General features: G+C 56.6%; 39 protein-coding genes and 1 pseudogene (1 of these 40 running past the window's edge). 23 read left to right on the top strand and 17 right to left on the bottom strand.

Translation table 11 applies throughout. The features are described 5' to 3' along the window. Positions 1 to 128: 128 nt before the first annotated feature. Both HJB84_RS27460 and HJB84_RS27455 read right to left on the bottom strand, forming a co-directional pair. A pseudogene (locus tag HJB84_RS27460) lies at positions 129 to 848 on the bottom strand (IS3 family transposase); the annotation flags it as partial. Between the two features lie 211 nt (positions 849 to 1,059). Next, positions 1,060 to 1,518: a DUF2721 domain-containing protein gene (locus HJB84_RS27455; protein WP_207586095.1), complete on the bottom strand. Its 459-nt coding sequence runs from the start codon at positions 1,516 to 1,518 to the stop codon at positions 1,060 to 1,062. A 475-nt stretch (positions 1,519 to 1,993) separates the two neighbouring features. Between HJB84_RS27455 and HJB84_RS27450 the strand changes: the two genes are divergently transcribed. Further along, the gene (locus tag HJB84_RS27450) at positions 1,994 to 3,223 is read left to right on the top strand and encodes an alpha/beta hydrolase (protein ID WP_207586094.1); all 1,230 of its coding nucleotides are present in this window, start codon (positions 1,994 to 1,996) and stop codon (positions 3,221 to 3,223) included. Between the two features lie 138 nt (positions 3,224 to 3,361). On the opposite strand, the gene HJB84_RS27445 is transcribed toward HJB84_RS27450, so the two are convergent. From HJB84_RS27445 to HJB84_RS27430, 4 genes are all read right to left on the bottom strand, one after another. After that, entirely contained in the window at positions 3,362 to 4,588 is a 1,227-nt protein-coding gene (locus HJB84_RS27445) for an HlyD family secretion protein (RefSeq protein ID WP_207586093.1), read from the bottom strand. 2 nt (positions 4,589 to 4,590) lie between these two features. Beyond that, positions 4,591 to 5,031: a hypothetical protein gene (locus HJB84_RS27440; RefSeq protein ID WP_207586092.1), complete on the bottom strand. Its 441-nt coding sequence runs from the start codon at positions 5,029 to 5,031 to the stop codon at positions 4,591 to 4,593. Positions 5,032 to 5,381: 350 nt separating this feature from the next. Further along, positions 5,382 to 5,621 carry a hypothetical protein gene (locus tag HJB84_RS27435; RefSeq protein ID WP_221117475.1) on the bottom strand — a complete coding sequence of 80 codons (240 nt, stop codon included), beginning with the start codon at positions 5,619 to 5,621 and terminating at the stop codon, positions 5,382 to 5,384. A 60-nt stretch (positions 5,622 to 5,681) separates the two neighbouring features. Further along, positions 5,682 to 5,867, bottom strand: coding sequence for a hypothetical protein (locus HJB84_RS27430; protein ID WP_221117474.1), 186 nt, complete (start codon positions 5,865 to 5,867; stop codon positions 5,682 to 5,684). Between the two features lie 329 nt (positions 5,868 to 6,196). On the opposite strand from HJB84_RS27430, the gene HJB84_RS27425 reads away from it, so the two are divergent. After that, positions 6,197 to 6,865, top strand: coding sequence for a hypothetical protein (locus HJB84_RS27425; protein ID WP_221117473.1), 669 nt, complete (start codon positions 6,197 to 6,199; stop codon positions 6,863 to 6,865). After that, a complete protein-coding gene (locus tag HJB84_RS33760) occupies positions 6,846 to 7,358 on the top strand; it encodes a hypothetical protein (protein ID WP_259671191.1) in 513 nt (170 codons plus the stop codon). Before HJB84_RS27425 ends, HJB84_RS33760 begins: the two co-directional genes overlap by 20 nt. A 124-nt stretch (positions 7,359 to 7,482) precedes the next feature. On the opposite strand, the gene HJB84_RS27415 is transcribed toward HJB84_RS33760, so the two are convergent. From HJB84_RS27415 to HJB84_RS27400, 4 genes are all read right to left on the bottom strand, one after another. Further along, positions 7,483 to 9,507 carry a hypothetical protein gene (locus tag HJB84_RS27415; protein WP_221117472.1) on the bottom strand — a complete coding sequence of 675 codons (2,025 nt, stop codon included), beginning with the start codon at positions 9,505 to 9,507 and terminating at the stop codon, positions 7,483 to 7,485. After that, a complete protein-coding gene (locus HJB84_RS27410; protein ID WP_259671190.1) occupies positions 9,504 to 9,902 on the bottom strand; it encodes a hypothetical protein in 399 nt (132 codons plus the stop codon). Before HJB84_RS27410 ends, HJB84_RS27415 begins: the two co-directional genes overlap by 4 nt. Positions 9,903 to 9,984: 82 nt before the next feature. Beyond that, complete coding sequence (locus HJB84_RS27405; RefSeq protein WP_221117482.1) at positions 9,985 to 10,896, bottom strand: hypothetical protein; 912 nt, start codon at positions 10,894 to 10,896, stop codon at positions 9,985 to 9,987. 113 nt (positions 10,897 to 11,009) lie between these two features. Next, complete coding sequence (locus HJB84_RS27400; RefSeq protein ID WP_221117471.1) at positions 11,010 to 12,149, bottom strand: RHE_PE00001 family protein; 1,140 nt, start codon at positions 12,147 to 12,149, stop codon at positions 11,010 to 11,012. 188 nt (positions 12,150 to 12,337) lie between these two features. On the opposite strand from HJB84_RS27400, the gene HJB84_RS27395 reads away from it, so the two are divergent. Then, the gene (locus tag HJB84_RS27395; protein ID WP_221117470.1) at positions 12,338 to 13,486 is read left to right on the top strand and encodes a site-specific integrase; all 1,149 of its coding nucleotides are present in this window, start codon (positions 12,338 to 12,340) and stop codon (positions 13,484 to 13,486) included. Positions 13,487 to 13,623: 137 nt separating this feature from the next. Here the strand turns inward: HJB84_RS27395 and HJB84_RS27390 are convergent, their stop codons facing one another. The 5 genes from HJB84_RS27390 to repA all read right to left on the bottom strand — a co-directional run bounded on the left by HJB84_RS27390 (position 13,624) and on the right by repA (position 21,475). After that, on the bottom strand, positions 13,624 to 16,752 hold the full coding sequence (locus tag HJB84_RS27390; protein WP_221117469.1) for a DEAD/DEAH box helicase: 3,129 nt from the start codon (positions 16,750 to 16,752) through the stop codon (positions 13,624 to 13,626). Beyond that, on the bottom strand, positions 16,742 to 17,611 hold the full coding sequence (locus HJB84_RS27385) for a virulence associated protein (RefSeq protein ID WP_259671189.1): 870 nt from the start codon (positions 17,609 to 17,611) through the stop codon (positions 16,742 to 16,744). The genes HJB84_RS27390 and HJB84_RS27385 overlap by 11 nt, the downstream gene beginning before the upstream one ends. A gap of 192 nt (positions 17,612 to 17,803) precedes the next feature. Then, positions 17,804 to 19,048 (bottom strand): plasmid replication protein RepC, encoded by a 1,245-nt coding sequence (gene repC / locus HJB84_RS27380; protein WP_221117468.1) that lies wholly within the window; start codon positions 19,046 to 19,048, stop codon positions 17,804 to 17,806. Positions 19,049 to 19,204: 156 nt separating this feature from the next. Continuing rightward, entirely contained in the window at positions 19,205 to 20,200 is a 996-nt protein-coding gene (gene repB / locus HJB84_RS27375; RefSeq protein WP_221117467.1) for a plasmid partitioning protein RepB, read from the bottom strand. Positions 20,201 to 20,284: 84 nt separating this feature from the next. After that, a complete protein-coding gene (repA, locus tag HJB84_RS27370) occupies positions 20,285 to 21,475 on the bottom strand; it encodes a plasmid partitioning protein RepA (protein WP_221117466.1) in 1,191 nt (396 codons plus the stop codon). A 380-nt stretch (positions 21,476 to 21,855) separates the two neighbouring features. On the opposite strand from repA, the gene HJB84_RS27365 reads away from it, so the two are divergent. The 14 genes from HJB84_RS27365 (at position 21,856) to HJB84_RS27300 (ending at position 33,793) form a co-directional block, all read left to right on the top strand. Continuing rightward, the gene (locus HJB84_RS27365) at positions 21,856 to 22,479 is read left to right on the top strand and encodes an acyl-homoserine-lactone synthase (protein ID WP_221117465.1); all 624 of its coding nucleotides are present in this window, start codon (positions 21,856 to 21,858) and stop codon (positions 22,477 to 22,479) included. Positions 22,480 to 22,489: 10 nt separating this feature from the next. Continuing rightward, a complete protein-coding gene (trbB, locus tag HJB84_RS27360; protein WP_221117464.1) occupies positions 22,490 to 23,467 on the top strand; it encodes a P-type conjugative transfer ATPase TrbB in 978 nt (325 codons plus the stop codon). Continuing rightward, positions 23,457 to 23,840 carry a TrbC/VirB2 family protein gene (locus HJB84_RS27355; RefSeq protein WP_221117463.1) on the top strand — a complete coding sequence of 128 codons (384 nt, stop codon included), beginning with the start codon at positions 23,457 to 23,459 and terminating at the stop codon, positions 23,838 to 23,840. The genes trbB and HJB84_RS27355 overlap by 11 nt, the downstream gene beginning before the upstream one ends. After that, a complete protein-coding gene (locus HJB84_RS27350) occupies positions 23,833 to 24,132 on the top strand; it encodes a conjugal transfer protein TrbD (RefSeq protein WP_221117462.1) in 300 nt (99 codons plus the stop codon). The genes HJB84_RS27355 and HJB84_RS27350 overlap by 8 nt, the downstream gene beginning before the upstream one ends. Before the next feature lie 10 nt (positions 24,133 to 24,142). Continuing rightward, positions 24,143 to 26,599 carry a conjugal transfer protein TrbE gene (locus tag HJB84_RS27345; RefSeq protein ID WP_221117461.1) on the top strand — a complete coding sequence of 819 codons (2,457 nt, stop codon included), beginning with the start codon at positions 24,143 to 24,145 and terminating at the stop codon, positions 26,597 to 26,599. Next, on the top strand, positions 26,571 to 27,374 hold the full coding sequence (gene trbJ / locus HJB84_RS27340) for a P-type conjugative transfer protein TrbJ (protein WP_221117460.1): 804 nt from the start codon (positions 26,571 to 26,573) through the stop codon (positions 27,372 to 27,374). Before HJB84_RS27345 ends, trbJ begins: the two co-directional genes overlap by 29 nt. Before the next feature lie 59 nt (positions 27,375 to 27,433). Continuing rightward, positions 27,434 to 27,571 (top strand): entry exclusion protein TrbK, encoded by a 138-nt coding sequence (trbK, locus tag HJB84_RS27335; protein WP_405049118.1) that lies wholly within the window; start codon positions 27,434 to 27,436, stop codon positions 27,569 to 27,571. Beyond that, complete coding sequence (gene trbL, locus HJB84_RS27330) at positions 27,565 to 28,746, top strand: P-type conjugative transfer protein TrbL (RefSeq protein ID WP_221117458.1); 1,182 nt, start codon at positions 27,565 to 27,567, stop codon at positions 28,744 to 28,746. Before trbK ends, trbL begins: the two co-directional genes overlap by 7 nt. A 20-nt stretch (positions 28,747 to 28,766) precedes the next feature. Continuing rightward, positions 28,767 to 29,429, top strand: coding sequence for a conjugal transfer protein TrbF (locus HJB84_RS27325; RefSeq protein ID WP_221117457.1), 663 nt, complete (start codon positions 28,767 to 28,769; stop codon positions 29,427 to 29,429). 17 nt (positions 29,430 to 29,446) lie between these two features. Continuing rightward, complete coding sequence (trbG, locus tag HJB84_RS27320; protein ID WP_221117456.1) at positions 29,447 to 30,259, top strand: P-type conjugative transfer protein TrbG; 813 nt, start codon at positions 29,447 to 29,449, stop codon at positions 30,257 to 30,259. Between the two features lie 3 nt (positions 30,260 to 30,262). Continuing rightward, complete coding sequence (gene trbH, locus HJB84_RS27315; RefSeq protein ID WP_221117455.1) at positions 30,263 to 30,703, top strand: conjugal transfer protein TrbH; 441 nt, start codon at positions 30,263 to 30,265, stop codon at positions 30,701 to 30,703. 11 nt (positions 30,704 to 30,714) lie between these two features. After that, positions 30,715 to 32,010 (top strand): IncP-type conjugal transfer protein TrbI, encoded by a 1,296-nt coding sequence (trbI, locus tag HJB84_RS27310; protein ID WP_221117454.1) that lies wholly within the window; start codon positions 30,715 to 30,717, stop codon positions 32,008 to 32,010. 186 nt (positions 32,011 to 32,196) lie between these two features. Further along, entirely contained in the window at positions 32,197 to 32,937 is a 741-nt protein-coding gene (locus tag HJB84_RS27305; protein ID WP_221117453.1) for a LuxR family transcriptional regulator, read from the top strand. A 145-nt stretch (positions 32,938 to 33,082) separates the two neighbouring features. Beyond that, positions 33,083 to 33,793 carry an autoinducer binding domain-containing protein gene (locus HJB84_RS27300; RefSeq protein WP_311044133.1) on the top strand — a complete coding sequence of 237 codons (711 nt, stop codon included), beginning with the start codon at positions 33,083 to 33,085 and terminating at the stop codon, positions 33,791 to 33,793. Positions 33,794 to 34,407: 614 nt separating this feature from the next. Here the strand turns inward: HJB84_RS27300 and HJB84_RS27295 are convergent. Then, positions 34,408 to 34,608: a hypothetical protein gene (locus tag HJB84_RS27295; RefSeq protein ID WP_221117451.1), complete on the bottom strand. Its 201-nt coding sequence runs from the start codon at positions 34,606 to 34,608 to the stop codon at positions 34,408 to 34,410. Between the two features lie 326 nt (positions 34,609 to 34,934). Here HJB84_RS27295 and HJB84_RS27290 point away from each other — a divergent pair, with 326 nt between their 5' ends. Genes HJB84_RS27290 through HJB84_RS27280 form a run of 3 tightly spaced genes read left to right on the top strand, consistent with a single transcriptional unit; the run spans position 34,935 to position 41,234 of the window. After that, on the top strand, positions 34,935 to 38,156 hold the full coding sequence (locus HJB84_RS27290) for a calcium-binding protein (RefSeq protein WP_221117450.1): 3,222 nt from the start codon (positions 34,935 to 34,937) through the stop codon (positions 38,154 to 38,156). 16 nt (positions 38,157 to 38,172) lie between these two features. After that, positions 38,173 to 39,927 (top strand): type I secretion system permease/ATPase, encoded by a 1,755-nt coding sequence (locus tag HJB84_RS27285; protein WP_221117449.1) that lies wholly within the window; start codon positions 38,173 to 38,175, stop codon positions 39,925 to 39,927. Next, the gene (locus tag HJB84_RS27280) at positions 39,924 to 41,234 is read left to right on the top strand and encodes an HlyD family type I secretion periplasmic adaptor subunit (protein ID WP_221117448.1); all 1,311 of its coding nucleotides are present in this window, start codon (positions 39,924 to 39,926) and stop codon (positions 41,232 to 41,234) included. Before HJB84_RS27285 ends, HJB84_RS27280 begins: the two co-directional genes overlap by 4 nt. Positions 41,235 to 41,274: 40 nt before the next feature. On the opposite strand, the gene HJB84_RS27275 is transcribed toward HJB84_RS27280, so the two are convergent. Beyond that, the gene (locus HJB84_RS27275; RefSeq protein WP_221117447.1) at positions 41,275 to 41,595 is read right to left on the bottom strand and encodes a transcriptional repressor TraM; all 321 of its coding nucleotides are present in this window, start codon (positions 41,593 to 41,595) and stop codon (positions 41,275 to 41,277) included. A 235-nt stretch (positions 41,596 to 41,830) separates the two neighbouring features. On the opposite strand from HJB84_RS27275, the gene HJB84_RS27270 reads away from it, so the two are divergent. Both HJB84_RS27270 and HJB84_RS27265 read left to right on the top strand, forming a co-directional pair. Next, positions 41,831 to 42,052: a helix-turn-helix domain-containing protein gene (locus HJB84_RS27270; protein WP_221117446.1), complete on the top strand. Its 222-nt coding sequence runs from the start codon at positions 41,831 to 41,833 to the stop codon at positions 42,050 to 42,052. 96 nt (positions 42,053 to 42,148) lie between these two features. Continuing rightward, positions 42,149 to 42,632: the 5' portion of a DUF433 domain-containing protein gene (locus HJB84_RS27265; protein ID WP_221117445.1), read on the top strand. 146 nt of this gene lie beyond the right edge of the window; the window shows 484 of its 630 coding nt (coding positions 1-484); it begins with the start codon at positions 42,149 to 42,151; its stop codon lies off the right edge, out of view.

Below are 42,632 nucleotides of genomic sequence, written 5' to 3'. Positions count from 1 at the left end.
CATGATCCGCAAGGGCCAATTTTCACCCAGTGGCCAATCGCCATTTCAGCAATTCGCTTCACTCGCTGCGTAGGTGTGTCCAGCGTCAGCTGGTTCTGCGACCTTGCTAAAAATTTGCGACAGAACCCAAAACCGCGAGCCATCGGAACGTAGGTTATGTCCATTGCCCAGACTTGGTTGGGCCGGGTGACCGTCAGCTTTCGCAGGAGGTAGGGATGGATTTTGTGACCTGGCGCTGGTTTGGATGTGTTAGGGCGACGATAGATCGCCTCGATGCCCATCTTTTTCATCAGCGTGGCGACGTGCAGCCGCCCAGCTTCCAGCCCTTCTCCTCTCAAGAGCCCTTGCAACATCCGACTTCCGGCAAAAGGGTAGTCGAGATGCAGTTCGTCGATACGGCGCATCAGGGCAAGATCGCCGTCTGGCACTGGACGAGGCAGATAATAGACACTGCCACGGCTGAAGCCGAGTAGCTTCGCCTGGCGCACGACGGATAGCTTATGCCGTGCGGTCGATCATTTCTTTCCGCCCAGCAATCCCGCCTTGCCGAGCGCACCGGATAAAAAATCGTTCTCCAGTGTCGGTTCGCCGATCTTGGCGTGCAATGTTTTGACATCGACGGTTGGACCCGCCGGTTCCGCCTTCGCTTCATCACCGAAAACGCCTGTCGCCCCCTCAAGGAGCTGGTCTTTCCACTGCTTGATCTGGTTGGCGTGCACGTCAAACTGCTGGGACAATTCCACCAGCGTCTGCTCACCTCGGATGGCGGCGAGCGCCACCTTTGCCTTGAAAGCCGGGCTGTGGTTCCGGCGCGGTCGTCTCGTGATGGTCTCTCCTGTTCCCGGCATCTAAGCCGAAGTCAGGCAGAAATTCCACTTATCCTAGCTGTGCAGATTTCCCGAGCCAGCTCTTAAGGAACTCGCCTCGGAGGACTAGGGCACAAGCAGCATCAGCATTTGCATAACACGAAGCGGGCCCTTCACTCGATCGACGTCAGCAATTCCGGTGATGATCAGGGCGCGGCGCCGACCGCAGGGATGCCGCGCCTCGAGCCTACCTTCATGCCTGCGTTCTGTTTTGCCCGTTACGGTCTCTACGGATTTGCAGAATCATGCTCCGACCAGCGGCCAAGAGTTCAAATAGGAACGAGACTAGCGAAAGCATCAGCGAGACGATGGCACCACCAAAGAACCACGACAAGTTTTCAGGCCGAAGACGGATCGCGAGTGCGCCAGAAAGCAGGTTCAAAATTGCCGCGCAGGTGCAGATTCCCGCTACAACGCCAAGGATAACCGCCAGTTCAAGAGCCAGTGTTCGTGTCTGCAGGTAGATAAGCTGTTGTCGTGACTTCTCACCTGATGATTGTTTGTCCGCGATCTCGTTAACTCGGTCGGAGACCCGCCCGAGGCGGATACAGTAGATACTCACAAACGCGGCGGTACCAGCAAGCAGAAATACCGGGGCCAAGGAGGTTTGGATCGCATCAGCATAGTCGCTGATGATTGGTGGGGTGTCCATGATTCCTCCGGCCGGTCGGCGATCAAAAGTATCGGTTAGTTTGACCGCGCAACGCTTCGCGTTGCGCCCCATTCTACCATTCGTCGAAGCGGGGCTGTCAACGTAGTCTTGAACCGCCCGATCAGTTTTAAGAGCGGCCATTTTCGCAACAGCAGCTTCGCGCAGTCCCGAACGACACTTCCCAGAACGAAAACGTGACGGATATTTCCATCCGCCCATGCTTACTGATAGTATAGGATCCAGACATCGCCGTGTGTGGAGCCGCCGGTTTGGTGCTCTTGATCAACTAGCCCGCGATCGTAAGGGAAATGCCACAAGGCAACCAAAACCGAGGCTTGTACCTATAACACCTATGCAAGAAGCGTTTCGGATCGGTAATGACACCAAAGCGATAAGCATGTCTCTGCATTATTATCAAACTCTTGCGTTGATTAACTTCTCATTTAACAGTTTCACTCGGCTGTGAGTATCGATAATGCAGATTAGGTTTGGTCAAGTGCTTTTATCTTGCTCTTTGCTTGCCATAATGGCGGCATGTGCAGGACGACCCGAACATGTTTTGCTTCCGATATCAGAAAAAATTCCCAGCACCTCCAAAGTCGACCTGTTGGTGGCCACGACCCGTAAGACAGATGCCTCAGGTGAAATGTTCTCGGGTGAGCGCGGCAGGGCATTGAGCTTTGCTAATGTTGTGGTCTCCATCCCACCGGGCGAAGCCCACAAAAGCGGCGATGTCGAATGGCCCCAAAAGACGCCCGGCAACCCCGCCACTGATTTCGTAACAGTAAAGGCAGAGAGACTGGATCTCGAGGGCGCTCGGCAATGGGTTCGGTCCGATACCGCTCTAACGCCGAAACGACGCGTTCTGGTGTTCGTGCACGGGTTCAATAACCGCTTCGACGATGCCGTATTTCGCTCAGCGCAGTTTGTCCACGACGCTGGCACACCGCTCGTGCCGGTGTTGTTCACATGGCCCTCCCGCGGCAGCATTTTCGCCTATGGCTACGATCGTGAAAGCACCAATTTTTCGCGTGACGGTTTGGAGCAGGTACTCAATCTACTGGCAAAGGATGAAAACGTCGCTGAGATAACGATCCTTGCCCATTCAATGGGCAACTGGTTGACGTTAGAAACCCTCCGTCAAATGGCGATTCGCGATCACCAGCTACCGCTGAAGATTAAGGACGTCATGCTGGCCGCGCCGGATGTTGACGTGGACGTATTCGCGAATGAAATCGATGACATGGGCAGCCCAAGACCAAAATTCACTTTGCTAGTTTCGCGGGACGATCGCGCGCTTGCGCTTTCGCGAAGACTCTGGGGCAGCACGGCGAGACTGGGCGCGATCGATCCAACAGCGGAACCTTACAAGACGCAGCTTGCAGCACACGACATCACCGTTATCGATTTAACCAAACATGGGAGCAATGATAGCCTCAATCACGGGAAGTTCGCAACCAGCCCCGAACTGGTTAGGCTAATTGGCGGACGACTGGAAGAAGGCCAGACTATTGATGACTGGAATGAAGGCGTTGGCGACAGGATCTTCAGAAAATCGACAGATATCGGGATGTCCGTTGGCGGGATTATTGGACTTGGAATCGCCCTACCGGAATCGGTTGTTGATCAGACGACCAGGCAACACCTGCCGAGCGAAGCCGACGAACTGAGCGGCATTCTTAAGGACACTGTCACCAATCGATGAAAAATCCAGACACGAACCTGAGATTCTTTTCAACGTCACTCGTCAGGGAACTATTAGCGTGGAGCATCTCGGAGCCGATTTAAAACACTTCGGTGAAAGCTCCCCGCCAAGCAAAGGTCAGCAGGGAGCAATCTGAACTCAGTGGCCCGCAAAGACCAAAGTTTGAACCGGGAGCAGCAGCGCCTGCATGCGTAGGATCATAGCGTGCACAAGTCCCACGGCATCCACTACATGCAGGAACAGCCATTTCGAACTGCTGATATTCTTGTCGGCCAGCGCTTCGTGATTGTTGGTATATGCATTGGCGATACAGCTGCTGCCCGGCGGGATATCGTCCAGCCCTCCTTCAAATAGAGGTTGAAGAAAGACCGTCAGAGTTCCTGGTTGGTCCAATTGTTGAATGTCGACCAGTTGATCGGTCGGACGAAGCTGGCCAGCCGCGATAACGTCCTGCACGTCAGTCACGACAAGCGGGATAATAGTGAAGGGCTTCCCGATGCAAGTGGCTTCCGCGATCATACCACGTTTCATCACCTGCGCTTCGATCTGTCCAAAGCCAGCAACCAACGTCCCACGGCCCGCTTCTGTCGGCACGAGGATCCCAGCCGGCCGGATCATGGTATTGACGACATCCCCCTTCCGGAGCGTGAACTGTTGTACAGTACCCGCGATGCCGGCGCGCACCAATGTCTTATCCAACTCTACTTGTGCCTGCGCGAGTGCTGCTTCGGCACTTGCCTTTTGTGATGGCAACAAGACCTCGATCTTCACCCTTAATGTCTCTTTTTTGGCGACGGCGGCACTCAACGAACCCTTGCGGCTCTCGACCGTATTGGCAAGACGATCGACTTCGCGCTTAGCAACGGCATCCCGTGTTAGAAGTTGGGCCTTCAGCTCATACTCATCGACCGCCACTTGGAGCGCACCCTGCGCCTCTTGGATTTGTCCGTCTGCTGTCGCCAGCTCCGTCGCGGTCACTTTGGCTTCAGCCTCAAGTTCTGCAATCTTTCGGCGTGCCGTTTCAACAGCTGCTTTCTGCTCCGCGTCGTCCAGCCGGAAGAGAGGTGCACCGGCGTCAACCTTTTCGTTGACACCAACAAAGACTTCGTCAACCCGCCCTACCGTTTGAGGCAAGATAGTCACTGTACGGAACACAGCTGTGACACTTTTGGTCGAGGGATGAAAATAAAAGATCATCGTGATGAGAGAAATGGTGAGCATCAGACATGCCGATATGCCCCACCGCAATTCATACCACATAGTGTAAAGATTGATTTCATGGCCGATACGTTTTCCCTGAACATAACGTCGATAGAGGTAGTCAGGGAAGACGGTCAGAAGGGAGCAAAGTATTAGTTCGAACATAGTCAGTTGTCCCCGCCATGATTTCCGCTAACTGGGTTTTCCACTTCCAGCTTCTGGGCTTCATTGAGAAGCAGCGCCGGGTCGTCGCTTGTTGCAGCGTCGCGGCCGGAGAGTTTGCCCAATGATTGCGCAATGGAATACAGCGGAGTGGAAAAGTCCGGGATGTGCACGAAGGCCAGCAGTAGGCCCGCGATCCAGAAAAGATGATTATGCGTAAAGAGCGAAATAAGTGCCAATACAGCCACAATCTCCATCTGCACCTTGCTTGTTCGATGTGCCATCCGCTCCGGAACCGCGTGGAGCTGGAAATAAAGATTGCCTATGATCAAGACTAAGAGGACCAGGAAGATGACAACTCCCACGAACAGATAGTCGGTCTGTCCAGGCTCCGTGATGAACCCCGGCAAATGGTCGACAGTTGCGGGGTGAAGAGCTTGAGCCATCTGAATTCCTTTCTGCGAGCTTGATCAACTGGAGAAGAGACGTTATGACCGGTTTCTCTTCGCGAACTGCGATACTGGCACGTGTGGGCATAGGCTCGCAACCGTGCCTCTTGGCGGCCGCAGATCATTTGATAGCTGTGCACGACCATTAGCAACAAGTGAGTGCGATCGGGAACTTCATTTTAGCCCGTGTGAAATTTAATCCCTCACTAGCCGGCTTGTCGATCCGAGTATGACGTTGCTCGTGGCGGTAAGAAAGTACGACAAACATTACACGACGGAGGCACGCGTCCGGAAGGACTACCGTCATTCTCTGCCCCACATCATCGCGAACGCCAGTTGCACCAATGCTATTTTGCGATACGCCACGAACCGTCCCAGTCCACAGAAAGGTGTGCCGTTTCCATTCCCTCAACGCGGGTTAGTAGAGTGAGCGATGGTCCGTCGTCCGGGATCAACGCCAGCGATGATTTGAAAGCAGATTCCGCGTCCTCCCAGCGACGTTCGCGGTAAGCCGCCAAACCCATCTCATAGAAATCACGCGATGCCAGTACGCGAACGCCATCCTGATGCGGCTCCTTGAACGCCATGGTCAACTGGCTGCGTAGGCGCGCCGGTCCACCTCGTCCTGATCCTCCAGCAGCGGATGGTTAGCCGCCGCTCTTTATCTTCTTGATGTGGCGCGAGATCTGGGCTCGATCGATGCCTTCGATCTCCGTTGTCGTCAGCAGCGTGCCGTTCGGACCGCCGCCTTCCTCACCTGGAAAGATGCCTTTGCTCCGATACCAAGCAAGGTTCGCGGTCCACTTCTGATCGTATTTGGCGTCGCCGAGCATTCCCAGATGTTCCCAGAACCACGTATCGCCGGTGTAAGCATCTTCGATGGTGAAGTCGGGATAGCGACGGCTCCGTCGCCGCCGAGCAAGGGCAGTTCATAGGCGTACTCGATCCCGGCTCCCGCGAGCGCGTCGGCGACGATCACCTCGGACTTGGAGATCATCGACGTCTTTTATTGCGCGCATCGGGATGCTCTGACCATGAGCTACCTCAAAAAACCGCTGCGAACTATGCACTGAGTAGGGCCAACCCCTATCACTGCTTAGGTTTTGATGGCACGCAGCGAGAGCGAAAAGCGGCACCAAACAAAACTCACAAAGGCGTATGAATGTCGGACTTGTTCGATCCCCTATTCCCGGAAGCGAAACTCCACGATCACTTTCGTCTCATTCGCGCTGACCCAGTATACGCTGAGGTTATCCCGGTCATCCAAAGCTGGGCAACTGGCTTGTTGGAACGAAAGGGCGAACGTCATAAGTTTATCAAGGAGTTTCAATCAACCTTCAATTCCTCGATCTGGGAGATATACTTAAATAGGGCTTTGATTGATTTGGGCTGTAGTGTCGATTTTTCGAAGTCAGCGCCAGATTTTTTCGTCAAAGGACCCGGGAACTACCAATTCAACGTCGAGGCAGTCGTTTCAGATCAACCGCCGACCACCAAGCAGCAGAACACCTTCAGCGCGCAGGAATTTAAAACGCGTGGCGCGCTAAAACTCATTGGAAAGATCAGGGATAAGTTGGGCCTTTATCGTGGCACCAATGGCAAGAAGCACTCCTACTCGTCGCTGAGCCATGTGCGTGGTCGCCCCTTTGTCATTGCAATCGCGCCCTTCGACAGCAAAATGTCGCTCTTCCAAAACAACGAACTCATAAACATGGTCCCTTGGCATGGCACCGCTGGTGCTGGAAGGCCCCGATCAGGGAAAGCAGGGAAGCATAGCGTCTCTCCTCAAGGCTTCGGGCGCGCCGGTCGAAATGGGAGTTTTCACAAATGACTCGTTCAAGGAAATCAGCGCCGTTTTTTTCTCGACGGTTGGGACTTTTGGAAAGGCCGTCGTCGAAAGTCAGATCGAAAGGCTCGTGAAGTCAACCCGCTATAGGGTGACCAACAAGGATCAGATAGATCCGAGTTCGAGGCTTTGGCAACTCGGGACACATCGTTTCCAGCTTGGCACCCTGAACTACCTCATGACGATGCGGCGTGACGGTGGTGGTCAGATAGGCGGCGCCGATACGCGGATACAGCATTCACTATTTCATCATGAGACCCATCTGGACGGGTTACAGGTGTATTTCAATCCATATGCGGAGATCCCCTTTGACCCGAATTTTTCTTGGCCCGCGGAAGTCGCCCTGAATTATTACGACGTTGAAACCGGTGAACACATCCAAGCACATCCTGACGGGGCTCTGGTTTCAAGGCAGGTTTTTGATTTAACCCCTTCCGCTCTGCGCTTCTTGCTCGAAACAAACAAATTCATTCAGTGATCACGTGGACGCAGGAACAGCGGGAAGTGCGCCCACCTGGTGTCGGAGCGAATGCGACGATTGAAGCTGCCCAGTCAGCCGGCAGAATTCCGTTCCCTCGCATACTCCCAAGCGACGAGGGTGCCTATCCGACCTTCTGAAGAATGTAGCCGGGGAATATTTCATGATGGCATTCCATCGAGGTGGTGATTTGGCGAAGGCTTTCCAAATCTTCGCTGGTCGAGAATATCACCTGCTGCCCTCGATCACGCGCCTTCGATGCTCGTCTGAGCAAGCTTTCAAAGCTAACCTTCGACGAAGATTGCTGACGGGGCTCATCGAAAATCAGCAACTCCGGATGATTGGTGCGGAAGCCCGACGCGAGTTCAAGCAGACTTAATTGATACGCCCACTTCAAACGGATCGCGTCGCTTGCCGACGTCTCAAATCCGATCTCGAAGCCTTCTTTCTCGGGTCGGTAAGTGTCGTCGGAAATCTCCAGTTCGCTCGCCGAAAAGGTGCTGAATCCAAATTCGCCGGCTTGCGACTGGAGCAACGCTGTCAGGCGGGTGAGCTTGGATCGGTCAGTTGCGGAAAGCTTGTCCTTCGGGAGCTTTGCTTGCTCGAGCAGTATCGATGCATAATCCTTTTGAATCGACGTCAATCTATCGATAGCGTCTTCGAAAACCCCTTCAAGTGCCTCCAGGTCGCGGACCTTCGCTTCAGCGCGGATACGATCTTCGATAGCCGCAGCGGATGGATTTGAACCCGGAGCAACAAGCTCCGAACGAAGTGATCTAATTTGCGCATAGAGATCGGCAAGTTCGCGATTGATCGCATTAAGCTGATCGGCTCTGCTCTCGTCGTCGGCAGCCTCGCGCGCCAGGATATCCTCGAACATTTTCTTTTGCGAACGAATGTACTCGATATTATCGGCAATCGGCATGACAGCAGAAAGCGCGTCTTGGGAAAGCAGAGTATCGATCAGCGCCTGCTCACAGGTTGGGCAACGATCCGGTGTAAGGATTGCCGAAACACCGGCGTATCGTTGTAACCTCTGCACATCCAGGTTTTTCGCAAGATCGTCCGCGAGCGTATCGATCCGCCTTTGTAACGAGAGCATGTCCGCCGACTTCAACTGTCTGATTCCGTGAAGGCGAATCCTATCGGCGTTTAGGCGATCAACCTCTTCGATCCGCTGGTGCAAACGACGGGAAACCTCTGCCGACTGTTCGCTAACCTCTGGAACGGATACGGCACCTAACTCCGCTGCTATCGCACGATAGCGTGCCACTATTGTCGATATTGGGATCCAGTTGCCGCCTTCAGCAATTTCCAAGTGAGCGCGATCCAAAATCCCATCATCCGCTACAGGTTTTTCCATAAGCGCAACAACCCGTCCCCCGCTGCGGGACACGAACCTATTTATTTCCTCATGTACCGCAGACCATTCTTTAGCGTTCGCCGTAATCCGCTCCGATAGTCGCTCGCGCTGCATCTCCAGTTTATGGACATCCAGATCGAGAAGGAACTCAACCGCCCGCTTGTGAACTTCGCGGATGCGCATATAGGTCGGAATTGCAGCCGGGATCGCTGACCATCCATATTTCTGTTCCACCCAGAAAAGTGGGAAGACGGTCTCAAGGTACAGCTTTGTCTCCGGTGAGTCGTAGCGACGTACTTGCGGCAGCTCCCACCCCAGAAACTGCTCGAGAAAAAAATGGAAACCGTCTTCGCGTTGGGCTGCGCCGCCATCAAGAACAAAGAAGTTTTGGGTTCGAAGGGGTTTGGACCCATCCGTAAGAGCAGCCCCAAAATCGACTGTTATCAGTCTGCTGTCGGTAGGTGCTTTAACAGCCCTATGCACTGTTATGACTTGCCCTTGGCCATTTGCAATTTCGAGCGACACCCGGGATTCCACAACGTCGACACGCTGACCGTCGTCGCGGTTCAAGTAAGACGTCATTGCGTGCGGCAAAGGAACCTCTCTGCGTGGACTCAACATCTTTTCTAAGCCAAGCGCGTACAGCATCCCCTGCATGCAGGTCGATTTTCCCTTGGTATTATCAGCCCATAATACGGTCAGACCATCGCCAAATTTGACGTCGGCTCCATACGTTCCATCAGACGTCACGGCTCGCAGGCGGAGGTGCCTAAACCTCATCGTCATATCAGGTCCTCCAACCGCCATACGCGCTTCATGAGAATATCGGTCATTCGCGGTGCCACTTCACGTAAAAACTTGAGTTCTTCTTCAAGCAGATCGCCGGCCTTTGCGATTGCCTCCGCTGTGGTCTTCCCGCTATCTGTCAACGTCACGGAAACTCCACGTTCAATCTTCACCAGCTTGAGCCCATAGGCCAAGGACACGGCTCGATTGAGAGACGGTTCGACTCGAACCGATACCTCAGAGGGTCGATATTGCCCTGCAAGCAAACCTCTAACCTCTTCTCTTCCTTCCGGAAGACGCACCGAGTGGGCGAGGAACTGAAGCTTTTGAAAGTTCGATTTCTTGCCCTTGCTGTAGAGGAGCGCAAGCAAGAGGACCGCAAGTCCCCACGACATTCTCAAATCAGCGGGCACGGGGTCTGGTCTCGGCGTGTACGTAAATGTGCCGCTAAGAACTGCATTTCGGAAGGCGGATCCGTTAGACATCCGGGAAATCCAATGGGCAACGCATGATCCACTCGGAGATTGCACCGTAAGCGATCTGCTCGGCGTTTTCATTTGAAAGGTTCGGCGCCGCCGATTGGACGGCGGAGATCAACGAGTCCAGTTCTGCGTGCAAAATGCCGTTCGCACTTTGTCCGCCTTGCGGACCAGCGAACTGAATTCGTCGAGCTCGGCTTTTGATGGCAATGGTGACTTTCTCATGAAGGTCTGGTGACCCGCTGCGCAGTGCGTCAAGCAAAGCATTTCCCTGCAGGAATGCCGACGTTGCATCTGCAACGGCGTCGCCGATATTCTCGGGGGACGTGCGCTTTAGAAGTTTATGATGAGCGTTAGCCAGCAAATTGGACGAACCTGCGGTCCAAGCCTCCACCTCCTCCGTTGATGGGGCAGGAACGGAAAGCTTCACACTCGATATCGAGGTGAGGCCGTTGGCTATGACCGCAGCTGGAAAGAGCGTCAAATCATGTATAGCAACTTCGAACGCGTCATCTAACACGCCACATTGCTTATCGCGCATATCCTTGGTCTTTTTTGAGCAATGCAGGTTGACTTCTTTGCTGTCATGCAGGGGCGAAAGAAGAATCCAGTGTTTGATCCTAACGTCGTTAAATAGCTTTTTTATCTCTATCTCGTTGGCAACGATCTTTGCCAGATCGCGTGTGATTTTGGTCTTTTGCCTATCAGCTCGGGTTGAGATATCTATTGGCTCTTCCACCGCGTAGCACTGATATGCAACGGCCTCTTTTGTGCAGTAGAAATCAATCCCAAAGTCGCCCTGATGTGCGGCAGGAATCTTGTGCACATTCAAAGCGCCATGCCGATGCTGAAGGAGATTAAGAGAGAATAATTCCCAGTCGTCAGGGTTCCAGACCTGAACTGCGCTCATTGCCAATTATGAAATCCCCCACGATTTAATGTAGCCATCCTTACATTCGAGGGCGGCACAATCAATTGGTTATTACAGCATCAGGAAGTACAACCTTGTTCGGAGACGTTAATCTACAATATCCCCCATGCCCGGAACCTCCTCCTTCCCGTCATCTCCCTGAGGCCGAGCTCTAAAACAATCCGCCGCGCAGCCTGCGGCGTCACATCGAGCGCCATCGCCACCATCCCGGCCGACACCAATGGTTTCGCCATCACCAGCTCGACCAGCTCCGGCAGCTTTGAAGACGTCCGGCGTCCGCCCAGCTTTCGCTCAAACATGGTGCGCACCAACGCCATCCGGTCATGCTCTTTCAGACCGAGCTCGGCCGCCGCGATCAGGCCGTGAGCAGTGGCGAGCAACCGGGTCTCCCGATCACGATGCCGGCGCCGATCGACGGGAATGGTCTTCAGGCCGAAATTAATGGCGGCGAGATGGGCACCGGTGGTGACGCCGGCCTGGCGCAGGATGGAGGCGCAAAACAGCCGGCCGAGCCAGGGCGCATGCTGAAGGACGGAGAGCTCGTTCCAGGCATCGAGGGCAACGATCGCCTGCAGCACCGCCGGCAGATTTTCTGCCTGCCGCAGCACGCCGCGCCATTCGTCGAGTCTTGAATCCTCGTCCCAATCGAGATCATAGATCATCGGATCTTTTTCGGCCCCGCCGCCGCGGCCGGGACTTGTCGCGTTTGCGATCGCCGCTTCCGATCGGGCGAGCACGGCATCGATGGCGGCGTAGTCGATGCCGGGAAGATTTTCGATGTCATCGACATATTCCCTCTCCCCTTCCGCGTCGATCGCCACCGCCGGCCGAACAACTCCCGCCGTCGTCGCCGCGTCCCCGCCGCCCGACCCGATTTCCGAGGTTTTCCGCAGCGAGCGGATGCCGTCTGCAGAGAGGGCCCAATCCGGGAATTGGCCGGCGATCCGCCGACGGGTTCGCAGCACGTCGCGGGCGATTGTCAGTTCATGGGTGGGTGTGCGAACATCTTTTGTGGCGTCGTGGAGGACGAGGTCTTCGAGATGGACGAGTTCGCCGTCGATCCACAGCGAGGCGCAGGCGTCAGTGAACTGGCTGCGCTCGATAAAACCCTGCCCGACCGGCGAGCGGGCGATGCGCTCGTCCAAACGCGTCAGAGCAATACCGGCGTCGAAGGCCGGCCGCATAAAGGTCGTCATGCTGATTTTCGTGAGATCGTAAGTCATTGAAATCATGGTAAATGATTTGCTAAAGGAACTCTATACAAAAATTGCGGTTCCTCACATGGTATGCTTGGGGGTTGAGGTTATAACCATCGATAAGTATAGGTTATCGATGATAGATTGATTTCGACCCGCAAATCTGCAAGAATCGATGCGAAGCACGGCCTCAGCGCCGTTGAAACCGTCCTTTTGGAGCGCCTGTGGCCAAAGCCAAAAAATCACTGACCGCCGTCGAGCGACGTGCCGAAGAACTCGACACCATCGCCGCCGTGTTGCCGATCGAGCGCCGCGACGAGCTCGCCGAGCTGCTCACCGATCACGACGTCGAAACGCTGCGTCATCTCGTCAACCAGGGCATGGGCGACAACACACTGCGCGCCCTGACTTCGGATCTGACCTATCTCGAAGCCTGGGGTCTTGCGGCCACGGGCCGATCACTGCCCTGGCCGGCGCCCGAAGCGTTGCTGCTGAAATTCGTCGCGCATCATCTGTGGGACCCGCAGCGCCGCGAGACCGATCCCGATCACGGCATGCCTGTCAATGTCGACGAAAGCCTCCGGAGCCAGGGTTTTCTCAAATCCCTTGGCCCGCACGCGCCATCAACGGTGCGCCGGAGGCTGGCGAACTGGTCGACGCTGACGAAATGGCGTGGTTTTGACGGCGCTTTCACCTCCCCTGCACTGAAGTCCGCCATTCGGCTTGCCGTGCGCGCCGTCCCACGAACGCGGCGCCGCAAGAGCGCCAAGGCGGTCACCGGTGACGTGCTGGCGAAACTGCTGGCAAGCTGCGGCGACGATAGCCTGCGCGACATTCGCGACCGGGCGATCCTGATGGTCGCCTTTGCCTCGGGCGGCCGAAGGCGTAGTGAGATCGCCGGCTTGCGGCGCGAGCATCTGACTGTCGAGGCACCGGTCGAGGTGCCGGGCGGGCCTCCCCTCCCCTCGCTGTCCATCCATCTCGGCCGCACCAAGACCACGAGTGGCGAGGGGGACGACGTCGTCTATCTGACCGGCCGACCGGTCGAGGCACTGAACGCCTGGATGACGGCCGCCAGGATCGACAGCGGCAGCGTGTTTCGGGCGATCGGGCGATGGGGGACTGTTTCGAAGCGGGCGATTGATCCGCAGTCGGTCAATGCCATTATCAAACAGCGGGTGGCAATGGCCGGGCTCGAGGTCGGAGAGTTTTCGGCGCACGGGCTGCGATCAGGATATCTGACGGAAGCTGCCAATCGTGGCATTCCGCTCCCCGAAGCGATGGAGCAGTCACGCCATCGCTCGGTTCAACAGGCATCGAGCTATTACAACACTGCGACGCGGCGAAGCGGGCGCGCGGCGCGCTTGCTTTAAGGCAAGCAATCCCAGCACTATCAACGGCGGCGAGATCGTTCCTGCGTCAACCTACTGAAGCATCTGGCCTTTAATAGGCCGCCCTCCTCGCCCATGGCGAAAGAGCAGGACTCAAACTTCATCGCCTCGCCAGCGGATTATAGATTTGCCAGCTCTTGCGCTACCTCGCGAAAATACTCCGGATAGGCATCAAGAAACGCGGCAACTTCACCGATGTTGTCTCGGCAGGCAGCCTTTGCACCATAGCGATCACTAACATGCGGAAACGCCTCGGCCAGCAATTGCGAGATCACGCGGTCCGCAAATCCCGCCTCATAGAACGCAAGAGCAGCTTCTGTCTGCAGGCCGTTTTTAACTTGCCTCTGAAGCAGGGTGACAGCATCGACGAGGCTCGGCTCAATCGTTTCGAGCAAGTCCACGATTGACGCCAAAATCATTGCCAGATGATAGCCAAAGCCATCTTCGCATATCGTGACAACATGGTCGGCCGTCGCATGGTCACCGCTCACGCGGATATCGTCCTTCACAAGAATCTGCCGGATTTCACCGAAGGATTTTCCTTCCGTCCATGCTGCCAGGATGGTGGGAATAATCGCCCCGTCACTTAAGGACGCGAGAGACTTTGCTGAAGCGAGCGGGATCGCCTGCTCGATCACCAGCGAAAGAAGGTTCCCGTCTTTGACTGCTTCCGCTAGCTGGTCAGTGCTTTCTGCGATCCAGGCGCTGAGCTTGCGAAGCGCAGCGGGCGGCAGAGGCGATTTCTTAATAAGTAAGCGATATGCCGCGTCGGTGTTGTCTTGAATCGATTTCAAGGTTGCTTGAAACAGCGCAACGACCCGAGGGCGGATAGAATCGTCAGCGAGATGGTAACCGAGAGTGTTCGCGGCCAACCGCTCGGCGGCAGCGACAGCATCCTCCGCTTCGAAATCGATGTGCTGCGCAAGGTACATTGCGATACTCTGAATCGCCCGCGCCCTCCCCTGCAGATAGTCTCCGAATTCGGACGCGCTCACGTTCGGGAACTGCTTTAGGGCTCCCTGAACGATCGTGTCGATCGCCACGTCGTCGGCAAACGCCAGGTTGTCATCGACAAGATCGACGGCAAGCACGATTGGCGTGCCGACCGTTTGCTTATAGTCCTCGAAGATTTGCAGAATGCTGCTTTGGCTTGGTTCTGCACCATCCAGGTCAAGCAGCTTTTTGGCTGCGTCCCAACGCCAGTTTTTGTACCTGTCCTTCCTCTCATCATAGATTGGGGGAGCAGAAAATATCACGCTGCTCTCGGTGTGCATTCCGGCGCGCCCGGCGCGGCCCATCAGGTTATGAAAATCCCGGACTTTGATTTTTTCCTTGCCCTGCTGCGTGGCGGTTACGACCAGATACTTGATCGGAAAATTGACGCCCTGAGCCAACGTCGACGTGCAAGCCACGATCCGAGCGTGGCCCGCCTTCATCGCATGTTCGACGCACAGGCGGACCCCATGCGGCGTGCTTGCATGATGGGAAAGAATACCCAGACGACTAGCGCCGACCGCATCGACCTCATCCCCAAGGTTCATCGCGATGAGGTCTGCGAGGCGATTCAGTTCCGTTTCGTCAGACCAGCTGCTTGGTTTCTCCAGCTCGACCTTTCGGCTGAATAGGTCCACCACTCGGTGGGAGATTTTCGATACGCTCGACTTCTGGCCGCAAAACAACGCGACACTACCGTTTATGCCGAGATGAAGTGCGAGGTAGAGACCGATGTCAACGCTCTCCGAGATCTCTGATGGGTGATCACGGTCAGGAAACACCCGATCACGCTCTCGTTTGCTCTTCTTTTCGAGCGGAAGTTCTTGGATGATCCGGGGAACGAAATACTCGTCCTCATCAGGATCCAACGGATTGACATACTGAAGCCAGCCTCGCTCCTTCTGCCAGCTTGCGAAAGCGATACTTTTCGCCGTAGGCAGGAGGCCCTTCCCTCCTACGATCGCCGAAGCATCGCCGATCAGCCAAGCCGCGATCTGGTCGGCATTTCCGATGACTGCAGAAATCAGAACTGTTTGCGCTTCCGGTTTCAACATCATTCGTAGAGACGACAGAAGGAGCTCATAAGTCGGCCCGCGTGTGAAGCCCTCGAACTGATGTCCCTCGTCATAGATAATCAGACCAATCCGCTCGGCCAACTCCGGGGCGCGTCGCAGCATGTAGAGGAGTTTCTCTGGCGTGATAACCAGCACGCTGTTTTGGGCCAACAGCTGCTCGATTCCGAAGTCCATGAGATAGGAGTCGGAAACTTCGTCCATGAGAATGGGGTCACCATGGAAGGCTCGGACGAGATCTGAGCGAATATCGTGGCAAAGAGACTTAAAGGGCGCAACTATGATCGCGAGTGAAGTCCTTTCGGACAGGAACCCCGCTCTGATAATAAGTTCCGTCGCTCGCGTCTTCCCGGCACTTGTCGGCATCTGGATGACGGCGGACCGCCCGTTCAACAAATCGGCGTCACAGATCCGTCGTTGCGCCGGCCATAGTTCCATCGGAAAACCCGGTTTCAGGAGAGCCGATGACCACGCCTCTAAAGACAATCCTGAGGCAGGCGGAAGCGTATTGCGAGACGAGTTTCGGATCTTGCCGGCGCAGATTGCGGTTACGATATCGGCGTAGAGCAGCTCACGGTCGGTCCCGATCTCGTAAACGGTATCGCGTAGCATCTGGCAGAGATGTGCAATCGCACTCTCATCCTCCTCTTGAAGAGCGTAATGTGCACGGATCAATTCAAGAAGGCGGTTTGCAAATGCGGCATGAAACATCGCAGTGTCGATTGGCTCAAGACGGTTCTGCAATATCCGACTTGCGAGAAGTGCCAGCCCGCCTCCGATGTCGGCAGGAGGCTCGTCAGAACGCTTCACCACTACGACGGCATTTCCAATAGCGTCAGACAGATAATAAGCCGCAGCACACAGAAGCGAAAATTCTATCGAGATGCTGCCATCCAACTGGGCTTCGAGATAGGAATCAAAAAACGTTGCGGCAAAACGAACGTTTTCGTTGCTCGATGTATCCTCCGCCCAGGTAGGCGGATGTGGGCTGATACTTGAATCGACAAAATGGTCTGCGATGGCACCGGCAGCATCTCCGAGAATTCCCACTGCCAGAGAATAGAGTGAAGCTGGATCACGGCGTAATTCGATAAAGTCCTCCGCCGCGACCCGGAATTCGTGCATCTTTGCCGTTGCCCGAACGGTCGAGAGAACTTGTCGTGCGGTTGCCTCAGGCTTCATTTGCTGCCCTCTCGTAAAGTGCGTGTACGAGGTCCATCATGGAAATGCCTTTGATCACAACCAGTTTCAGGTTTTCCTTGTTCGGGTGGTCTGAGACATCGGTCTTATCCAGTTCCATGGTCGCTGCCGTTTCCACGTCTAGGACAGCAACCGCTCCGCTCCATCGTGTAAAAGGCCGATCGGCCTCATTTTGAAACCTCTCCACTCTTAGAGCGGATTCTCTGTTTTTCCGGAGCAGCCGCTTCTTGAGCGCGCTGAGCGTCATTGCCTCGCGTAAGCGATCCTTTGCAGAGTCGTTGACAGCTCTCTGAAGCCGGTTTTCCTTGGTGGGCCGCAAGCCGGACTTGGACTCGACGACGAAAAGCTCGTCCTTCGGATTGGGTTTTTCAGCAACGAAGCGGAAGCCCACCACATCCGTGCCATTATCAGAAACGTTTGCGTTGATGCGGTTTTCGTAACGATGCTCACGAGGGCACCAGTAGCCGAGAATGAACTCGATATAGTCGGCAACGAGAATCTCGCCGAAATCGCCGGACCGCGTAGCGGGTCCCGACCCGACCTTGGCGCTTGGAAATTTGATCTCGGTCAGGAATTCGGCATTCGACTTTCCTGTTCCAGAAACAAGATCTGCAAGCTCTTCGTCAAGGCAATAGTGCTGTCGGAAGTGCTTTGCCCACGCGGATAGAACGTCGACGTCCTCCTCGTGGTTAAGCTCCCAGATCTCAACTACTGCGTCGTCAGCGGTTTTGATGACTTCGTCAGTTTTGTGCAGCCATTTAATATGTGTGGGGGTCATGTCGGACAACTTATTTGCGAAATAGCGAATGGTGAACCCGATTCGCTCGCCATTCGCAAACATATGCACATGCTTCAACATCGGCTGGATGCAGGTCGATCTCTTCCTGATCTGGCACCGCAAGGGCCCACTCAGCCAGTAAAGACTTTGGCAAAGCACGTCCAATTATCCGCATATCAACTCCGATAACAGCTTGTTTTGCATGAGGAAACAATAGAAAAAAACGGCTGACAAGTTGGTTCGAGCCCCCGGCTATTACCCTACCCGCCGAGTGCTCTCACTATTCGCCTTCAAAAGCGCAGTCAGCATCGGGCCGAGTGAAAACTCCCCGCGCTGAGAGCGCTTGGTGAGATCCCGAAGATAACCACCAGCAGAAGTTATCAAACTCGATCGTTCGAGAATGCACGCCATTGCCACCGCAGCATTTTCCGGCCCCATCGCGTTGCAGGCCTCCTCGTAGGCTGACGGACTGACACCCAGCATGGAACGCACCACGACGGCGGCTTTCATGAGCTCACGCCAGTGTTCTATGCGCCCGCCGGGACCATAATCGGCAATCTGCGGGCAGGCACGAAGAACCATGCCGAGCGGAAAGGCCCTGATCGGCTCAGGCTTCGCCTTTGGACGTCCTTCCGTCTCAATCTCGGTCTGAGCTCTTTCCGTCGAGCTTTCGCCCTGCTCTTTTCCAGAGCTAGGTTCAAGTTCATTGATGGATTCGGGTTTTGAATTCTGTATGTGGCGGTCATTCTGAATGGCATTGCCAAGCAAATCTTCAGCATTTAGCTGAGTTTCCAGAATGTTGAGCACCTCTTCGCGCAGAAGCCCCATCTCATCGAGTGTCGATTCGACCTGTACTCTGTCTGGATAGCGAGGAAGTCGCGCGAGGATATCAATATATGCCGTTTCCACCTTACCCCAGTTACCCGCCGCACCCTCCTCGACCGCAGCCGAGATCAGCTTGCGGACATCGCGTCGGCATATCGTGAGAGCTTCTTTTGCTCTCCGAAAGCGCATGCGTTCTGCGGCGACGTCCTGTGCCAAGATTGCTAGCTCCCTGGCGCGAACCAAGAGCGGGGTCAGATCAAAACCGTATGCCTGCTCGATTTCACCCGCGCGATTGCGATGTGCGTAACGCTTGCCGTTCGGACTATCGCGGCGATGGATAAGCCCGGCATCGACAAGCGCCCCGAGTTGCCGGCGGAGTGTCGATTCCGTAATCCCGTGAGCTCGTACGGATAGCTGCGCGTTGGAAGGAAACACGACAAGTCCATGTTCAGCTTCGAGCTCTCCATTGGGATAAAACGTCAAAAGCGCATCGAGAACGGCCAGTGCTCTGTCCTGAAGGCCGAAGCGTTCGCGCGCCTCGCAAACGTCTCGAAACACTTTCCACTTTTCAATACGTGCATCGGGCTTTGAACCCGCGATCGCCATCTGGCCTTTGACCAAGGCAAGCGACACCGCCCGCCGCCCAAAGGGCGTCGTTACATGTCCCGTCTGCATTTTTCTCTCACCTTCGGTTAGGCAAAAGAAATCCGCTCACCAAATCGGCGCCAAGACTCTTGACTGTGATTCCGGGAAATGCGATTCTCGATCCTGCTAGAGATGACGAGAGAGGCTTCCACGGTTTACCGGTTGGGGGCCTTTTTCTTTTGCGGCTCAGTCTCCGTTGTTTTCCTGCTTCGACCCTCTGTACTCGTCGTACAAACGATCCATGTGTACTGAAAGCCACTCGCTGAAAGGCTTCGCTTCGACATTCGAAAGCTCGATCGCAACCTTCTTCGATTTGGCGTTCATTACAAAGTTCAGTGAAGCGTCGCTCGACGTCCAATCCTTCCCGGACGCGCTAGCCTGAGGCTTCTTTGCAGCCGATTTGACCTTGTACCGCTTCAGGTAGTCATGAAGTTCATCGAACCTTTTGTCCTCAGCCAGCGCAATGAACTCCACGGCTGCCGCACGCTCGATGGCAACTTTCAAGAGGGCGGGGGCGAGAAGCAATTGACGGAGGCTCAACCACCTGTCACGCCCAATCTTCTTGGACGCTCCGAGCACCTTGAGGATCGACGCTGGGACCGTCTCCACGACACCGAGCATCTTTGAGAGCATCGCGTCATCGATCGCGAGTGACGATCGAACCACATCCTTAGTCATTCCGGACGCGAGCAGGTTCTGTGCAAAATACGCACGCTCGATGAACGACAGGTTTGATCGAGCGGAATTTTCTTGGCCCTGGGTGATTGCGGACGTGATGTCGTCCAGTTTTTTGACAACTGTCTTGACCGGAATTCCGAGCTCTTTCGCGACTCTTAAACGCCGGTGACCGAAGACAACCATAAAGCGCTGACTATCTGACGAACTGGGTCGAACCAGAATGGGCGTCGACTGGCCGGACTCGCTAATGGCCTGCTTGAGCTCCTGGTACTCCTCGCCATCGTCTGAAAGACGATCGGCGACAAAGGAAACGTCAATCACCCGTGGATCCAGGTCCACGATCACCTCGCCCTCCATAAGCTTCTTGGTATTCTCGGCCAAGTCCTCGATCGACCGGACGACCGTTTTCGCTGCACCCGTCATACCGTAGCCAGGCTTTGTCGGTGTCTGGTTAGACGCGATTGAAGCCATGTCCAGTTTTGCAAATGGATTTTCACGTGCCATAGCCGGCCTCCAAACTCGCTTTCAACGTCGACAAAGGTTTGAAATGTCTTACAAAACTCTGCAAAAAAACGGCTGACAAGTGCGTCATTTCCGCCCCCATGCGCCGTGGATTAGTTCCATGATTTCGCCGTTTGCTGCGTTCAAGCTTTCCATTGCGCGGTCATAGGTAGACCGGACGAAATCGCCTCGCTCTACCTCGTACAGAGTTTGTTTTTTTATAGAAGCATCAGAAATGGCCGTGGATTTTAGAACGTGATTTCGCAACATTTGCTGGGCGAACATTGATTGCATGAACCCGACCATCTGTGCTTGCGGGATGTCCGTCGGCTCGAAACGTGTGACGAGATAGCGGAACCACTCGACCCGCATCTCGGCGCCGGCCTCTGCGACCGGACCCATTATGCCGCCCAACATCATCAGGAACTGGCTCATCGACATGATATCTAGCATCTGGGGATGGATAGTGATCAGAATGCCTGTCGAGGCCATAAGCGCCGTGATTGTCAGGTATCCCAGCTGTGGCGGGCAGTCGATGACAACCACGTCATATCGGTCGTCTACCTGCTTTAGCGCATTGAAGATGCGCATGTAGAACAACCGACCGTCCTCTCCCTTTCTTGAGGAGATTGCGAGCGGCACATCATATTCGTATTCCTGCAAGACCAGATTTGCAGGAACGACATCTAGGCCAGGAATGTTGGTTGGCTGGATGACTTCGGAGATAAATTTCTGCTCATCATCGAAACGAAGCGCCTCGTACAGAGATGCGGTATCGTCAAGTTCAGGCTGGATTCCAAAAAGGGACGTTAGCGATGCCTGTGGATCGAGATCGACCGCAAGTACGCGGTGGCCGGTGAGCGCAAGATATTGTGCAAGGTGCGCAGCGGTCGTAGTCTTTCCGCTTCCACCCTTGAAATTCACGACCGATACGACCTGCATCGGCTCACCTTCACGACGACGGGGAACGTAGTATCTCTTGTCAGATTTTTTATTGGCCTCAAGATAATCGCGAAGCTCCAACATCTGGTCAGCTGTGTAGTAGCGCCGTCCACTGACCGATTCTATCTCGGGGCCTTTACCTTCCGAATGAATTTGTCGAAGATGGCTTTGGGTGACCCCGATGAAGTCAGCGACCTCCCCAAGTTGGAACTTGCGCAATCCCTTGCGAGCATCTGGCGGGTATTGTTGACTGCGCAGCATATGCAACGCATTTGAGATCTTCGCCCCTTGCTGGGCTATCTCGATATCAAACCGGTTGGGCTGCTGATGGCTCATTTTGCAAACTATTTCCTGGGAGGCTAAACTTTCGAAAAAATGGCCCCATCGCCATAATTTTCGCAACTATCTCCCGATTCTCGTCGAGCCGCAAGAGATTTAAGGTTAACAAAGGGTTAACGCACAATCGTCGGCTTGCACGCTCATAAATTCTTTTTCTTGCGTTTTCATGTGTTTAGCAAGCGGTGTGGCCCGCCGCGTTCATGCTCTGTTTTACTGTGAATCCTACAACTCGCCGCTTTTTGCATAAGGCCGCGCCCGATCGCTCCTTGTCGCTTGTCCTGACCGACCGTCGCGAGTGCGACTTGTAGGATTATACAACTGTCGGCTTGTCAAAATCTGTGTTGATTTCCCGCCGACCAACAACGACAGAGAAAATCATGCAGGTTCTCGCGCTCTCAATGCCCCGGACACTCCAGGAGGCGCACCTCCTTCACATCCACTACCAGCTTCGTGCGCGGGTCTTCTCCGATCGCCTGGGTTGGGAAGTCGACGTAACGGCGGGGTGCGAGTCGGATGGATTCGACGCGCTTCGGCCGACCTATGTTCTTGCGATCGCCGAGACCGGCCAACTGGCGGGGTGCGCGAGGCTCCTTCCTACGCTTGGTCCGACAATGGTGGCGAACGTTTTCCCGTCGCTTCTCCCCGACGGTCAACTTAACGGCCATGCCGCGATGATCGAGAGTTCTCGCTTCTGCGTCGACACGGCCCTTGCTGAGGGGAGGGGCGACGGTTCCATCCATGAAGCCACGCTGACCATGTTCGCCGGCATCATCGAATGGTGCTTCGCGAATGGCTACACCGAGATTGTCACGGTGACCGATCTTCGATTCGAGCGCATCCTTGGCCGCGTCGGATGGCCGCTGCATCGTTTGGGCAAGCCGAAGAAGATCGGCGTGACGATGGCCGTGGCGGGCACACTGCCCGCCAATACGGAGACGTTCCTCAGGCTCCGTCCTTCCAATTATCGTTCTGAACTCAGCCCTCTCAGCCAGGCAGCGTAAGGAGAAATCCGTGAACCAGCTTCGCTCTCATCCCCGGCTTGTCCGCAAACTTCAGGAGGCGCTCGGCGATCAGCTTTGTGTTGCCCTGGACGACGCGACTGTCGTCGAGATCATGCTCAATCCGGACGGAAAGCTGTTCATCGAACGCCTCGGTCACGGCGTTGCGCCCGCTGGCGAGATGTCATCCGCTGCCGCGGAGATGGTCATTGGCACAGTGGCGCACGCGCTTCAGTCAGAGGTCGACACGGAACAGCCAATCATCTCCGGCGAGCTGCCAATTGGTGGCCACCGCTTTGAGGGTCTGTTGCCCCCAATCGTCGCCAAGCCTGCCTTTACCATTCGGCGTCGCGCGTCACGCCTCTTTCCGCTCGAAGATTATGTCCGCACCGGCGTCATGACCGAATACCAGGCGTCGACGATTCGCAGCGCGATTTCGGCAAGGCTCAACATCGTCATTTCCGGGGGAACGGGCTCGGGCAAGACGACGCTTGCGAATTCGGTGATCGACGAGATCGTCAAATCTGCGCCGGAGGATCGTCTCGTCATTCTTGAGGATACCGCGGAAATCCAATGCGCGGCCGAAAACGCCGTTCTCCTCCATACCAGCGATTCGATCGACATGGCGCGGCTCTTGAAGAGCACCATGCGCTTGCGCCCCGACCGGATCGTGGTCGGCGAAGTCCGCGACGGCGCAGCCCTGACACTGCTCAAGGCCTGGAACACTGGCCACCCTGGCGGTGTGGCGACGATTCACTCAAACACTGCCATGTCAGCGCTGCGCCGTCTTGAACAACTCACGGCGGAGGCAAGCCAGCAGCCGATGCACGAGGTGATCGGAGAGGCCGTCGACTTGGTCATCTCGATCGAGCGGACGCCCCGCGGCCGGCTTGTTCGCGACATCATCCAAATCGAGCGGTTCATCAACGGACGGTACGAGATCGAATCCGATCAGTTCACCGAAGAACAGGAGGCACGCCATGTCGCGTAAGCATACCCTCATCGCCGCCGCGCTCTGGGCCGCGCCAATCGTACTTGCCTCGGTCGCGCCGGCGCTTGCCAGCTCCGGCGGCAGCCTTCCGTGGGAAGGACCGCTGCAACAGATCCAGGAGTCGATCACAGGCCCGGTCGCGGGTGCAATCGCGCTGGCAGCCGTGGCCATTGCCGGCGGCATGCTCATCTTCGGCGGCGAGCTCAACGATTTCGCGCGGCGACTTGTGTACGTCGTTCTCGTCGCCGGCATCCTGCTCGGCGCCACCAACATCGTGGGCCTGTTCGGTGCGACCGGCGCTTCGATCGGGCTGACGGACGAGCAGATCACGTCAATTGGTTCGAACGGAGGAGGGGAGGGCGATCATGGCTGAGTCCCTGTCCGGCCTGCGGCGCAACCGCATCCATCGCGCGCTGTCGCGCCCAAACCTGCTGATGGGCGCCGACCGGGAGCTGGTGCTGATCACCGGTCTTGCAGCGGTGATCCTGATCTTCGTTGTCCTCACGGTCTATTCGGCGCTCTTCGGCATCGCCGTTTGGATCGTCATCGTCGGGGCGCTCAGGATGATGGCGAAATCGGACCCGCTCATGCGGCAGGTCTATATCAGGCACATATCCTACAAGTCCACCTACAAGGCGACCACTTCGCCGTGGCGCCGGTACTGAGGAGGCGGCCATGGTAGCTCTCAAACGCTTCCGGGTGACCGGCCCGTCCTTCGCCGATCTCGTTCCTTATGCCGGCCTCGTCGACAATGGTGTCCTCCTCTTGAAGGACGGAAGTCTGATGGCCGGCTGGTACTTCGCTGGCCCGGACTCCGAAAGCGCGACCGACCTCGAGCGCAACGAGCTGTCGAGGCAGATCAATGCCGTTCTGTCGCGGCTCGGAAGCGGGTGGATGATCCAGGTCGAGGCCATCCGCATTCCAACGGTCGACTATCCGTCGGAAGACCGTTGCCATTTCCCCGATCCGGTGACCCGCGCGATCGACGCCGAGCGTCGGGCGCATTTCGCGCGCGAGCAGGGGCATTTCGAGAGCAAGCATGCGCTGATCCTAACCTACCGGCCGCTCGAGTCCAAGAAGACTGCACTCAGCAAATACATCTATTCGGATGAGGAGAGCCGGAAGAAGTCCTACGCGGACACGGTGCTCTTCGTGTTCAAGAACGCGGTGCGAGAGCTTGAGCAGTATTTTGCCAACACACTTTCGATCCGGCGAATGGAAACCCGCGAAACGGTCGAAAGGGGAGGGGATCGAATTGCCCGATATGACGAGCTGCTGCAGTTCGCCCGATTCTGCACCACCGGGGAAAGCCATCCTATCCGGCTTCCCGACGTTCCGATGTATCTCGACTGGATCGCCACCGCGGAGCTTGAACACGGACTGACGCCAAAGGTCGAAAACCGTTTCCTCGGCGTCGTTGCGATCGACGGTCTGCCGGCCGAAAGTTGGCCGGGCATTCTGAACAGCCTTGACCTGATGCCGCTCACCTATCGGTGGTCGTCACGTTTCATCTTTCTCGATGCCGACGAAGCTCGACAGAAGCTCGAACGCACACGCAAGAAATGGCAGCAGAAGGTCCGGCCGTTCTTCGACCAGATATTCCAGACACAAAGTCGATCCGTCGACCAGGACGCGATGACCATGGTGGCCGAGACCGAAGATGCCATCGCGCAGGCCTCGTCGCAGCTGGTTGCCTATGGCTATTATACGCCCGTGGTCGTGCTGTTCGACAGCGATCGCCAAACACTGCAGGAGAAGGCCGAAGCGATCCGCCGGCTGATCCAGGCGGAAGGATTCGGGGCGCGGATCGAAACGCTCAACGCCACCGACGCCTATCTCGGTAGTTTGCCGGGCAACTGGTATTGCAACATCCGTGAGCCGCTGATCAACACCAGCAATCTCGCCGACTTGATTCCGCTGAACTCGGTCTGGTCCGGAAGCCCGATCTCCCCATGCCCGTTTTATCCGCCGAATTCCCCGCCTTTGATGCAGGTTGCGAGCGGATCGACGGCGTTCCGTCTGAACCTGCATGTCGATGACGTCGGCCACACACTGATCTTCGGGCCGACCGGTTCTGGCAAGTCGACGTTGCTCGCCCTGATCGCCGCACAGTTTCGCCGGTACGAAAATGCGCAGATCTTCGCCTTTGACAAAGGCAGTTCACTTCTGCCCCTGACGCTCGCAGCCGGCTGCGATCACTATGAGATCGGCGGCGACAATGCGGAAGAGGGGAGGGCGTTGGCCTTTTGCCCATTGTCCGAACTCAAAAGTGATGCCGACCGGGCTTGGGCGACGGAATGGATCGAGATGCTGGTCGGCCTGCAGGGCGTCACCATCACACCCGATCATCGTAACGCCATCTCTCGACAGATCGGACTGATGGCGAGCGCATCCGGTCGATCGCTCTCGGATTTCGTCAGCGGCGTGCAGCTGCGCGAGATCAAGGACGCATTGCATCACTACACCGTCGATGGCCCGATGGGCCAGTTCCTCGATGCCGAGGAGGACGGCCTCACACTCGGCGCGTTCCAGACCTTCGAGATCGAGCAGCTGATGAATATGGGCGAGCGCAATCTCGTGCCAGTGCTGACCTACCTGTTCCGGAGGATCGAAAAGCGTTTGGATGGGTCGCCGAGCCTGATCGTGCTCGACGAGGCGTGGCTGATGCTCGGCCACCCTGTGTTCCGCGACAAGATTCGCGAGTGGCTCAAGGTGCTCCGCAAGGCGAATTGCGCCGTCGTTCTTGCGACCCAATCGATCTCCGATGCCGAGCGGTCCGGGATCATAGACGTACTAAAGGAATCCTGCCCGACAAAGATATGCCTCCCAAACGGCGCCGCTCGCGAGTCGGGGACGCGTGAATTCTACGAGCGCATCGGCTTCAACGAGCGGCAGATCGAGATCGTCGCTACCGCCATGCCGAAGCGCGAATACTACGTCGCCACGCCGGAAGGCCGGCGGCTCTTCGACATGTCGCTTGGGCCGATCGCGCTGAGCTTTGTCGGCGCGTCGGGCAAAGAGGACCTCAAACGCATCCGCACACTGAAATCCGAACATGGCCACGACTGGCCGATCCACTGGCTTGAAACGAGAGGAGTTCACGATGCCGCATCGCTACTCAGGTTCGAATAGATGGCTCGCCTGCTTGGCGGCCGCCGCTCTCACAATAGGAGCTGCAGGCTCAGTGCAAGCCGGTACAGCCACCGGCGCTGCGACGGAATGGACGCAGCTCGCCAACAATGCGCAGCTCGTGGATCTCATGAAAAGCTCCGGCATCCAGGTCGACAATCAGCTGACCCAGATCAGCCAGCTTGCAGAGCAGATCCAGAACCAGCTGAAGATCTACGAGAACATGCTACAAAACACTGCGCAGCTTCCTGACCATGTCTGGGGGCAGGTCGAAAGCGATCTCAACCAGCTGCGCAGTATCGTCGACCAGGGACAGGGTATCGCCTTTTCGATGGGGAATGCGGACGACGTTCTTCAGCAGCGCTTTCAGAGTTATGCCGATCTCAAGACCAACTTGCCGAGCAACGTAACGTTCTCCTCGACCTACCAATCCTGGTCGAACACCAACCGCGACACGATCGCCAGCTCGCTGAAAGCGGCGAGCCTCACGGCCGACCAGTTCGAGAGCGAGGAAGATACGATGTCCTCGCTGCGGTCGATGTCCGAAACCGCCGATGGGCAGATGAAGGCTTTGCAGGTCGGCCACGAGATTGCCGCTCAACAGGTTGCCCAGATGCAGAAGCTTCGTGGGCTCGTCTCGCAGCAGATGACGATGATGGGAACCTGGCTGCAGACGGAGCAGACCGACAAGGACCTGGCGCAGGCGCGGCGGGAAAAGTTCTTCAACGCTGAGGTCAAGGGCGTTCCGGAAGGCCAGAAAATGGAGCCGCGCTGGTGAGCCGCCCTGTCCTGATTGCCTTGCTGTTGGCTGTCGCCGCTGCATCGTCTGCAGCGACAATGCTGATCGTCAATTCCCGAAACACAGGAAAACCTGCGCTGACCGAAGAACAGCGCGCCGTTCGGGAAAAATTCTTCAGCTCCGACAAGGAGCTGCCACCGATCAAGGAAGGTCAGGAGATGCGCCCGAGATGGTGAAGGTAACTGGTGCGCGTTCTTCCCTGATTACAGGACTCTTTCTCCTCGCCTATGCTGTCCCCGCATTCGCGCAAGAGGGGCAGGTCCTCACGGAACTCGAAAACCAGGTCTCGTCCGCTGCGAAGGGGTGGGAAACCACGATCATGGAGGCGGCGAGATCCCTGTTCTGGATACTCGCAACAATCGAGATAGGCATTGCGGCCGTCTGGCTGGCGATCCAGTCAGCCTCGCTGGACAGCTGGTTCGCTGAACTGGTGCGGCGGATCATGTTCATCGGGTTCTTTGCATTCGTTCTGACCCAAGGTCCGACCTTTGCGCGAGCAGTGGTCGACAGCCTTTTCCAGATTGGCGCCGGCGGTGGTTCAGCTTCACCTGCTGAGGTGTTCGACGCCGGCATCCGCGTCGCCTCCCAAATGTCGCAACAAGCACAGTTCGGGGTGTTCGAAGACAATGCGCTTGCGATCGCGGCGGTGTTGGCAATGGGCATCGTTGTCATCTCCTTCTCGCTGGTTGCAGCTATTTTCGTGTCGGTCATGGTCGAAATGTATGTCGGCTTGCTCGCCGGCATGATCATGCTCGGGCTGGGTGGTTCGTCCTTCACGAAAGACTTCGCCATTCGATACCTCGTCTACGCCTTCGGCGTCGGCATGAAGCTCATGGCCTTGGTGATGATCGCCAAGATCGGATCGAACGTCCTGCTTGGCCTCGCTCAAGCTCCGACTGCCTCGTCGGATCAGTTCGTCACCACGTTGGCCATCGCCGGTATCTCCGTCGTCGTCTTCATCATCGCAATGTATGTCCCGAACATCATCCAGGGCGTTGTCCAGGGCGCATCGGTGTCCGGAGGAATGGAAGCGATCCGCCACGGCGGGCAGGCGGCGTCTTTCGCCGCGGGTGCTGGCTTCCTCGCCGCCGGCGCCGCCGGCGCGGGCTTTGCGGCCGCGCAAGCCGCACGAGCTCGCGGTTCATCCGCTGCAAGTGCTGCTCTTCGCGGCGTGGGCGCGAGCTTCACTTCCGGCGCGCAAGCAGCCGGATCTGCCGCGAAGGAAAAGGCAATCGGTTCTCCGGGCGCTTATGCCGGGTCCATTCTAGGACTGGCCAACGCCAAGCTCGATCAACAGCGCGGCGGTCATAGCGGACCGAAGCCTCCTCCCGAACGCAACGACAAACCGTAATCGAGACAAGGGAAGAATAAATGGCAGCGAACCGCGCCCCGGAAAACCCGTATCTTGCCGCCCGCCAGGAATGGAGCGAACGCTATGGCTCCTATGTGAAGGCCGCAGCCGCATGGCGCATTGTTGGTATCCTCGGCCTGGTCATGGCGGTCATCGGCTTCAGCTACGCAATGTATCTGAGCACGCAGGTGAGGCTGGTGCCTTACATCGTCGAGGTCGACAAGCTGGGGACGGCGGTCACGGCAGGCTTTCCGGAGCAGATCGAGTACGCCGATGTCCGCGTGGTGCGCGCCACACTCGGCAACTTCGTCACAAGCTTTCGCTCGATTACGCCGGATGCGGTGGTGCAGAAGCAATATATCGACCGCACCTACGCACTTCTTCGCACCTCCGATCCGTCGACGGAGAAGGTCAACGCCTGGTTCCGGGGCAATTCTCCGTTCGAGAAGGCAAAGTCTTCGACTATTGCCATCGAAGTCAACAACATCGTCGCGCTGTCGAACCAGACCTATCAGATGGACTGGACGGAATACGAACGGGACCGCAAGGGCAAGGAAACCGGCACACGCCGCTTCCGCGGCATCGCGACGGTGACGCTTACCGCGCCACAGGATGAGGCGACGATCCGCCTCAATCCGATCGGCCTCTACGTCCGAGATTTTGACTGGACGGCACAGCTTTAAGGGCAGGGATTCTTTCAATGAAAAAAACGGGATTGATCGCAGCCGCCGGCTGCATGGCCGGACTCTTGCTTGCGGCGGGCGCGCAGGCGCAAAGCATGACGAGCAACGAGGTGACGGGAACGAATCTTTCCAGGAAGTGGCGCGGCACGCCGGGACTGGTCACGACGGGACCCGACGGAAAGGTGATCTTCCTGTTCGGCGAAACGCAACCTTCCGTCGTCTGCTCGCCGCTGCAGGTCTGCGACATCGAACTTCAGGGTGGCGAGATCGTTCGCGATGTCATGGTCGGCGACACGGTGCGTTGGAAGGTGGAGCCGGCCACCTCGGGGGCCACAGGCGGACAGGCGATCCATCTCATAGTCAAACCGTCGGAGCCAGGCCTTCTCACCTCAATGGTCGTGACGACCTCACGGCGCACCTATCATATCCAGCTCAAATCCCATCCGAGCCAGTACATGGCGCGCATTGGTTTCGAATATCCGGAAGACGTGTCCACCAAGCTCGCCGACATCAATGCCCGTCTCGAAACCGGTGGCATTCCGGGCACCGCGCCTGACAAACTGAACTTTTCATATTCGATCAGCGGCGGTGCTCGGTGGAAACCGAAACGGGTCTATTCGGACGGGGTGAAGACCTACATCCAGTTCCCGAGGTCGATCTCTGGCCAGGACGCGCCTGTCCTCTTCGTCGTCTCCGGCGGTCAAAATCGCATCGTCAATTACCGGATGAAGAACGACATGATGACCGTCGACTATGCGATCGACAAGGCGATCCTCGTTTCCGGTGTCGGTTGGCGGCAACAGAAGATCACCATCCGGCGGGGAGGCTGAACCATGCGGAAGCTATTCGCATTCTTCATCGCGGTCGCGCTGCTCTCCAGCTGCCAAACGGCCGACGACGCACTCACCACCAGCTCGACCCCTGTGGCCGTCACCGGACCGGCTGCAAGCGCCATCGCCGGCGACGTGGCAAGCCGTCTGGCTGAACAGATCGGCCCGGCAGGTGCTACGACCACAATCAAAATGGAGACGGACACATCGGAGTTCGCATCCGCCCTCGAGGCGGCCCTGAGGGGATGGGGCTACACGGTCGTCACGAACGGCAAAGTCGCCAAAGACGTCAAGCCGGTCGAGCTTGCTTATGCAATCGAGGGCTTCGACGGGCAGGTGCTGGTACAGGTCTCGACGCCTTCCATCGCTCTTGGCCGCGCTTACACGCCGACGGCGGCGGGTGCTGCGCCGGCCAGTCCCCTTTCGATCATGCAGCGCAACTGACGGAGATTAACATGGTCCAGTCGCTCCAGCTTGGCACGTCGAGCCAAGCCGACGATCAGCAGGGCATGCGGCGGCTCAACCGCCTACCGATCATCGTCGCCATCATTGTCATCGTGCTGTTCGTCGGGGTCGTTGTGATTGGTCTGTCGCTGCGCGGGCTTTCCTTCAATCGTGGCGACATTGAGGGTGCTTCCAACAGCCCTGCGACCAGTTTCGGCGACCAGCTTAAGCGGGGTGTCACGGACGGTATTATCGGTGACCCAGAAAAGCAGGAGGTGTTCCAACCGACACCGGTCGTCATCGAGAAAGAGGAAAAGCACGAGCCGGTCGTCGAGCGCCGACCAGAGGAGCGACAAGACCGTCGACAAAGGCTCGAATCCGAAGAGGAATGGAAGGCTCGGCTGAAGCGAGAGCAGGATGAGCAATATATGCGCGAGGCGCAGCGGCAACGGATGGCGCGTCTCCAGGCTCGTTCGACGGCGCTTGATTCGCCGCTGAAGGTCGACATCTCCGATGTCGAGAAGGCCGCAAACTCCACCAATGACAGCGGCCGCCAGCCGACAAATGCCGTAGCAAACAGTGCCTCAGACCTTTATGCCGCGGCCATGAAATCCGGACTGGTGGGACAAAACGTCGATCAGAACGGGCAGACATCGAAAGAGGATTTCTTCAATCAGGACATCAAGGATCTCGGCTACCTGCCAAACCAGGTGGTGCCGCAGATGTCACCCAATGAATTGAAGCGCGGTTCGGTCATCCCGGCGACATTGATCACCGGCCTCAATTCCGACCTGCCAGGGCGCACTACCGCTCAGGTCAGCGAGAATGTCTACGACAGCGCGACCGGCTACCGCCTTCTCATCCCGCAGGGTGCAAAGCTGTTCGGCCGCTACGATTCCAAGGTATCCTTCGGCCAGGACCGCGTTCTCGTGGTCTGGACTGACCTCATTTTCCCGAATGGGTCCACGTTGCAGATCGGCGGCATGGCCGGCACGGACGCCGAAGGGTATGGTGGATTCCAGGACAAGGTCGACCGCCATCTTTGGAGGACATTCGGTTCTGCAGCCCTGGTGGCAATCATCGGGACGGGTATCGATATGTCGATGCCTGAGAGTTCGACGCTCGCGACGCAGGACACGGCCTCGGATGCAGCAAGACGGAATTTTGCCGAGTCATTTGGCCGGGTAGCGGAACAAACCATATCGAAGAACCTCAACGTTCAGCCGACGATTCGCATTCACCCGGGTTACAAGTTCAACGTCCTGGTTGATCAGGATATCATTTTTCCTTCGGGCTACCAGCAGTAGCGGCCTCTGCTGGCCATTTCTGGATGGTCGGTGAGGGCGCCGCCACCCGCACGGAAAGCACATCCAAAGATAGCGGAAGCCGCCATATTTTCTAGTTTTCAGCTCTCCGGGGTTGCATTTCGCAGTCGGCTCGACGATTTTATGTGAGCACCCTTCACCGAAAGTTATTATTGCAGAGAAAGAAGCATGCAGGAAAATCAATACTCGCCAAGTTATCCAAAAGCCTCCAGCGCTGTGAAAGACGCACCGACAGTGGCCGCCGCTTTGGACGCATTCCAGCAGCATTATCCGGTGGATTTCGTCACGTTTCACCTCGCTAGAACCATTGTCGACAATATCGATGCCCCGTTTGTCAGAACCACCTACCCCGATAGCTGGGTCTCGCGCTACCTCCTCAATGACTACGTCAACGTCGACCCAATCATTCGAGAGGGCTTCTCTCGTCAGTTGCCGTTTGATTGGCGCGAGATCGAAATTCCTGACGACGCACATCAGTTTTTGGTCGATGCCGAAATGCACGGAATCGGCGGCAACGGCGTATCAATACCGATCGTTGATAAATCGCGCCGGTCGCTTCTGTCGATCAACTCTCAAAAGAGTGACGATGAGTGGACACCGATAGAACGGCAATTCCTACGTGAGTGGACCGAGCTAGGTTTTCTTCTGCACCGGAAAGCGGTTTTCGAACTTCATGGCGAAAATGATCCCGTTCCGGCGCTAGGAACCAGAGAGATCGAGTGCCTTCACTGGGCTTCACGCGGCAAAGACAGCAAAGACATCGGTAAAATCCTGGGACTATCGGAACACACCGCCCGAGGATATCTGAAGTCAGCACGCTACAAGCTGGGTTGCCCCACTTTGTCGGCCGCGATAGCTCATGCCGTACACTTGAACCTTATCACGCCTCATGTTGGCACCTCAAATTAGGGGTACCGGTTTGGGGGATTTATCTCCTTGTAGTCCCGCTGCATGTTCGGACGACGCGACAGGAGCCTTGCGAGGAATCGTCAAGGGCTCCTAGATTGAGGCAGTGCAAGAGCTCAGCCTGCCTCATCACGACGGACGTGTGGAGGTGGCATTGAATGACGCACTTAGAAATTTGATCGATACGATTGAGGCATCGCGAGATGAGGTATCGATCAAAGCTGCGCTTAGGAACTATGGAAACGAGTTCGGGCTGGAGAAATATGCCTATATAGATGCTTCTGGCGTGGAAATACGCGCATTCAGCAACTACACTGACGAATGGCAGCAGACATATTTGGCAAGGCGGCATTCGAGCATCGATCCAGTGGTCACTGAAGCGAAGCGCCGACGCGAGGCTTTCGCATGGTCTGCCGACGATTGGTCGGTACGGGGCATGTCCGAACTTCGGAAATTCAGAGACCAAGCGATCGATTTCGGGGTCCGTTGCGGCGTCACGATCGGGGCCGACGGCAGTTTTGGATCCAAAATGATGCTGACGTTTGCGACATCGGAGGCAAGAACAGATCTCCGTGCGCTAGAGCACACGCTTGATGCTGTGCAGGCTCTGACGGTGATCCACTATCGGTTGCGATTCATTGCAGCAAATATCCCCCTTGGTCCAAGGCGTATCCTTTCGCCTCGAGAATCTACATGCGTGACTTGGGCAGCCAAAGGCAAGTCAGCCTTCGAGACCGCAATGCTAACTGGAATCAACCCAAGAACAGTGCAGCACTATTTAGATAGCGCCCGCCGGAAGCTCGAAGCGGCCACTGTCCCGCAACTCGTCGCGATCGCAAAAGATTACGGGCTCATCTAGCAGCCTGATGACGAAGTCTACGGTTTGCCCTTGAGGATTGCTCCGTCGCCGTTGTGGTATGCGAAAGTGATTCGATCCGCCAAGCAATTCAGCATGTCCCGCCACCCGAGACCTCGTCCATTTCGTCGCATCCGCCCATGAGAAGACGACCATGGACGTCCTGCAGCCGAGGTGGAGGCCCGCTTGCATCCACCGAAGGCCATCTCGCTACCATTAATCCCGATGGTGATTGTGGCCGGGGTCGACCAGCTCGAGATTATCCCGGTTCCACCTCGCGGAGACCTTCGATCGGGTCGTGGAATGGATCATCCCGACGAGCCTCAATGTCCAGTCAGCGGTCAACATCAGGCCGGGCGAGCTGCCATGTTCCAATTAAACAGGACATCATTTTTCGCTGGCGACCTCTTAATTTTGACCTTGCGTTATTCTTGGAATCAAATAAAAATGCCGTTAAAGTTGCGTAATTATGACTACTCGATCTCAGGCGGTGGATTGTATGGGGGCAATTTTCTTGCATCTGCCCCCGCGGAAACCATAAAGGGCAACACAAGCGCCGGAAAACACACAGCAGCGTGCAAGGCATTCTATTGATACTATAGAATAATGTCGCGAGATTAGAGCCCTCTTCTGCTGAGATCAGCCAAAACGATAAGAATCATAGAAATCGCCATTAGAGGAAAAATAATCTTAGCTTGCGCCTTAAGCGTTGCTGCCGGGATACCTCCTTCTTTTCGATGTTTGATGATTGTTGAGACCATCAGTACGAAAACTACACCGAACAACAGTATCGCCATGAACACAAAGACTGCGGCCATTTACTTTCCATTCTCACGTTCTTCAGCATAGCGAATGTTCTACGCCTGCAGGCAAGTTCGGTCAGAATATGTGGCCTTAGTTGTGCATGGTCAACCTTGGGAGATAAAACATGTCAGATGCACCGCCTGTTGGAGGAGGGTTCTATGCGCAGTACTGGACGTTTGGTTGGTCAGCGGGGATAGGAACAGACGGCAGTTTCACCACGAGCTTTTTCACTCAAGTCGGAGCAGGAGCGGGAGCAGCCGGCGGAGCATCTTGGAGTTGGTCGAATGGTTGGTCCCCGTACGCCGCAGTAGGTGCCGCCTCGATAACCGGAACGCCAGGTATGTCATGGTCTGCGCTTTATGACTTCCCGTCAGGGCATGTCAATTTAAGCGTGGGCGGTGGCGTTAGCGACGTATACGAAGGGGGAGGATATGTAGAATTTCCATCGTGGAAAGATTTCAAAGACTGGTACGATCACAACTTTCCCGATGGGCCGGAGATGCCTGCGTCGCCCCCCAGTCAAGGGCCTCTTGGACAACCGACTACCGGTCTTCTGGATCCACTTCCTCCTCCAGGGTTGCCCGACGCACTGCCATTGCCGCGCGACCCCTTAATTTTCGATCTTTCAGGAACGGGAATTGCTCTAACTAGTTTGGAACAGAGCCAAGCACATTTCGATTTTGGTGCGGACGGTTTTCGGGAGAAAACGGGCTGGGTAGGGGCGGGACAAGGGATATTGATCCGAGACCCCGGAGATTCTGGGTCAGTCAAATCGGAGCATATAATCGGCTCGACCGGCGGAAATGGATTTGATGAACTCTCCTCATATGACACTAACCACGATGGTCTTATCGATAGCGGAGACACCGCGTTTAGTTCCTTAAGTATGTGGGTGGACGGAAACGGCGACGGCATATCCAGCGCCGCTGAAATCTTCTCGCTTGATGACCTCGGTATCACAAAGATCAATTTGGCAGCAGTGACTTCCGGCATCTCGTTTGGCGGCAACACTATTGTTTCGACATCGAGCTTTACAAGCTTGGATCCTACGACACACCAACTTGTCGAGCGAGAAATAGCGCAGGTGGATTTCCTGACAGATACGCAACTATCTCGTCAGGAATTGCCTGACGACATGGTGTATTCTGGCTTGGCGCTAATTTTACCTCAGATCGACGCCTACGGATTGCTATCTGATTTTCGTGTATCAGCATCGTTGAACAATGCCCTCGCTTTAACAGCAAAGCAGCTAGTCCTGGACTCCAGTTCTCTATCGAGCAACGATTTTGAAGCGCGATTTGTCGAACTGGTCGAAATGTGGGCCGGCGTCGACGGAGTTCAAAGAGATTCCGCGGGGGATTTCATCGATGCTCGGCATTTGGCGCTAGTTTACAAGTATTTTGGCATCGATCCTCAAGTGGCGACTGGTTATCCATCCCGGCCTAACGCTGCGTCGGCTAATCAGTACGAACGATTGTATGAGGGAATAGTTGCTTCCATGGAAGCGCGCTTTATTTCGCAAATAGCACCATCTCTACTGCAATTGGGAGTGTCGCCTGAGACAGTAAACCAGAATCCCTATACGCCGTTTGTACTATTCCAATACGACCCAAACAGCGACCGATTGAATGGTGATTTGGATATTCTTGTTGCTGTTTTAAAATTTCAAGCGCCAGACGATGCTATTGCGGGTGAGCAATACTGGGATAAAGCAGCTTATGCTTTAGCCAATTTTCGGCTCGATATCTATGAAGGGAATGAGCGACTGTTCTTGAGCCGTTTTGTCGCCGCGGCAAATGTGAACGACTATTCCAGCGAAATTGTTCAAGGATTTATCGCAAGACTAGCGCCCGGCTTAAACTTTTTAGATAGCCCATCAGTTGAGGGACTTGTTGGCACCGATGGCCCGGATGTGATCTACGGCGACGGCTTGTCAACCGTTCTCATAGGTGGCGGCGGTGATGATCATATTGTCGGTCGAGAGGGAAATGACGCGATCATTGGCGGCTGGGGCAACGACACGATCTATTATGCTCGCGGCGACGGCAACGACACGATCACGGAGTCGGGCATGTGGGATACCGACGACCGGCTGGTGCTGTCCGACATCAGCCCGGCCGACGTGACGCTGGTGCGCAATGACAACGACGTGACGCTTGTCATTGCCGAGAGTGCGGCGGGTGCGGGCGATGCCGGCAGCATTCTGCTCAGCGGCAATCTCAACGAGTACTATCAGACCGGCCTTGAGAAGGTGGTCTTTGCCGACGGCACGATATGGACGCGTGACACGATGCGGGCAGCACTTCTGGCCCAGGCATCGACGTCGGGCGACGATGTGATCACCGGCTTCAACGCGGCCGACATCATCAATGCCGGCGCTGGCAACGACACGATCAATGCCGGGGATGGCAATGACGCGATCACCGGCGGGACCGGCAACGACACGATCGACAGCGGCTGGGGCAACGACACGATCTATTATGCTCGCGGCGACGGCAATGACACGATCACGGACTCGGGCATGTGGGATACCGACGACCGGCTGGTGCTGTCCGACATCAACCCCGCCGACGTGACGCTGGTGCGCAATGACAACGACGTGACGCTTGTCATTGCCGAGAGTGCGGCGGGTGCGGGCGATGCCGGCAGCATTCTGCTTAAAGGCAATCTCAACGAGTACTATCAAAGCGGCATTGAGAAGGTGGTCTTCGCCGACGGCACGACATGGACGCGCGACACGATGCGGGCAGCCCTGCTGGCCCAGGCATCGACGTCGGGCGACGATGTGATCACCGGCTTCAACGCGGCCGACATCATCAATGCCGGCGCTGGCAACGACACGATCAATGCCGGGGATGGCAATGACGCGATCACCGGCGGGACCGGCAACGACACGATCGACAGCGGCTGGGGCAACGACACGATCTATTATGCTCGCGGCGACGGCAATGACACGATCACGGACTCGGGCATGTGGGATACCGACGACCGGCTGGTGCTGTCCGACATCAACCCCGCCGACGTGACGCTGGTGCGCAATGACAACGACGTGACATTGGTCATTGCCGAGAGTGCGGCGGGTGCGGGCGATGCCGGCAGCATCCTGCTCAAGTCCAACCTCGATGAGTATTACCAGAACGGCATCGAGAAGGTCGTGTTCGCCGACGGGACGACATGGGACAGAGCTTATCTAAGGTCCCAAATTTCATATGTCGGGGGTACCTCAGGCAGCGACACTATCGCCGGGACAAATGGCGCCGACAGCATCCACGCAGGGCCGGGCGACGATACACTTATTGGCTTCGATGGAAACGATACGTTCGTATTCAGGTCGGATTTCGGTCACGACACCATAAACGATTTCGTGGCAGGAGCGCAGAGCGTCGATATCATTGACGTCGGCACCGATATCTTCGCTGACTTTGCCTCAGTGCTGGCCGCCGCCAGCCAGGTCGGAGCAGACACGGTGATCACCCACGACGCCAATACGTCGATAACACTGAAGAATGTCGCGTTGACAAGTCTGCACCAGGACGATTTCCGCTTCACAGCCGCAGCGTGATTATGGGGAAATCGTCTTGAACAAGTCTACAGAACAGCCGTCACAAGTTTTTCTTGTGGCGGTCCTCTCTTCGCTTCGAAAAGCCTTTCTCGGCGTCGGGCTCACAAGCTGTTTCATCAACATCCTTGCTCTGACCGGCTCATTTTTCATGCTTCAAGTCTACGACCGGGTGATTCCAGGTCGCAGCCTACCGACCCTGGTTGGGCTCGGGATCATCGCTGCCGCGCTGTTCGTTTTCCAGGGCATTCTGGAATTGATCAGGTCGATGCTGCTCGTCAGAGTGGGCACCGCGGTTGACGAGCGCTTCGGCGACCGCGTTTATGGCTCTCTGATCCTGTTGCCGTCCCGGATGCAGATGTCGGGCGATGGACTACAGTGCGTGCGCGATCTCGACACCGTCCGGGGCTATCTATCGGGACAGGGACCGACGGCTCTGTTCGACATGCCATGGATGCCCTTCTATCTCTTCCTGTGTTTCCTCTTCCATTTCTGGATAGGGGTGACTGCGCTCGTCGGAGCACTCATGCTCATCGGTCTGACGATGCTCACGGAAGTCCGCTCTCGGCAGCCGGCAAGAGAAGCCGCCAAGCTTGCTGCAGAGCGCATCACCCTTGCCGAAGCGACCAAGCGAAATTCGGAGGCTGTCCTCGCGATGGGCTTCGGCCATTTCATCGGCGAGCGGTGGACCGATCTTAACCGGCGCTATCTTGAGAACCACATCGCCTCCAGCGCCGTCATCGGCGGATTGGCGACAGCTTCGAAAATTCTGCGCATGATGCTGCAGTCGGGTGTTCTCGCTGTCGGGGCCTTGCTGGTGATCCGCCAGGAGGCAACCGGCGGCATCATGATTGCAAGTTCGATCCTTGTAAGCCGGGCGCTGGCGCCTGTAGAACTCGCCATCGGGCAATGGAAGAGTTTCGTTGCCGCCCGGCAAAGCTGGGCACGACTGACGAAGCTGATGACGCTCATGTCGTCGGAACAGCGCGAGGTCGTGTTGCCGGGGCCGCGGGAAAGCTTAACCGTCGAGAACCTGCAGATCGCTGCCCCCGGCAGCCGCAATCTCATACTGAAGGGAGTCTCCTTCAAGGTCTCGGCAGGCGAGGCGGTCGGGGTCATTGGCCCGAGTGCATCGGGAAAGTCTACGCTGGCCCGCGCGATCACAGGCCTCTGGCTGCCCTTAGGCGGCGCGGTGAGGCTCGACCAGGCGCTTCTTGCCCAATGGGATCCGCGCGAACTCGGCCGCCATCTCGGCTATCTGCCGCAGGACGTTTCGCTCTTCGATGGCTCGATTGCCCAGAACATCGCACGTTTCGATCCGGGTGCCGACTCCGAGGCCATCATCGCCGCAGCGCGGGCGGCGGGCGTCTACGACATGATCGTGCAGTTTTCCGATGGGTTCGACACGAAGGTCGGAGAACATGGATCGGTGCTCTCGGCCGGCCAGCGCCAGCGTATTGCGCTTGCTCGCGCACTCTATGGCGAGCCTTTTCTGGTCGTACTCGATGAGCCGAATTCCAACCTCGATGCCGATGGCGAGTCGGCTCTGACGAAAGCAATCTCTGGCATTCGCGCAAGGGGAGGGATTGCGATTGTGATCGCACACCGGCCGAGTGCACTCACTGCAGTCGATCAGGTCCTGGTCATGGGCAATGGCCAGATGCAGGCCTTCGGTCCGAAGGACGAGGTACTGAAGAAGACCACGGCGCGGCCGGCCATGCCGACCCCGCAGCCCATGCGTCTGCTGGTTGGCGGCGAGGAGACGGGAACATGAGAGAGATCGGAGCGCCATCAGCGGAACGCGCCATCCGCAAGCTGACGGTCGCCGCTCTTAGCGTCGTCGTCCTGCTTGGCGGCGTGATGGGTGGCCTTGCTGCCACCACGCATCTCTCCGGCGCCGTGATCGCCTCAGGAACGGTCGTCGTCGACACCTATGTGAAGCCGGTACAGCACCAGAAGGGCGGCACCGTCGGCCGGATATTCGTCAAGAATGGCGGTCTGGTGGAGGCAGGACAGATCCTCATTCATCTGGACGACACCCAGACACGCGCCAACCTCGCTATCGTCACAAAGCGCCTGAACGAGCTTGCCGCAAGGACGGCCCGGCTTATAGCCGAACGCGACGGCGCGCAGTCGATCGCTTTTTCGGAAGAGCTGCTGGCGAAAGCCGACGACCCTGAAGCTGCGCGCTCGATCGAGGGCGAGAAACGCCTCTTTGCCGACCGCAGATCATCGCAGGTGGGACGCAAGGCGCAATTGCGCGAGCGGATCCAGCAGCTTAGGCAGGAAGCCGAGGGCCTGGTCGCCCAGGAAACCGGCAAGCGCCAGGAGATTGCGTTGATCCAAAAGGAGCTGGAAAGCCTGCAGCGCCTGTTCGATCAAGGGCTCGTTCCGGCGAACCGGGTATACGCGCTGCAGCGGGAGGCCGCGAGCCTGACGGGCGAGCTCGGCAGCCTCGTCGCGACGGAGGCGCAGACGAAGGGCAAGGTTACGGAAACCGAGCTTCAGATCATCCAGATCGATGATGACCAGCGTAGCGAGGTTTCCGACCAGCTTCGACAAGCCGAGGGAGATATCGGGGAATATTCCGAGCGCCTCGTCGCTGCCGATGATGACTTGCAACGCATCGACATTCGTGCGCCGCAGGGTGGCATCGTGCATCAGCTTGCCGTCCACGCGCCCGGCGCCGTCATCGCCCCGGGAGAAGCGATCATGCAGATCGTCCCGGATCGCGATACGCTTGTTGCTGAAGTCAAGCTTTCGCCGACCGATATCGATCAGGTGAACATCGGGCAGGCGGTGCATCTGAGATTTTCTGCCTTCAGCCAGCGCAATACGCCCGAGCTGAATGGTGTCGTGACCAGTGTGGCAGCGGACCTGACGACCGATCAGCGGTCGGGCCTCAGCTATTATGTTGTTCGAACCAAGGTTTCCGATGGTGAATGGCAGCGGCTTGGCCAAGTCACGCCCGTTCCCGGCATGCCTGTCGAGGCTTTTATACAGACCGGCGAGCGGACGGCGCTGGCATACCTGACGAAGCCATTCATGGATCAGGTCGCGCGGGCTTTCAAAGAGGAGTAAGAATGATAGATAGCGTACAGGCTGACCAAACACCCAGCATTCAATTGTTTCCATCCAACGGAACATCGGGGATGTAACCGAGCACATTTGTGATTTCGGACAGTTCCTCCAGTTGGATCAGGGATTTCTTTTGGCGTGCGATATATTCGTCCTGAAGGGTCTGGAGCACCGAACCCGAGGTCGAAGGATCGCGGCTCGCGCGCAGCCACTCCTCATAAACCGCTTGATCGGACTCGAGCAGCTGGCGGTGCTCGCGGATCACGGAAACAGCAAACGCCTCTAACTCCGATTTTTGCATCGACTTGTAGCGACATCCTCTGCCGGTCTTTTCGTCTGCCTCGGATGAGCCGGCGTTGTTCATCCTTGTCTCCTCTATCTTTATTTTGCCGCCGCCAGGAACCGAGATTTAGTTCGCATCGTACACACTTTCAGTCGGATACCAAATTCCGATGGGCTGAGAGGGGAGTTGAAATCTCGGAGCGGTTCACCACCCGCAGAAGAAAGCCTTTGCCGCCGCGCCTTGATTCTACATACAGAACGGATTTGTAGAGAATACTCCGTGGTGAAATACTCTGCAAGCCGCTGCTCTCTCGATCATGGAGATTCGAGAGGTATTTGCGCGAAACCTTAAAGCTGCGCGCCGGGCAAAAGGCCTGTCGCAAGAAGAACTTGCGCACCGAGCAGCTATCGACCGTACCTACATCAGTTCTCTGGAACGCAGCGTATACAATGCAAGTATCGACGTGGTGGATCGCTTGGCGACAGTTTTACAAATCGAAGCGTCTGATTTGCTAAAACGGCGGCCGGAGAAGAAGTGAAGCTGCCATGGTGAGGTGGCGACAAACGGGAAGATCACCGTCGGTCTTTACGATAGGCGTCGCCTAGATTATATATTCTCTGCAAGGAGAATGATTATGGCCATCGCCGTACGAGCCTACACCCCCGCCGAAGCCGCAGCTCTTAGCGGGATTGCTGTAAAGTCGGTGCACAATGCAATCGATAAGCGGATCATCGAGGCACATTTCGGCCGTGAAGGCCGAGAACTTTCCGACGAGGATCTACTGCGCCTCAAGCTCTGGTACGGCGTAGGATCGATCCTGTCTGCCGAGCGTCGCAAACGCTTATTCGATACGATTGACCAGAATCCCGATGCGGAAACGGTGAGAGCTGACGACTACCTGATTGTCGACGTGGCGCGGGCGCGGGAGCAACTGGCCGCCCGCGCAGAGGCGCTTCGAGAAGCCGAACAAAAGATTCAGGCGGTGAAGGGCGTCGCAGGCGGCGAGCCGGTCTTCAAAGGAACTCGTGTTCCGGTGCGAATGATCGCTGCTATGAAACTGCAAGGCGGCAGCACCGCGGAAATTGTCGAGGGCTATCCTTCCGTCACAGCGCGCATGG

Origin of the sequence: Rhizobium sp. NZLR1b, from assembly GCF_019685155.1 — a bacterium.
Taxonomy (GTDB): Bacteria; Pseudomonadota; Alphaproteobacteria; order Rhizobiales; family Rhizobiaceae; genus Rhizobium.
This window is presented reverse-complemented; position numbering and strand designations above follow the sequence as displayed.

Coding starts and splice junctions, on each gene's coding strand:
- HJB84_RS27425 (WP_221117473.1), top strand. CDS start 6,197: ATGTCGGACTTGTTCGATCCCCTATTCCCGGAAGCGAAACTCCACGAT.
- HJB84_RS27295 (WP_221117451.1), bottom strand. CDS start 34,608: ATGGCCGCAGTCTTTGTGTTCATGGCGATACTGTTGTTCGGTGTAGTT.
- repB (WP_221117467.1), bottom strand. CDS start 20,200: ATGGCACGTGAAAATCCATTTGCAAAACTGGACATGGCTTCAATCGCG.
- trbI (WP_221117454.1), top strand. CDS start 30,715: ATGGTCCAGTCGCTCCAGCTTGGCACGTCGAGCCAAGCCGACGATCAG.
- HJB84_RS27400 (WP_221117471.1), bottom strand. CDS start 12,149: ATGATTTCAATGACTTACGATCTCACGAAAATCAGCATGACGACCTTT.
- HJB84_RS27355 (WP_221117463.1), top strand. CDS start 23,457: ATGTCGCGTAAGCATACCCTCATCGCCGCCGCGCTCTGGGCCGCGCCA.
- HJB84_RS27290 (WP_221117450.1), top strand. CDS start 34,935: ATGTCATGGTCTGCGCTTTATGACTTCCCGTCAGGGCATGTCAATTTA.
- HJB84_RS27440 (WP_207586092.1), bottom strand. CDS start 5,031: ATGGCTCAAGCTCTTCACCCCGCAACTGTCGACCATTTGCCGGGGTTC.
- HJB84_RS27280 (WP_221117448.1), top strand. CDS start 39,924: ATGAGAGAGATCGGAGCGCCATCAGCGGAACGCGCCATCCGCAAGCTG.
- HJB84_RS27450 (WP_207586094.1), top strand. CDS start 1,994: ATGCAGATTAGGTTTGGTCAAGTGCTTTTATCTTGCTCTTTGCTTGCC.
- HJB84_RS27415 (WP_221117472.1), bottom strand. CDS start 9,507: ATGACGATGAGGTTTAGGCACCTCCGCCTGCGAGCCGTGACGTCTGAT.
- HJB84_RS27445 (WP_207586093.1), bottom strand. CDS start 4,588: ATGTTCGAACTAATACTTTGCTCCCTTCTGACCGTCTTCCCTGACTAC.
- repA (WP_221117466.1), bottom strand. CDS start 21,475: ATGAGCCATCAGCAGCCCAACCGGTTTGATATCGAGATAGCCCAGCAA.
- HJB84_RS27305 (WP_221117453.1), top strand. CDS start 32,197: ATGCAGGAAAATCAATACTCGCCAAGTTATCCAAAAGCCTCCAGCGCT.
- HJB84_RS27350 (WP_221117462.1), top strand. CDS start 23,833: ATGGCTGAGTCCCTGTCCGGCCTGCGGCGCAACCGCATCCATCGCGCG.
- HJB84_RS27405 (WP_221117482.1), bottom strand. CDS start 10,896: ATGAGCGCAGTTCAGGTCTGGAACCCTGACGACTGGGAATTATTCTCT.
- HJB84_RS27455 (WP_207586095.1), bottom strand. CDS start 1,518: ATGGACACCCCACCAATCATCAGCGACTATGCTGATGCGATCCAAACC.
- HJB84_RS27275 (WP_221117447.1), bottom strand. CDS start 41,595: ATGAACAACGCCGGCTCATCCGAGGCAGACGAAAAGACCGGCAGAGGA.
- trbH (WP_221117455.1), top strand. CDS start 30,263: ATGCGGAAGCTATTCGCATTCTTCATCGCGGTCGCGCTGCTCTCCAGC.
- HJB84_RS27345 (WP_221117461.1), top strand. CDS start 24,143: ATGGTAGCTCTCAAACGCTTCCGGGTGACCGGCCCGTCCTTCGCCGAT.
- HJB84_RS27430 (WP_221117474.1), bottom strand. CDS start 5,867: ATGCTCGGCGACGCCAAATACGATCAGAAGTGGACCGCGAACCTTGCT.
- HJB84_RS33760 (WP_259671191.1), top strand. CDS start 6,846: ATGGGAGTTTTCACAAATGACTCGTTCAAGGAAATCAGCGCCGTTTTT.
- trbL (WP_221117458.1), top strand. CDS start 27,565: ATGGTGAAGGTAACTGGTGCGCGTTCTTCCCTGATTACAGGACTCTTT.
- repC (WP_221117468.1), bottom strand. CDS start 19,048: ATGCAGACGGGACATGTAACGACGCCCTTTGGGCGGCGGGCGGTGTCG.
- HJB84_RS27365 (WP_221117465.1), top strand. CDS start 21,856: ATGCAGGTTCTCGCGCTCTCAATGCCCCGGACACTCCAGGAGGCGCAC.
- trbJ (WP_221117460.1), top strand. CDS start 26,571: ATGCCGCATCGCTACTCAGGTTCGAATAGATGGCTCGCCTGCTTGGCG.
- HJB84_RS27410 (WP_259671190.1), bottom strand. CDS start 9,902: ATGTCGTGGGGACTTGCGGTCCTCTTGCTTGCGCTCCTCTACAGCAAG.
- HJB84_RS27270 (WP_221117446.1), top strand. CDS start 41,831: ATGGAGATTCGAGAGGTATTTGCGCGAAACCTTAAAGCTGCGCGCCGG.
- HJB84_RS27385 (WP_259671189.1), bottom strand. CDS start 17,611: ATGTTTGCGAATGGCGAGCGAATCGGGTTCACCATTCGCTATTTCGCA.
- trbG (WP_221117456.1), top strand. CDS start 29,447: ATGAAAAAAACGGGATTGATCGCAGCCGCCGGCTGCATGGCCGGACTC.
- HJB84_RS27390 (WP_221117469.1), bottom strand. CDS start 16,752: ATGAAGCCTGAGGCAACCGCACGACAAGTTCTCTCGACCGTTCGGGCA.
- trbK (WP_405049118.1), top strand. CDS start 27,434: ATGCTGATCGTCAATTCCCGAAACACAGGAAAACCTGCGCTGACCGAA.
- HJB84_RS27435 (WP_221117475.1), bottom strand. CDS start 5,621: ATGGCGTTCAAGGAGCCGCATCAGGATGGCGTTCGCGTACTGGCATCG.
- HJB84_RS27325 (WP_221117457.1), top strand. CDS start 28,767: ATGGCAGCGAACCGCGCCCCGGAAAACCCGTATCTTGCCGCCCGCCAG.